The sequence below is a fragment of the Streptomyces sp. H27-C3 genome, assembly GCF_030063415.1.
GTDB lineage: Bacteria > Actinomycetota > Actinomycetes > Streptomycetales > Streptomycetaceae > Streptomyces.
In genome coordinates, this window is sequence record NZ_JASITA010000007.1 from 171,013 (window position 1) to 226,457 (window position 55,445).

The window sequence follows — 55,445 nt, forward strand, 5'->3', positions numbered from 1 at the left end:
TCGTTGGTGCCGTGTGCCAGCGAGACCAGACCGGCGGAGGCGATCTGGCCCGCCCGGTACCCCTTGGCGGTGGCCTTCTCGTCGGTCTTCTTCGCGAGCTTGTACGTCAGCTTCGTGGCCAGCAGCGCGGCCAGACCGGCGACGATCGGCGCGGCGATGGCGGGCAGCAGAATTTTGGTGAGGACGACGCTGCCGTTGACACCGGAGGCGCCGACGGACATCAGGGTGGCGCCGATGAGGCCGCCGAAGAGTGCGTGGGAGGAACTGGACGGCAGGCCGATCAGCCAGGTCAGCAGGTTCCAGAGGATCGCGCCGACCAGCGCGGCGAAGATGACTTCTGTGGTGATGCCGCTCTCGTTGACGAGCCCGCCGGAGATCGTTTTGGCGACCTCAACAGACAGGAAAGCACCGACGAGGTTGAGAACGGCGGACATGGCCACCGCCGTCTTGGGTTTGAGCGCGCCAGTCGAAATGGTGGTCGCCATCGCGTTGGCAGTGTCGTGGAAACCGTTCGTGAAATCGAACACGAGAGCGGTTACGATCACGATCCCGAGGAGAAGCGTGATGTGTTCCATTTACCCAGGCAATCGTTTGAGGTCAGTGGCACGTGGAACGTAGGCAACCTGAGTGAACGGAAGGTGAACTGGGGCGGGCGGTGTGGTAACCCAAAGCGCGCTCCAGGCAATCCGGTTGTGTCCGGCCGGGCCGGGATGGCGCCGTACACCGGCCACCGGCCTCTCGCGAAGCTCTGGAGCCGGGCCGGTGACCCGTCGAGGAGATCCTGGTCACCCGCCGGATCGGTATACGCGGCGGCGCCCGAAAGAATTCGGCGCTCCCGCAGTGCGCGCCGGCGGCGCCTGACAGGATCGCGGCATGGCTGAGCAGCGGCGGGACGAGCGGGAAGAGCGGCGCGGCGGGGTCGAGGGGGCCTGGGACGACCTGGTGGCCACGGCCCGTAGGAGCGTGAGCGAGGGGCTGGTCGTCGGCACCTCGGGCAATGTCTCCGTGCGGGTCGGCGAGCTTGTCCTGGTTACCCCGAGTGGAGTGCCGTACGACCGGCTCGGCCCGAAGGACGCCGTGGCCGTCGATCTGGACGGCAACCGGGCCTTCGGCGAGCTCAAGCCCACCAGCGAACTGCCGATGCATCTCGCGATCTACCGCAGCACCGAAGCCACCGCCGTGGTGCACACCCACGCGGTGCACGCCACGGCCGTCTCCACGCTCGTTCCCGAACTCCCCCTGGTGCACTACATGGCCGCGGCCCTCGGCGGCCCCGTCCGTACGGCGCCGTACGCGACCTACGGGAGCGCGGAACTGGCGCGGAACATGCTCGAAGCCCTGCGCGGGCGCTCCGGCTGTCTGCTGCAGAACCACGGGACCGTGACCTACGGGGACTCCCTCGACCAGGCCTACGACCGCACAGCGCAGTTGGAGTGGATGTGCAGGCTCTGGCTCACCGCGAGCTCGGTGCCCGGCCGTACGCCGAGCCTGCTCAGCAGTGCTCAGCTGTACGAGGTGGCCGAGAAGTTCGAGGGCTACGGCCAGCGCGGCTGACCACGCGACGAGCACGAGCAGGGGCAAGGACCCCGGCGCGGATGCGGACGCCGGGGCGTACACCGGACGGCCCCCGCCCACTGGCCGTGATCCGCCGAGATGCGGACACTGGGGCGATGCGCCCGGCCACAGCGACGGCAGCAGCCGTCACCACACTCATCGGCGTCGGCGCGGCCGCGGTCGCGGTCGGCCGTCTCGCCGGCGACGCCGCACTCAGGGCGTCGCCCGGCCGCCCGCTGCCCTCCGACCCCAAAGTCACCGTGCACGCCACGGCCGCGGGCCAGGTCGCCCTGACCCGCGGCTTCGCGACCCTGCGCCCCGGCACATACGGCATCGAGGGCCCCGGCGTCCACGCGGTCGTCGGGCCCGTACTCGCGGACGCCCCGCACACCGCCGACTCCGTCGTACGCCGCCTGGTACGGGTCGACCACGGGGACCTTCGCACCGGCGCACGGGTGCGGCTCACCCCGCAGCTGTTCATCGGCGACCCACGCACCGCACTCGGTCTCGACCACGTGGACGTGGAGATCCCCGGCGAGCTGGGCGCACTGCCCGCCTGGTTCGTCCCCGGCGCCCGCGACACCTGGGTGATCACCGCGCACGGCCTCGGCACCACCCGCGAGCACCCCATGAACCTCATGGGGTTCCTGCACGCCCAGCAGTTCCCGGTCCTCGCCCTCGCCTACCGCGGCGACCCCGGTGCCCCCAGGCAGCCGGGCGGGCTCGGGCACCTCGGGAACTCCGAATGGCGCGACCTGGACGCCGCCGTCCGCTACGCCGTGCGGTACGGCGCGGCGCGCGTCGTCCTGCACGGCTGGTCGACCGGCGCGGCCATGGCGCTGCACGCCGCGGCCGGCTCGGGCCTCCGCCACCGCATCAGCGGCCTGGTGCTCGACTCCCCGGTCCTCGACTGGGAGGCCACCGTCCGGGCGCTGGCCGCCGCCCGCCGCACCCCGGGCGCGCTGCTGCCGCTCGCGGTCCGGGCCGCCCGGGGCGCCACGGGGCTGCACGGCGACCGGCTGCGCGAGGCCGCCGACCCCGGGGCGCTGCGCGTCCCCACGCTGATCTTCCACGGGCCGGGGGACACCCTGGCCCCATGGGCGCCGTCGCGGGAACTCGCCCGGCTCCGGCCCGAACTGGTCGCCCTCCACACCGTCCCCGACGCGCCTCACGCGTCCATGTGGAACGCCGACCCCACGACCTACGAGGAAACCCTGCGCCGCTTCCTCACCCCCTTGATGTAACGGGCACGGCGACCGGGTTGCGGCCGGTGGTGCGACCGGCCGCACCACCGGTGCGGCGGCCAGTCCGGGAGGGTTCACGAGTGGCAAGTCCGGTTCCGTTTGGGCTTTCGGGGCGTCAACGGAGACACTGCTTCCCGTGACGTCCCGTACCCCGCGCGACTCCAGGCTCCGACTTGTCGGCCCCCGCCCCCTCGCAGCCTCCCTCCCCCTGACTTCTCAGGGCGGACCCCGGGCTGTGACGAACCGGCGTACCCGCCCGGCCCCGAGGCCCCCGGAAGGGACTCCGCCGCCCGCGGAGCTGGCCCGTCAGGCCAGGGCAGTGCTCGCCGATGCCGTACGTGTCGCACGGTGGGCCTCGCCCACTCTGCGGAGCGGGAAGCTCCAGCCGGAGCGCGGCCAGGCCGGCACCCTCTCCCCGGCGACCGCCGAACAGGCCGCCGCCGAGCTCGACTTGACCCCCGCGCAGGTGCGCGCGGGCTGGGACAGGGCACGACTCGCCGGGCTCGTCGAGCTGCACGGCGACGGCACCCGCCCCGGCTGGCGGTTGCGCGCCTGGGACCGTGACGAGGCCGCCGTCCTGCGCGGCTGGGTCGCTCTCTTCGACGCCTGGTCGATCGTCCACCCCGCGCCCGAGGCGATCGCCGTCACCTCCGTCGCGGAGGTCGTGGAAGCTGTTCCCCAGGTGCTCTCCCTCCTTCAGCTCTCGGCCGGCCCCGTGTACGTACCGGCCCTGCTCGACCTCCTTGAACAGCGCGTCGCCGAGCTCCGTGAGGAGCACTGTGAGGTCCCCTACGGGTCGCAGCCGCCTCCCGCGCCGGTCTCCGACGTCCCGCTGACCCTTCTTCTCGACTGGGCCCTGGCGGGCCTGGCCGCCGTGGGCGCGCTGACGCTCGGCCGGGGCATCGCCACCCTGACCCCGCTCGGCAACTGGGCGGTCTGGGTCAAGCTGGAACAAATCTGCGTCGCCGCCCAGAGCCCCGCGGGGAACATCGAGCAGTCCGCCGAGAAGATGCTGCGCGGCTGCGCCCGCCTCACCCCGGGTCCGGCCCGCGCCGAGTACCGGGCCTGGCTGGCCGCCCGGCCCGTCTCCAGAGCCGTCACCGAGCTCCTCGAAGCAGCCCGGGGTGAGGACGCGCTGCTGCGCGGACTCGCCTTCGAGGCGCTGCGTGTGGTCGGCGGCCCGGCTGAGGCCGAGGTGCGGGCCGCCGCCGCGGAGGCCTCGGTGCGGCCCTACGCCCTCCTGTGGCTGGCGGAGCACGAGGGGGCCGACCCCGAGGAGACCTCCGGGGTGCTCACTCGCGAGGAGTCCACCTGGCTCTGGGTGGACACCGCCGCGGCCGTGGCCGACCACGGCGAGACCCAGCTGCTGATCCGCCACCTCGAGTCGGCGGTGCAGCCGACCGTCCCCGCCCTGCTGGACGAGGTACGGGCCGTCGGCCACCCCCGCACCGTCCAGGTCCTGGTGGCCCTGGCCGCCGCCCACCCGGACCCGGCGCTGGCCAAGGCCGTGCGCCGGGCGGCATTCCAGGTGCACACGGGCGGTTCGTAGCCCGGGAGCCGGAGCCGAAGCCGGGTTCGGTCCGGAGCCGGATTCGCCCCCCTCAGCCCCCCGAGCCGGGTACGTACGTACCGAAGCTCCAGACGTTGCCCTCGGCGTCCCGTGCCATATAGTCCCGGGAGCCGTAGTCCTGGTCCGTGGGCGGCATCAGGATCTCCACCCCGTGCTCCACGGCGCGCGCGTGGTGCGCGTCCACGTCCTCCACGACGACGTAGACGCCCGCGGGTCCGGCCTTCGACATGGCCTCGTCGAAGGTGCCGCCCTTGCCCTTGGTGCCCAGCATCACCACGCCGTTGCCGTGTGCCAGCTCGGCGTGCATGACGCTGCCGTCGTCGCCCTCGTGGACCGCGACCTCGCGGAAGCCGAAGGCGTCCGTCAGCAGCCTGATCGCCGCCTTGGCGTCCGTGTACGTAATCGTCGGAAAAATACTCGGTGTCCCGGTGCTCATACCGATCGCCTTCCGTCTCGCCCTGTGTGATGTTGGCAACAGTCTTGCACCGGGCACTGACAACGCCCGGGGAACACGGGTGAGCCCCGGGAGCACACGATCAACGCCCCGGGGCCGCCACCTCGAACCCGCCCCGGAGTCACCGCTGGAAGGTGTTGCACTTTCCCATGTCGCCCGTGCGGAAGCCCGTGTAGAACCACTGCTGGCGCTGCTCGGCCGAGCCGTGCGTCCATGACTCCGGCGTGACCCGGCCCTGGAACTTCTCCTGGATCCGGTCGTCGCCGACCGCCGCCGCCGCGTCCAGGCCGTCCTTGATGTCCCGGTCGGTCAGCGAGGTGATCAGCGGGCGCCCGGTCGATTCGTCGGGCGTACGGGTCGCCTGCCGCGCCCACACCCCGGCATAGCAGTCCGCCTGGAGCTCCACCTTCACCGCGTTGCTGTCGGCGCCCTGCCTGCCGTCCTGTGCCCGGCCCAGCGTGCCCATCTGGTTCTGCACATGGTGTCCGTACTCGTGCGCCACGACGTACGCCTGCGCGAAGGGGCCGCCGCTCGAACCGAACTTGGTCCGCAGCTCGTCGAAGAACCCCAGGTCGAGGTAGACCTGCCGGTCACCGGGGCAGTAGAAGGGCCCGACCGCCGAGGTCGCCGCGCCGCACGCCGTGCCGACCCGGTTGCTGAAGAAGACGGTCCTGGCGCCCCCGTACCGCGCCTCGCGCCGGGTGAACTCCTGACGCCAGTAGTCCTGCACGCTGTTGACCACCGCCAGGATCCGGCAGTCCTCCTTGGTGTTCGCGTCGCTGCCCTTCTTGCAGGTCTGCTGGACCTGGGCCTGCGACGAGGACGTCGCGGCCGGGTCCGGATCGCCTGAGGACAGCCCGAGCTGTTCGGGCCCCACCCCGAACAGGACCCCGAGGACCAGTGCGACGAGGCCGACGATGCCGCCACCGATCGTGGCCCTGCCGCCGGGGACCCGGCTGCCGCGCACGTCCTGGACCTCGGAAGTGTCCAGATTGGCGTCGTCGTCGAACTGCATGGGCCCACCACCCTCTGCTCCACGGCGACGGCAGCCCGCCACCCTGCGCCGAGTATCGACCAATTAGGCGCCTTTTGCCCTTTTCTCGGGGCGGTCGGGGCGCGGCCGAACGGGGGACGCCCCTGCCCCCGCCCGCCGTGTCGGCCGGGCTCCCGTCCCGCCCTCCGGCCCCCGCCGCTACGTTCTGTGCCTGGTCGACGTCCGATCCACGGGCAGCGCCGCAAGGGGGAACCGTGACCGCTGGGTCGTACGTGGCGTCGGCAGCCGGGCACTTCCGCCGGAGCGTCCGCGTCGTACTCACCCTCGCCGCCGCCGTCCTCGCGCTGCCCCTGGTCGCCGCCGCCCACCAGGCCCGTCCCGCCCCGTACGGCGACCACCTCACCGTCCGCGCCCCGGCCGCCGGCCCGGATCCCGCCCTGCGGACCGAGGGGGGAGCGGTCGAGGCGTACGACGGGGTCTCGGGACGGCGCCACTGGACGTACACGCGGGAGGGCCGGCGCCCGCTCGCGCTGCGGCCCGCACCCGGCCATGCCTTCGCGCTGTGGAGCGACGGGCTGATCACCGACACCGCCCGCGCCGACGGCCGCCGGGTCCACTGGCACCGGGCCGTCCCCGGCCTCGCCGACTGGCTGGCGGGCCGCCCGGGCCGCGCAGCGGGCGTCCTGCAGGCGCTCGACCCGCAGGCCCGCATGCTGGCCGTCGTCACCCCGCGGCGCATCGCGGCGTACCGCACCGTGGACGGAGATCTGCGCTGGGTGCTGCCCGCCGCCCGGGGATGTACCTTCGAACCGCACCGCTCGGTTCACGCGCGGGGCGCGCTGATCGTCGCCCAGTCCTGCGGCGCGGACGCCTCCTGGACCGGCGAGCTGGTAGCGGTGGATGATCTCGGCCGGATCACCCCCGACCGGACCCCGCTCGGCAACGCTGCGCCCGGTGACGCGGCCCGCGCCAGAAAATCCGTTGCCGGCGACCGGTAGACTGGGCCGTATGGCATATCTCCTTGTGCATTAGACGGCGTCGAAATCCCCTCCGCCTGCCCTTTCCGCCGTCCATTCCGCCCTGGAGTTTTTCCGTGATCACCGCCACCGGCATCGAGCTGCGCGCCGGCGCCCGCCTGCTTATCGAGTCCGCCTCCTTCCGTATCGCCAAGGGCGACCGCATCGGCCTCGTCGGCCGCAACGGAGCGGGCAAGACCACCCTCACCAAGTGCCTCGCCGGCGAAGGCACCCCCGCCGGCGGCACCATCACCCGCTCCGGCGAGGTCGGCTACCTCCCGCAGGACCCGAGCTCCGGCGACCTCAACATGCTCGCCAGCGACCGCATCCTCTCCGCCCGCGACCTCGACGCCGTTCTGCGCAAGATGCGGGAGAACGAGGAGCGGATGTCGACCGGACAGGGCGCGACCCGCGACAAGGCGATGAAGAAGTACGAGCGCCTGGAGACGGAGTTCCTCACCAAGGGCGGGTACGCCGCCGAGGCCGAGGCCGCCACCATCGCCGCCGCGCTCGGGCTGCCCGACCGCGTGCTCGGCCAGGCGCTGCACACGCTCTCCGGTGGTCAGCGCCGCCGGGTCGAGCTGGCGCGCATCCTCTTCTCGGACGCCGACACCCTGCTCCTCGACGAGCCCACGAACCACCTCGACGCCGACTCGATCGTCTGGCTCCGGGACTACCTCAAGTCGTACCGCGGCGGCTTCATCGTGATCTCCCACGATGTCGACCTCGTCGAGACCGTCGTCAACAAGGTCTTCTACCTGGACGCCAACCGCTCGCAGATCGATGTCTACAACATGGGCTGGAAGCTGTACCAGCAGCAGCGCGAGGCCGACGAGAAGCGCCGCAAGCGCGAGCGTCAGAACGCCGAGAAGAAGGCCGCGACCCTCAACTCGCAGGCCGACAAGATGCGCGCCAAGGCGACCAAGACCGTCGCCGCGCAGAACATGGCCAAGCGCGCCGACCGGCTGCTCGCCGGCCTCGACGCGGTGCGCGTCTCCGACAAGGTCGCCAAGCTGCGCTTCCCGGACCCCTCGCCCTGCGGCAAGACCCCGCTGATGGCGGAGGGCCTGTCCAAGTCGTACGGCTCGCTGGAGATCTTCACCGACGTCAACCTGGCCATCGACAAGGGCTCCCGCGTCGTGATCCTCGGCCTCAACGGCGCAGGCAAAACGACTCTGCTGAGGCTGCTCGGCGGGGCCGAGACGGCCGACACCGGCGAGGTCATCCCCGGCCACGGCCTCAAGCTCGGCTACTACGCCCAGGAGCACGAGACCCTCGACCCGGAGCGCTCGGTCCTGGAGAACATGCGCTCCGCGGCGCCCGACCTCGACCTGGTCTCGGTCCGCAAGACGCTCGGCTCGTTCCTCTTCAGCGGCGACGACGTCGACAAGCCCGCCAAGGTGCTCTCCGGTGGTGAGAAGACCCGGCTGGCCCTGGCCACCCTGGTCGTCTCGTCCGCCAACGTCCTGCTCCTCGACGAGCCCACGAACAACCTCGACCCGGCGAGCCGCGAGGAGATCCTCGGCGCCCTGCGCACCTACAAGGGCGCGGTCGTCCTGGTCACCCACGACGAGGGCGCGGTCGACGCGCTGGAGCCGGAGCGGATCATCCTGCTGCCGGACGGCGTCGAGGACCTGTGGGGCCCGGACTACAAGGATCTTGTCTCGCTGGCCTGATCCGCCGTCCGACCCCCGCCCGACCTCGGGAACCCCCGGGAGGCCCGGTGATCCCGCTCTGATCCACTTCGACTGGATCATTCGGCTTATGGGTGATCCTTCATCTGAGTGAGTGGCTCTCGTACCCCGCGTGTCTTGCAGCGGAAAACGGCCCGTCCCCCCGGGGGGCGGGCCCTCTGCGTTCCATTGATCCTTTGACCCTGCTGACCTGCTGCTTCCCGCCCCGACCCGCTTCACCGCACGCCACAGAACAGGTGGAATGTCGAATTCCGCTCATGGCGGGCGGCGCCCGTTCGGTCAACCTAGTTGCACGGACCTTGCCGAATGGGTGGCCAGGAAGCCCCGGAGGGGTGATCATGAGAGTCCAGAGCGCACTTCCTTGAGGAGGCACGGGTGGCCGAGACTCTGAAGAAGGGCAGCCGGGTAACCGGCGCCGCGCGCGACAAGCTCGCGGCAGACCTGAAGAAGAAGTACGACTCCGGTGCGAGCATCCGGGCGTTGGCCGAAGAGACCGGCCGCTCCTATGGGTTCGTACACCGGATGCTCAGCGAGTCCGGAGTCACGCTGCGGGGACGCGGCGGGGCGACGCGAGGCAAGAAGGCCACTTCGGGCTGACGGTCGCGCGGGCCAGTCCGGCTCACCGGTTTTGGTGGTGGCCACCCGGTCGGTCGCATGATCGGCCGGGTGGTTACTGTGCAGTCACTTATCTGATCTGCCCGACTGCCACCCGAACCGGAGGCCCTTCATGGCTTCGCTCGACTCCATGTTCGACAAGGACGGCGTACGACTCACCGTCGAGGACGCCGTTGCCACGGTAACTCTGACCAATCCGGCCAAACGCAACGCCCAGTCTCCCGCTCTGTGGCGGGCGTTGTCAGAGGCCGGACGGTCGCTTCCGGGCAACGTGCGGGTCGTGGTGCTGTGCGGCGAGGGCAAGTCCTTCTCCGCCGGCCTGGACCGGCGGGCGTTCACACCCGAAGGGTTCGACGGTGAGCCGTCCTTCCTCGATCTGGCGCGCGGTTCCGACGGCGACCTCGACGAGGTCATCGCCGAGTACCAGGCCGCGTTCACCTGGTGGCGGCGCAGCGACCTCGTCACCATCGCCGCCGTCCAGGGCCACGCCATCGGCGCGGGCTTCCAGCTCGCCCTCGCCTGCGACCTGCGGGTCGTCGCCGACGACGTGCAGTTCGCCATGCGCGAGACCAGCCTCGGGCTGGTCCCCGACCTCACCGGCACCCACCCGCTGACCCATCTCGTCGGCTACGCACGCGCGCTGGAGATCTGCGCGACGGGCCGCTTCGTCCATGCGGCGGAGGCCGAGCGTCTGGGCCTCGCCAACCTCGTCGTGCCCGTCGAAGAACTCGACGGCGCCGTGGCCGACCTGGCCGCGGCGCTGCTGGCCGCGCCGCGCGACGCCGTGATCGAGACCAAGGCGCTGCTACAGGCTGCGCCTTCCCGTACGTACGAGGAGCAGCGCACCGCCGAGCGTGCGGCGCAGGCCCGCCGACTCCGCGACCTCGCGGGCCTCTCGGACTAGGGGGAGCCGACCGATCTCCGCGGCGGATGTGTGTGCCACGCCCCGCGACGCCGCGGAGATCGACCGGACACTCCCCAGGGCCGCCGGCTCACTGCCCGATGCCGGTCACCAGGACGGCCACCGTGGGGTGGCCGTCCTGCGACTTCGCGACCGCCGCGCGCACGGCCAGTGCCACATCCAGCGCCCGATGATCCGCCGCCGTCGCCAGCTCCACCCGTACATGACCGTCCGCCAAGTGCACGGGCGCACCCAGGTTGCTGGTCAGACGCAGAACCCCGGGTACGGAAACGGCCGCAGCGGCGGCCCGCTCCCGGGGGCCGTCCGGGCCGGGTGGCCCGGCGTCGTTTCCCCCGGTCGGCCCAGTGGCGTCCTTCGATAGGGGCGCCGCGTCCAGCAGGCCCGTGACCCGCAGGTCCACCTCCGCGATCGCGAGCCCGAGCCGGTCGGAAGCCGTCGCCAGCAGTGCCTCCCGCAACCGTCCGGCCGCCTGTGGCAGCGGCTCGTCGGCCGTGGCGGCGAAGTCCGCCTCGATCCGCAGCGGCCCCGGCGGCAGCGCGCTCGGCGGCGGCGGTACGGCCGGCGTGCCCGCCGATTCCGGGTCGCTGAGCGCGATCCGGAGCGTCCCCAGGCCGACGCCCGTGACACTCGCCGCAGCGCCCCGCAGTACCGCCACGGCGGCCCGTTCCGCCAGCCACGCGCCGTCCGCGGCCCCGCCCAGCGGCAGCAGTCTGCCCAGGCCCAGCCGCTCCCGTACCGCCTGCGTCCATCCGTCAGGTGCCATGGCCCCAGCCTGCCGCATCCACGGCGCGAGATCGGGCATCGGCACCTAATGTGGGCAGCGAAGTCCAGTACCGCTCGGAAAGGGAAGAACGGCGATGACTGACACAGCACAGCGCAATCAGCCCGAGAACCCTCTCAAGGGGCCGGAGGGCGACGGGTCGAAAACCTCGACCGTCAGGCGGGGTGGCGGCTCTCCGGCCTCCCGTGGCCGTACCACCATCGCCGACGGCGTGGTGGAGAAGATCGCCGGTCTCGCGGCCCGCGACGTGGACGGCGTCCACGCCATGGGCAGTGGCCTCTCCCGCACCTTCGGAGCTGTCCGCGACCGGGTGCCCGGTGGCGCCAAGTCCGTCAGCCGCGGAGTGAAGGCCGAGGTCGGCGAGGTGCAGACCGCCCTCGACCTGGAGATCGTCGTCGACTACGGCGTCTCGATCGCCGATGTCGCCCGCGACGTCCGCGAGAACGTCATCTCGGCGGTGGAGCGCATGACGGGCCTCGAAGTCGTCGAGGTCAATATCGCGGTCAGCGATGTGAAGCTGCCCGACGAGGAGGACGACGAGCCGGAACAGCGCCTGCAGTAGGCGTCCAGGGTCCGGTTTCAGCCGAACACAGTTGAGGAGCGCAGGATGAGCATGGCGGTGGTCGGCCTGTTGGCCGGTATGGCGCTCGGGTTCGCCGGATACTTCGGCGGCTTCGGAGCCTTTCTGCTGGTCGCGGCGCTGGGCGCGATCGGTTTCGTGGCGGGCCGGTTCCTCGACGGCGACCTGGACCCCGGCGACTTTTTCCGCGCACGTGAACGCGGCGACCGGCCGAGGTGACCGCGATGGCCTCCGGCCGCGTCGAGGCCGCGGAGCGTGGCGCGACCCTGATCGCCGACCGGGTCGTCGCGAAGATCGCCTCGCAGGCGGCGCGTGAGGCGCTCGGCGCCGCGCCGGACGCCGGCTCGGCGCCGCACGCCACGGTGACCGTCCACCACGACACGGCGCGGGTACGGGTCAGTGTCGAACTGGGCTATCCCTCCGACATCGGCGGCCAGTGCCGCGCGGTGCGTCGCCAAGTCGCCCAGCGAGTAAAGGTGTTGGCGGGGATGGAAGTGCCGGAGGTGGCGGTTCAGGTCGAGCGGCTGCACTCGGCGAAGGTGCTCGTCGCGGAACGGGGGAGGATCCGATGAACGAACCCGACAGGCCGGACGGTTCCATGGGTCCGGACAACGCCCTGGGCGGCGCTACCCCCGAGGGCCATACGCAGCGGCTGCCCGTCATCGAGCGCGAGCCCGATCCGGCGGAGTTCGACCAGTCGGCCTCCGCGGCGGCGTACGAACCGGTGCCGGTGCTCGAAGCGGGCAGCGGCGGCAGGGCCGGCCGGTTCTGGTCGCCGCGTCGCGTGCCGGCCGCGCTGCTCGCCCTCGTGGCGCTCGGCGCCACCGGCCTGCTGCTTTACGACATCGCGGCGGTACGGGCCGACCACAGCGCGATGCGCTGGCGCCGCGAGCTGGCCTCGCAACTCGCGGACCGCCCCCTGGACAATGTGTGGGTGCTGGTCGGCGCGGGCGTGGCGATGGCGCTTGGCCTGTGGCTGTTGATCCTCGCCTGCACGCCGGGACTGCGCGCCCTGCTGCCGATGCGGCGCGACAGCGCAGACGTGCGCGCGGGGCTCGACCGTGACGCGGCGGCGCTGGTGCTGCGCGACCGGGCCATGGAGGTCTCCGGGGTGCAGTCCGCGAAGGTCCGCGTGGGCCGGTCCAAGGTGGCGGTGCGTGCTGTTTCCCACTTCCGTGAACTCGACGACGTACGAACCGACTTGGACGCCGCGCTCGGCGCGGGGATCCGCCAGCTCGGACTGGCGGGGCAGCCGGGGCTTTCCGTGCGTGTCGGCCGTCCGGCCAAGAAGAGGTGACCCGGCGATGCTGAAGACGGTCAATCGCGTCCTGCTCGGGCTCGCCGGGCTTGTGCTGCTCGCTCTCGGTGGCGCGGTGCTCGCCGCCGGGCTCGGCCTGTCCGTGCCGTCCTGGTCGCCCTTCGACGGGAAGGGCGATGTCCTGCTGAGCGAGGCGGCCCGTACCCGGTGGCGGGACGACGGCTGGTGGTGGCCCACAGTCGTCGCGGCCCTGGCCGTGCTGGTCCTGCTCGCCCTGTGGTGGCTGCTGGCCCAGCTGCGCCGAGCCCGCCTCGCCGAGGTACTGGTCGACAGCGGCGACGGTGAAGGGGCGCTGCTGCGCGGGAGGGCGCTGGAGGGCGCGGTGGCGAGCGAGGCGACGCTGATGGACGGCGTACAGCGCGCGCAGGTGCGGCTGACGGGGCGTCGGGGCGCGCCCGAGGCGCGGGTCGGGCTGGTCCTGGAGGCCTACGCGGATCCGGCGCAGGCCCTGGCCGGCCTCACGTGCGAGGCGCTGGCGCACGCACGCGACTCGGCGGGGCTCGCGGCCCTGCCTGCGGAGGTCCGGCTGCGGGCGGTCCGGCACCGGGCCCAGCGGGTGACGTGACGTGAGGGGGGGCCGGGCCCGAGCCCCCCTCAAGCCCGCCACTGGTGGAGGTGGCGAAGGCCTAGAAGCCGTGCCGGGATCCGCCGTCGATCGGGAGCATCGTGCCCGTCAGATACGACGCCGCGGGGGACAGCAGGAACGCCGCCGCCTTGCCGAACTCCTCCGGCCTGCCGTAACGCCCCAGAGGGATGCGGGACTCGTTGGCCGCGCGTGCGGTGTCCGGCTCGCCCGACAGCGCGTCGAGCTGGCGCACCCGGTCCGTGTCGATCCGGGCGGGCAGCAGGCCGATGACGCGGATACCGCGCGGGCCCAGCTCGACGGAGAGGGACTTCGCGAAGCCGGCCAGGCCGGGGCGCAGGCCGTTGGAGATGGTCAGGCCGGGGATCGGCTCGTGCACCGAGCCCGACAGCACGAAGCCGATGACGCCACCCTCGGTGAGCGAAGCCGCCGCCGTCCGGGCCAGCCGGACCGCGCCGAGGAAGACCGACTCGAAGGCCGCCTGCCACTGGTCGTCCGTATTGTCCGCGGCGGAACCCGGCGCGGGACCACCGACGCTGATGAGAATGCCGTCGAAGCGGCCGAAGTGCGTACGGGCGGCGTCGACGAGCCGCTGGGCCCCCGCCGGGTCGGCGTTGTCGGCGGCGACACCGACGGCGTTCGGGCCGAGCTCCGCGGCGGCCTCGGCCACCGTCTTCTCGTCCCGGCCGGTGAGCACGACCTTCGCGCCGTCCGCGGTCAGCTCGCGGGCGGAGGCGAGGCCCAGCCCACGAGTGGCGCCGGTGACGACATAAACGCGGTCCTTCAGTCCAAGATCCATGGCCCTATCCTGCGGTGTCGTCCGGCTCCAGTGCGAGGGCGGATCCCACCAGACCGATATGGCTGAACGCCTGCGGGAAGTTTCCGAGCTGCCGTCCGGCCACCGGGTCGTACTCCTCGGCCAGCAGCCCCACGTCGTTGCGCAGGGACAGCAACCGCTCGAAGAGCTCCTGGGACTCCTTCACACGCCCCGTCAGCCGCAACGCGTCGACCAGCCAGAACGAGCAGACCAGGAACGCCCCTTCACCGCCCGGCAGCCCGTCGACGCTGGTGCCGTCCGCGCTGTAGCGGCGGATCAGACCGTCGTGGGCGAGCTCGGCACGTACCGCGTCGACCGTCCCGATCACCCGCGGATCGTCCGGCGGCAGAAAGCCGACCCGGGGGATGAGCAGCGTGGCCGCGTCCAGTTCGGTGGATCCGTACGACTGGGTGAAGGTGTTCCGCTCGGGGTCGTACCCCTTCTCGCACACCTCCCGGTGCACCTCGTCGCGCATGGCCCGCCACCGCGCCGCGTCGCCGTGCAGCGTCGGGTGCTCCTCCAGGGTGCGCACGGCCCGGTCGGCCGCGACCCACGTCATCACCTTGGAGTGGACGAAATGCCGGCGCGGCCCGCGGACCTCCCACAGGCCCTCGTCCGGTTCACGCCAGGTGGACTCCAGGAAGCCGAGCAGGCTGAGCTGCAGGTTCCAGGCATGCGGCTTGGCCGTGAGGCCCGCCGACCTTGCCAGGTAGAGGGAGTCGATGACCTCGCCGTACACATCGAGCTGGAGCTGCTCGACGGCCTCGTTGCCGATCCGCACGGGCGAGGAGCCCTCGTAGCCGCTCAGCCACGGCAGTTCGCTCTCGGGCAGTCGGCGCTCGCCGGAGAGCCCGTACATGATCTGGAGGTCGGCGGGGTCGCCCGCGACGGCCCGCAGCAGCCAGTCTCGCCAGGCCGCGGCCTCGCCGAGATACCCCGCGGCGACGAGCGCGCCGAGGGTGAGGGTGGAGTCGCGCAGCCAGCAGAAGCGGTAGTCCCAGTTGCGTACGCCGCCGATCTCCTCGGGGAGGGAAGTGGTGGGGGCGGCCACGATGCCGCCGGTCGGGGCGTAGGTGAGGGCCTTGAGAGTGATGAGCGAGCGCACCACGGCCTCCCGGTACGGGCCGTCGTACTGGCAGCACGCGGCCCACTCCTCCCAGTCCTCGACGCTGTGTTCCAGGGCGTCGTACGGGTCGATGAACACCGGCTGCGGTTCGTGCGAAGGGTGCCAGGTAAGGACGAACGCCACCTTTTCCCCCTCGGAGACATCGAAGGACGAGCAGGTACTGAACTGCTGTCCCCAGGTCTTCACCCGCTCCTCGGGCTCAGTGCGCAGCCATACGGCGTCCGGCCCGGCGACGGCCACCCGGTGGCCGTCGGTGCGACGCATCCACGGCACGATGTTCCCGTAGTCGAAACGCAGCCGGAGCGTGGAGCGCATCGACACCGTGCCGGAGATTCCCTCCACGATCCGTACGAGGTCGGGGGCCTCGTCGCGCTGGGGCATGAAGTCGGTGACCTTGACAGTGCCGGAGCGGGTCTCCCAGAGCGACTCCAGGATCAGGGTGTTCTCGCGGTACGCGCGGCGTGTGCAGGTGCCCGCGCCGGCGGGGGCGACGCGCCAGTGGCCGTTCTCCTCGTCGCCGAGCAGCGCGGCGAAACAGGCCGCGGAGTCGAAGCGGGGCAGGCAGAGCCAGTCGATGGAGCCGTTCCTGCCGACCAGTGCCGCGGTCTGCAGATCTCCGATGAGCGCGTAGTCCTCGATGAGTTGCGTCACGTAGTGCCGTCTTCCCGCGCGGGGCCCGGGTTAAGCGGGGCGGGTGTTACGCCGACGCGGTGGCGGGCTCGGCCCGGTCGCCGTCGCCCGTCCGGGCGGCCTGGGCCCGGTCGCGCAGTTCACGGCGTACCAGGATCACCCATCCGACCGGTACCGCGGCGGTGAAGAGCCACCACTGGACGGCGTACGCCATGTGCGGGCCGATGGAGTCGGCGTCGGGTGCGGGCACCAGCTCGGGCTTGGGGCCGGGGGCGGGCTCGGTCTGCTCGATGTAGCCACCGAGGACGGGCCTGCCGAGCGCCTTGGCCTGCTGGGCGCTGTTGACCAGCATGATGTGCCGGGGCGGCAGCCCGCCCAGGTCCTTGATGCCGCTGCCCGCCTCGGTCTCGTCGGCCTTCAGGCGCCCGGTGACCGTCACTTCGCCCTTGGGGGCGGCCGGAACCTTGGGGTAGGTCTTCTGGTCGGCGCCGAAGGGGACCCAACCGCGATTGACGAGGACGGCGTCACCGTCCTTGAGCACCAGGGGGGTCAGGACGTGATAGCCGACCTGGTCGTCGGCGGAGGTCCGGCGGCGTACGACGACCTCGTGCGCGGTGTCGTACGTACCGGTGGCGGACACCCGGCGCCAGTAATCGGCGCGCGGGACGCTGTGCCCGGGGGAGGTGATCTCGCCGATGGCGAGCGGCTCGGCCTTGAGGTTGTCCGAGATCAGCTTGTTCTGCGCGACCCGGTGCTCATGGCGGTGCAGCTGCCAGAATCCCAGCTCGATCATCGCGGGGACGAGGAGCAGAACCAGAAGGGTGAGGATCACCCACTGCCGGGAGAACAGGAAGCGGTACACGCCGAAGACGGTACCTGGCGGGGTTTGTCCCGCGGTCGGTGGGTCTGGGGAGTGTCCGGCGGATCTCCGTGGGACACCCCCTGGTCCGGCCGACCGCGGGACAGGGCCCGGGGAGGCTCAGACTCGGTCGACGATGCCCACCTTCCCCTCCGCGCGGGCGCAGTGGGCGCCGCAGAACCAGTGGTTCTCGACCTCCACACCCTGGCCGATGATCCGGCACCGGCAGTGCTCGCAGATGGGCGCCATGCGGTGAATGGCGCAGGAGAAGCAGTCGAAGACGTGCACCGCGCCCTGCGCGTGCACCTCGAAGGACATGCCGTAGTCGTTTCCGCAGACCTCGCAACGTGCCATGCGCCTCAGGGTGGGACGCGGGGCGCCGGTGGCGCGAGCCGGTGACGGGCGAGTCGCCCGACAGTCACCCGTCTGCCGGGGTCACATCCCTCAGCAGCTGGGTGAAGGCCGCCTCGTCGACGACGGGTGTGCCGAAAGTCTTGGCCTTGACCGTCTTGGAGGTGGCGGAGTCGGGATCGTTGGTGACGAGCAGGCTGGTGAGCCGCGACAGGCTCGTCGCGATGTGCAGTCCGGCCCCGACCGCCCGGTCCTCCAGCAGCTCGCGGTCCACGGAGGTGTCCCCGGAGAACGCGACGCGCATGCCCTGCTTCAGCAGCTTCCCCGGCTCGTACCGCCCGGGGTTCGGATGCGGGCAGGTCGGCCGCTTGCGGGACGGCCGCCAGCTGCCCTGCCCGTACGACGAGGGCGCGGAGGCCTGATAACCGATCCGGGGCCTCGCCGGTGAGTCCGACCACTCGGTGAGCGGCAGGCATTCGAGCAACGGCAGCCGCACCCCGTCGCGGGCCGCCGCGTGCAGGCTCGGGCGGAACGCTTCGGCCAGCACCCGCGCGTCGTCGAGGGCGTGATGCGCGCGCTGCTGCACCACACCGAAGTGCGCGGCGAGCGACTCCAGCTTGTGATTGGGCAGCGGCAGCCGCAGCTCCTTGGAGAGCGCGATGGTGCACAGCCGCTGCGCCACGGGCGCGACCCGCGCCGCCCGTGCGTACTCCCGGGAGATCATCGACCAGTCGAACATCGCGTTGTGCGCGACGAGGACCCGGCCGTCGAGCCGCTCCGACAGCTGGCCCGCGATCTCCGGGAAGAGCGGGGCGCCTTCGAGCACATCGGTGGTCAGCCCGTGGATCCAGACGGGCCCGGGATCGCGCTCGGGGTTGACCAGTGTGTACCAGTGATCCTCGACATTGCCTCTGGCGTCCAGCCGGTAGACGGCAGCGGAGATGATCCGGTCGTCGCGTGCGAGTCCGGTGGTCTCGACGTCGACGACCGCGTACCCCTGTGGGTAGGCGGTCGGCCACGGCGCTGCTGTCGTGTGGTCTTCGAGCATGGTCACTGAGGATACGGGCCATCACTGACAGTCTTGTCATCCCGGGTGAGCAGAGCCCCGACAAGGGCCCGCACGGAGTTGACGAAGAGTCGTTCGGAGTCGACGGGGCGCGCCAGCGCGCGGGCGAGGGCCGGGTCGTCCTCCGCCGTCGCCGTGTCCCACAGCTCCTCCTCGCCGGGGTGCTGGGCCGGGGCGCGTTCACGGTTGCGCTCGACGAGGACGTACCCGACCACCTGGAACTGCACGGCCCGTACGACCTCGGCGGCCCGCGCGCCGCACACCCCCGCCGCGTGCACCTCGTGGACGAGTGCCTTCTGGGCGGGCAGGAACATCCGCTCGGTGAGGCCGCGTTCGTGGACCATCGCGATGAGATGCGGGTGGTCGCGCAGATCGCGGCGCAGGGCGCGCGCGACGGACACGATGCGCTCCTCGGGCGTGCGCCCGCGCGGACGGATCTCGGCCAGCTCGTCGACGGTGCGCTCGACGAGGGCGTCGAGCAGCGACTGGCGGTTGCCGATGTGCCAGTAGATGGAGGTCACGGCGGTGCCGAGCTCGGCGGCGAGCTTGCGCATGGTAAGGGCCTGCGGGCCGTGCTGCTTGACGAGGCGCGCGGCGGCTTCCACGACTTCGTCGCGGGTCAGCGTCGGTCTCGTCATGGGATCCCCAATTCTGCTGCCTGCACGGCTCTTTACCCTTCGGCGACGCCGGTGTAACAGTGTTACAGGACTTCAGGGTACGGCGCGATTCAGGCGGGACTGTTTCAGGCAGCGCTGTTTCAAGCAGTGCTCAGGCACGACCGACCAAGGGTGGTACGGCATGGCACGCGTACGGTACGGACCGCGCACCGAAGCCGAGATCGCGGCGGCGCGCGCAGCGAGTTCCAAGCTCCCCGACATCTGGTCCACCGGTGTGGTGGCGCTCTGGGAGAGCGACCCCGACGCGGTGACGGCCGTACTGCCGCCGCCGCTCAAGCCCACTTCGCGCCCGCTCGTCCGGGTCAACATCAGCAAGGTCGACCTGCCCGGCTACCCGCTGGGCGCGGGCTCCGTGGCGGTCGCCGCCGAGCACGGCGGGATCGAGGGCTGGTACCCGCTGGTCATGCCGATGACCCATGAACGGGCGCTGATCGGCGGCCGGGAGGTGTTCGGCGAGCCCAAGAAGCTGGGCGAGGTGAGCGTCGAGCGCGACGGTCTGGTCGTACGGGCCTCCCTCGCGCGGCACGGCATCGCCTTCGTCGAGGTGCGCGGCGCGGTGGACGGGGCGCTGCCGCTGCCCGAGCCGGCCGAGAAGGTCGACTTCTACTTCAAGTTCCTCCCCGCGGTGGACGGTCACGGCTTTGACGCCGACCCGGTCCTGGTGCACTGCACGCGCAACGAGAAGGTGCGCGGGCTGGAGCGGATCACGGGCGACGTGGTGCTCCGCGAGTCGATGTACGACCCCATCGCCGACCTGCCCGTACGCCGACTCGTGGGGATCACCATCGGTGAGAAGACGACCGACCAGCGGGGCAGGGTCGTCGAGCGGGTGAGCGCGCAGGCGCTCCTGCCGTACATCCACCAGCGCTACGACGACCCGCAACAGATCCTCGACGGCCCGCCGGAGGGGAGCTTCTGATGGAGCTACGGGAGGGGCAGGTCGCGGTGGTGACGGGCGCTGCGAGCGGCATCGGGCTCGCGATGGCCCGCCGGTTCGCGGACGAGGGACTGAAGGTCGTCCTCGCCGATGTGGAAGAGGGCGCCTTGGAAAAGGCGGCGGCCGAGTTGCGCGGAAGGGGCGCGCAGGTGCTCGCGCGCGCCGTCGACGTCAGCGAAGGCGCCAGTGTCGTCGCCCTCGCGGACGCGGCGTACGAGGCCTTCGGCGCGGTGCACGTGCTGTGCAACAACGCGGGCGTCGGGTCGGGCGCGGAGGGCCGCATGTGGGAGCACGAACCCAACGACTGGAAGTGGGCGTTCGCGGTCAATGTGTGGGGTGTCTTCCACGGCATCCAGGCGTTCGTACCGCGGATGATCGCGGGCGGTGAGCCCGGCCATGTGGTCAACACCTCGTCGGCGGACGGCGGCATCGCGCCACTGCCGACCGCCTCCGTGTACGCCGTCACCAAGGCGGCCGTCGTGACCATGACCGAGTCCCTGTACGCCCATCTCCGGGCGGAGGGCGCGGAACTGGGCGCCTCGGTGCTCTTCCCGGGACCGCACATGCTGCGCACCGGGCTGTGGGAGTCGCACCGCAACCGGCCGGAGCGGTACGCGAAGGAGCGGCCCCGCAAAACGCCGTACCGCGGCCTCGGGCAGTGGGAGTCGGCGATGAGGGAGGCCGGGCACGAGATCGAGTTCACCCCGGTCGAGCAGGTCGCCGAGGTCGTCGTGGACGGGATCGGGGCCGACCGCTTCTGGATGCTGCCGGCGAGCGAGCACAGCGACCGGCAGATCCGTGCCAGGTCGCAGTCGATGCTCGACCGCGCCAACCCGTCGTACCTGGAGAACTTCATTCTCGACTGAGACCGGTCGCGACCGGCGCTGACCCGAGCACGACGGGCACTGACCCGATCACGACCGGCGCTGACCAACCACGACCGGCTCGACTGCTTCGACTCATTTCATCCGACCGAGGTGTGTGTGATGACAGAGCGGGACCCGTACCTGATCATCTCCTCCGACTGCCACGCCGGACCGCCGACCGAGCAGTACCGGCCCTATCTTGACAGCGCCTTCCACCGGCCCTTCGACGAATTCCTCGGGCAGCGCGACGCCCGCCGCGAGGAGATGACGCGTCTTGGCGTGCGCAACGAGGCCTTCGCCACCGAGTGGTTCGAGGCCAACGAGGAAGGGCTGCGCGGCGGTTGGGACACCGCGCAGCGGATCAAGGAGCTCGACGGCGACGGGGTGGCGGCCGAGGTCGTCTTCCCCGACGCCGATGCCGTCGACAGCCGGACCGCGGCCCCCTTCGGGGTGGGCCTGGGGCTCTCCGGCGACCAGGACCCCGACCTCGGCATGGCAGGCGCGCAGGCGCACAACCGCTGGCTCGCCGAGCTCGTGGCGGAACACCCCGAACGGCACTGCGGGGTCGCCCTGCTGCCCATCACGGGCGAGGTGGACCGGGTCGTCGCCGAGGTGCGCCGGGCCAAGGAGTCCGGGCTCGGCGCGCTGATGATCCCCTCGATGTGGGTCGACAAGGCGCCGTATCACGACCGGCGTTACGACCCGGTGTGGGCGGCGGCGGCCGAGACGCGGATGCCGATCGTCACGCACTCCGGCGCGGCGCCGCGCCACGAATACGGCGACCACCTGGGCATCTACGTATCCGAGGTGACGTGGTGGCCCGCACGGCCGCTGTGGTTCCTGCTCTGGTCCGGTGTCTTCGAGCGCCACCCCGGGCTGAAGTTCGGTGTCGCGGAGTCCGGCTGCTGGTGGCTGCCCAACCAGCTGTGGTTCATGGACCGGCTGTATCTGGGCGCGCACGGCGGAAAGAAACTGTCGCCGTTCGCGGAGCTGAAGCGGCCGCCGAGCGAGTACCTGGACCGCCAGGTCTTCATCTGCGCCACCAACACCAAGCGGCGCGAGCTCGCCCAGCGCTACGAGATCGGCGTCGACAACATCCTCTGGGGCAGCGACTTCCCGCATCCCGAGGGCACCTGGCCCGACACGCGCGCGTGGCTGCGGAAAACCTTCCACGACATCCCGGTCGCCGAGACCCGGCGGATGCTCGGCCTGGCCGCCGCCGATGTCTTCGGCTTCGACACGGCGAAGCTCGCCCCGGTCGCCGAGCGCGTCGGCCCGACGCCGGACGACCTCGGCCAGAGCGCCGACCAGCCCGCGATCGAGGCCACCTGGGCGAAGTCCCGCGAGGTGGGCAGGCACTGGCTGACCGAGCATGACTTCCCGCAGCTGGGAGTCATGTGATGGACCGGCTCCAGGACCGCTACACCGTCATCTCCGCCGACTGCCACGCGGGCGCCGACCTCCTCGACTACCGGCCGTACCTGGAGAAGCGCCACCACGAGGACTTCGACGCCTGGGCGGCGACCTACGTCAACCCGTACGAGGACCTCCTCGCGGACACGGCGGACCGCAACTGGAACTCGGCGCGCCGCGTCGCCGAGCTGGAGGCCGACGGCATCGTCGCCGAGGTCGTCTTCCCCAACACCATCCCGCCCTTCTTCCCCAGCGCCTCGCTGATGGCACCCGCACCGTCGAAGGCGGAGTACGAACAGAGGTGGGCCGGGCTGCGCGCCCACAACCGCTGGCTGGCCGACTTCTGCGACGCGGTGCCCGGACGGCGGGCGGGTGTCGCCCAGATCCTGCTCAACGACGTGAACGAGGCGGTGCGGGAGGTCCGCCGGATCAAGGAGGCCGGCCTCACCGGCGGCATCCTGCTGCCCGGTGCCCCGCCGGGGTCGGGCATACCCGAGCTCTACTCGCAGACGTACGACCCGCTCTGGGCGGTCTGCGAGGAACTGGAGGTACCGGTCAACCACCATGGCGGGTCCGCATCCCCGCCGCTGGGGGACGAACCTGCCGCCCGCGCCGTCTTCATGGTGGAGACCACCTGGTTCTCGCACCGGGCGCTGTGGCACCTGATCTTCGGCGGGGCGTTCCGTCGTCACCCCGGGCTGAGACTGGTCCTGACGGAGCAGGGCTCCGGCTGGATCCCCGGGGTCGTCGAGATGCTCGACTATTACCACTCGCGCCTGGTCGCCGCGGCTTCCCGGGCCGCCACCGCGGAGTCCAAGTTCGGTGCGGGCCTTGCCGCTTCGATGGGGACCAGCCCCAGCGACGTCTGGCGCGACAACTGCTTCGTCGGCGCCAGCTTCATGCGCCCGCACGAGGTCCCGCTGCGGGACCGGATCGGCCTCGACAAGATCATGTGGGGCTGCGACTACCCCCATGACGAGGGCACGACACCGTACTCCCGCGAGGGCCTGCGGATCGCATACGCCGGTCTGCCGAGAGACGAGATCGCGACCATGGTCGGCGGCAACGCGGCCCGTGTGTACGGCTTCGACCTCGCGGCGCTCGACCGCATCGCCGCGCGAGTCGGCCCCACGGTGGAGGAGATCGACGAACCTCTCAAGGAGGCGCCGCAGGGCGCGACCAGCCCCGCGTTCGCGCCGGGCGGGTCGGTACGCGTCTGGTGAAGCGCCGGGTGAGACCGTCGCCGAATGAGCGATACGACGGACGACCGCGCCGAGACCCACGAGGAAGCGCACGGCGGGGGACTCGGCGCGCGGCTGAACTGGCTGCGCGCCGGGGTTCTCGGGGCCAATGACGGGGTGGTCTCCACCGCCGGCATCGTCGTCGGCGTGGCCGGCGCGACGGACGAGCGCGCCGCGCTGCTGACGGCGGGACTTGCGGGCCTGCTGGCCGGTTCGATGTCGATGGCGGCGGGGGAGTACGTATCCGTCTCGACGCAGCGCGATTCGGAGAAGGCGGCGCTGGCCCAGGAGACGCGGGAGCTTCGGGAGCAGCCGGAGGAGGAACTGGCGGAGCTGGCCGAGCTGTTGTCCGCGCGCGGCCTGTCGCCGGAGGTGGCGCGGGCGGCGGCGGAGCAACTGACGGAGCGGGACGCGTTGCGGGCGCACGCGCGCGTGGAGCTCAATATCGACCCGGACGACCTGACCGACCCCTGGCGGGCGGCGGGCGCGAGCTTCGTCTCGTTCACGCTGGGGGCGCTGTTGCCGCTGCTGGCGATCGTCCTGCCGCCCGTGTCCTGGCGGCTGCCGGTCACGGTGGTCTCGGTCCTGATCGCCCTGGCCCTTACGGGCTGGGGCAGCGCCCGCCTGGGCACGGCGCCGCCTCGCCCTGCGGTGCTGCGCAACATGGCGGGCGGGGCGCTGGCCATGGCGGTGACGTACGGGGTGGGGTCGTTGCTGGGCGCGGCGGGGATCTAGCGGCGGCGCGCAGCAGCAGCCCCGCAGGGCGCCACCCGCCCACCACCGGAACCGCCCAACCCGCTGACATCACGTCTTACATACTTGTCGGTAACAACCCCTAGCGGGACGCTCGGCCCCGCCTTTAAGGTGCGGGCATGCCGAACCTGCCCGATGTCGTGCTGTGGTCGATACCGGCCTTCGTCCTGCTCACCGTGATCGAAGTGGTGAGCTACCGCCTGCATCCCGACGAGGACGCCGTCGGGTACGAGACCAAGGACGCCGCCACCAGCGTCGGCATGGGGCTGGGCAGCATCGCGTTCGACATTCTCTGGAAGTTCCCGATTGTCGCGATCTACATGGCGGTGTACGAGCTGACGCCCGCCCGCGTCCCCGTCCTGTGGTGGACGATCCTGCTGATGCTGCTCGCGCAGGACTTCTTCTACTACTGGTCGCACCGCGGCCACCACGTCATCCGCATCCTGTGGGCCTGCCACGTCGTGCACCACTCCAGCCGCAACTTCAACTTCACCACCGCGCTCCGCCAGCCCTGGACGTCCCTCACCGTCTGGCCGTTCTACCTGCCGATGATCGCCTGCGGCGTGCACCCGGCCGCGCTCGCGTTCTGCTCGTCCGCGAACCTCGTCTACCAGTTCTGGGTCCACACCGAGCGGGTCGACAAGCTGCCGCGCCCCTTCGAATATGTCCTGAACACGCCCTCGCACCACCGGGTCCACCACGCGTCCCAGGGTGGCTACCTGGACCGGAACTTCGGCGGCATCCTGATCGTCTGGGACCGGCTCTTCGGCTCCTTCGCGGCCGAGACCGAGCGGCCCGTCTACGGCCTGACGAAGAACATCGAGACGTACAACCCGCTGCGCGTAGCGACGCACGAGTACGCCGCCATCGCCCGCGACGTACGCGCGGCGACGAGCTGGCGCGAGCGTGCGGGACGCGTCTTCGGCGGCCCCGGCTGGCAGCCGGCACCGCGGAAGTTGCCCGCGGCGGAGGCCAGGCCGAGCGTCGTACGCACTGTGCCCGCCGCCGTGCCCGCCGCCGTGCCCGCCGCCGTGCCCGCCGCCGTGCCCGCCGCCGTGCCGGCGGCCCTGCCGGGTGCCGGGACCGCTGTCACCCCGGAGGCCGAGGCCGCAGCCCTGCCGGTCGCCGCCGCGGTTCCTGCCCCGGAAGCCGCCGGCGTCCAGCAGCCGGAGCCCGCCGCATGAGACGTGCCGCCCTCGCCCGTCTCCTCCTCGCCGCCTTCACCGTCGCGACCGCCGCCGATCTCGTCTCGCTGCTGGCGGGCGCCGACCTCGGGCACCAGATCGCCAAGCCCCTACTGATGCCCCTGCTCGCCGCTTACGTCGTCGTGCGCGGCGGCCCCGCCCTGCTGGTCGTGGCGCTGCTCTTCGGCTGGGGAGGCGACGTCTTCCTGCTCTTCGACGCCGACCCCGCCTTCATGGCAGGCATGGGCTCCTTCGCCGCAGGGCACGTCTGCTACCTGCTGCTCTTCCGCCGGACGCGCACCAACCCGTACCTCGGCGCCGGATATGCCGTCGCCCTCGTCGGCACCGTGCTGCTGCTCTGGCCCGACCTGCCGCCCGAACTGCGCGTCCCGGTCGCCGGATACAGCCTCCTGCTCACCGTCATGGCGTGGCGGGCGAGCGACCTGGGGCTGTACGCCGGGCTCGGCGGCGCGCTCTTCCTGCTCTCCGACACCCTCATCGCCACCGGCGTCGCCGAGTGGCCCCAGCTGCCTGTGCCCGACTTCTGGATCATGCTCACCTACGCGGCGGCGCAGTACCTGCTGGCCACCGGGGTGCTCGCGCGTCAGGCCACCACGCTGCCGAGCCCCCGTCCGGCGGCGGGCGACACCGTCCGTACCTGAGACCGGGCCGCCCGGACCCGACGCGCCCGAACCCGGGCCGCCCGCACGGAAAACGGGCCGCCCGGAGACCGGGCGGCCCGTTCCTGTGGAAGGTGCGTTACTTCTTGGTCACCGCGTCCAGGGCGTCGGCGATACCGACCCCGTAGAAGCCGTTGTAGTTCTTGCCGCCCTCGCACACCGCGTCGATCTTGCCGTCGCCGTCGATGTCGTACGGGTCCGTGCACAGCGTTTTGTCGGCCTGCGCCGCGAGCAGGGCCTTGACCTTCGCCGCGGAGGCGTGCGGGTGCGTGCTCTTGATGAGCGCCGCGACACCCGCCACGTGTGGGGAGGCCATCGACGTACCGGCCATGTAGGCCCACTGACCGCCCGGCACGGGGCCGAGGATCAGGCCGCTGGTCGCGGGGGCCTGCGGCGGCTGGTACGCCGTGCTGTCGCCGCCTGGGGCCGCGATGTCGATGACGCCGCGACCGTAGTTGGAGAACGAGGACTTGATGCCCTTGGCTCCGGTCGACGAGACGGTGACCACGCCGGGCAGCTGGGTCGGCGCGTCCAGGCACTCGGACGGGTCGATGTCACGGTCCACCGGCGTCGAGTCGTTCGGGCTGGTGGTGTCGTTGACCGTGTCAGCGGCGAGGTCGAAGTTCGAGTTGCCGGCCGCGGCGACGTTCACCGCGCCCTTCTTCTCCGCGTACAGCGACGCCCGGGTGATGGCGTCGACGAGCGCCTTCTGGTCCGGGTCGTCCTTGCAGTTGAACATCCACGGGTCGGTGTAATAGCTGTTGTTGGTCACATCGACGCCGTGCTCGGCCGCCCAGATGAATCCGCAGACCACGGCCTCGGTGTAGAAGAAGCCCGCCGTCGTGGACACCTTGATGCCGGACACCTTGACGCCCGGCGCGACACCGGTGACACCGATGCCGTTCTTCGCGGCGGCGATCTCGCCCGCCACATGCGTGCCGTGCGGGCTCTCCTCGGCGGACGGGCGCCAGGCGCCGTCCGTCGTGTCCGGCTTGCCCGTCACACAGTTGACCGACGCCGCGCGGTCGAAGTTCGGCGCGAGGTCCGGGTGCGTGTCGTCGACGCCGGTGTCGATCACGGCGACCGTGACCTTCTTGCTGCCGAGCGTCTTCTCGTGGGCCTTGTCCGCCTTGATGGCGGGCAGGTCCCACTGCAAGGGCTGGAGCGGGTCCTCGCCGACGACCGCCCGGGTGGACGCGGCCTTCGCCTGCGCGCCGGTCAGCGTCTTCGGGTGGCCGATGTCCTTCGTCGACTGGGCGGGCAGCGGCGCGGTGCGGGTGGCACCCGCCGACTGGACGCCCTTGGCCTTGCGGATGGTCTTCGCGAAGGCGTCGTTCGACGAGTGGACGACGATCACGCCGATCTGGTCGTACGCCTTGACGACGGTGCCGCCCGCCTTGGTGATGGCCTTCTTCACCTTGGCCGCGTTGCCGTGCCCGGGGCGCACATTGACGACGTAACTCAGCGGCGTACCGGCCGCGCTCTGCAGGGCCGCCGCAGGGGAGGTGGCGGCGTCGGCCGAAGGCGCGGTGGTCGCGGCTGCGGTGCCCGGCAGGAAGGCGAGGGCGGCGGTTATCGCCAGGCCGGCGGGTATCGCCACGGTCCGACGGGACCAGTGGGCGCGGGGCGACGTCATGAGATCTCCGGTTCTTCGGGGCGGTCGGGGGAGAGCCACTTCTTCGGGGAGATTCACTTCTTCACGGCGTCGAGGGCGTCGACGATGCCGGAGCCGTAGTAGCCGTTGACGCGCCTGTCGCCCTCGCAGGTGGTGGCCTCGACCCAGTTGCCGGCCGCGTCGTAGACGTGGCTCGGACAGCCCGGGTTGTCCGCCTGCTTCTTGAGCATCTTCTGGAGCTGCGCCGGACTGGCCTTCGGGTGCGCGCTCTTGAGCAGCGCCGCGACGCCCGCCACGTGCGGGGTGGCCATGGAGGTGCCCTGCTTGTAGCCGTAGCCGCCGTTCAGGACGGTCGACAGAACCCGGCCGTTGGATTCGGGTGTGGCCGGGATCTGGTATTTGTCCCCACCGGGAGCCGCCACGTCGGCCACGCCGTAGCCGTAGCTGGAGTAGTACGACTTGACGTTCTTGTCGCCCGTCGCGGTGACGGTGACCACGCCGGGCAGCTGGGTCGGCGCGTCGAGGCACTCCGACGGGTCGATGGTGCGCGTGACCGGCGTGGAGTCGTTGGGGCTCGACGTGTCGACGAGCGAGTCGGCCGACAGGTCGTAGTCCGAGTTGCCCGCCGCCGCGACATTCAGGGCGCCCTTGCGCTCCGCGTACGAGGTGGCGCGCGTCAGCGAGTCGAGCAGGGCCTTCTGGTCCGGGTCGTCCTCGCAGTTGAACATCCACGGGTCGACGTAATAGCTGTTGTTCGTCACATCGATGTCGTGCTCGGCCGCCCACACGAAGCCGCAGACGACGGCCTCGGTGAAGAAGAGGCTGGTGCCGGGCTCACTGACCTTGATGCCCGCGACCTTGACGCCCGGCGCGACTCCGGCGACACCCAGGCCGTTGCGCGGCGCGGCGATCGTGCCCGCGACGTGCGTGCCGTGGTCACTGCCGTCGGTGTACGGGCGCCACGCGCCCTCGGAGGAGTCGGCGACGCCGCCGACACAGTTGGCCGACTGCGACTTGGAGAAGTTCGGCGCGAGATCCGGGTGGGTGTCGTCGACCCCGGTGTCGATCACACCGACGGTGACCCTGCGGCTGCCGTCATTGATCTTGGCGGCCTTGTCGGCCCCGATGGAGCGCAGGTCCCACTGGTTGGCCTCAAGAGGCTCCTGGCCCGGCTCCGCCGCCGCGGCGGCCTTCGCGGCCTCGGCCGCGGACAGCTTCTGGGTGGTGCCTTCTTCGGTGATACCGACCGGCGTGAGCGGGGCGGTACGGGTGGCGCCGGCCGAGGACACGCCCCTGGCTCTGCGTATCTCCTTGCCGAAGTCCGGGTTCTGCGAGTGGACTACGACGACGCCGATCTGCTCGTACGCCTTCACCACGGTCCCGCCGGCCATGGCTATCGCCTTCTTGACCGACCTGCTGTGGCCGCCCTTGGTGTTGACCACGTAGGACAACTTCGGTCCCGTGGGGGCGGCCGTGGCGGTCGCCGGGCCGTCCTGCGGCGCGGCCGTGGCGACCGCCCCTGGCAGGAAGCCGAGCGAGGCCGTCAGTGCCAGTCCGACGGGCAGGGCGAGTGCGCGCTGTCGTCTGGATCCCAGATGAGCCATGGGTTCTCCACATCATCCGTGAGAACCGCCCTGCGCGGGGTGCACATGAGCGGGTACATGTCGAGTGAAGCTAGCGCCGATCATGCGTTCGTATCAACGAGTTCGGAAAAGATAGTGCCGATATCGAACCGCGTCGCCGTGCGCTCCGTGCCGTTGTCAGGGGGACGAGCCTCACCGCCCCCCGGCAGTGAGCTCGTACGGCCCACCCCAACCGCACCCCCGTCGCGAGGAGAATCCGTGGCAACCGATGCCCCACCGCCCGAGGGCGGCACGGACCTGAGTACAGCTGGACCCACGACGGAGCAGTACGTCGCGATGCAGAACAGCCCCGAATTCGGGGAGCTGCGTCGCTCGCACCGTGCCTTCGCCATCCCTCTGACCATCGCCTTCATCGCCTGGTACCTGCTGTACGTCCTGCTGTCCAACTACGCGGGCGGCTTCATGGGCACCAAGCTCTTCGGCAACATCAACGTGGCTCTCGTCTTCGGCCTCGCCCAGTTCCTCACCACCTTCCTCATCGCCTGGTTCTACTCGCGCCACGCCGCGACGAAGCTCGACCCGAAGGCGGAAGCCATCAAGTCCCGCATGGAGGCCGACGTATGAGCACCGCGCTGATCACGGTCCGGATCGCCGCGGCCGGTGACGCCAGCGAGCACCGCCCGCTGATCATCACCTTGTTCGGCCTCTTCGTCGTCGCGACGCTGATCATCACCGTCTGGGCCGGGCGCCAGACCAAGAGCGCCGCCGACTTCTACGCGGGCGGCCGGCAGTTCACCGGCTTCCAGAACGGCCTCGCGATCTCCGGCGACTACATGTCCGCCGCGTCCTTCCTCGGCATCGCCGGCGCCATCGCCCTCTTCGGATACGACGGCTTCCTCTACTCCATCGGCTTCCTGGTCGCCTGGCTGGTCGCCCTGCTCCTGGTCGCCGAACCGCTGCGCAACTCCGGCCGGTACACGATGGGCGACGTCCTCGCCTACCGCATGCGCCAGCGCCCGGTCCGTACCGCGGCGGGCGCCTCCACCATCGTCGTGTCGATCTTCTACCTGCTCGCGCAGATGGCGGGCGCGGGCGTGCTGGTCTCGCTGCTCCTCGGCATCACGAGTGACGCGGGCAAGATCCTGATCGTCGCCCTGGTCGGCGTCCTGATGATCGTGTACGTGACCATCGGCGGCATGAAGGGCACCACCTGGGTCCAGATGGTCAAAGCGGTCCTGCTCATCACCGGCACCGTGCTGATCACCTTCCTGATCCTGCTGAAGTTCAACTTCAACGTCTCCGACCTGCTCGGCTCCGCTGCCTCGAACAGCGGCAAGGGCTCGGCGTTCCTGGAGCCCGGCCTGAAGTACGGCGCCACCAGCGTCTCCAAGCTCGATTTCATCTCGCTCGGCATCGCCCTGGTCCTGGGCACCGCCGGTCTGCCGCACATCCTGATCCGCTTCTACACCGTCCCGACGGCCAAGGCCGCCCGTAAGTCCGTGAACTGGGCGATCGGCATCATCGGCGGCTTCTACCTGATGACCATCGTGCTGGGCTTCGGCGCGGCGGCGCTGCTCAAGCCGGCCGACATCATCGCCTCCAACAAGGCGGGCAACACGGCGGCGCCACTGGCCGCGCTGGAGATCGGCGGCGGCGCCGGCTCCACCGGCGGCGCGATCCTGCTCGCGGTGATCTCCGCGGTCGCCTTCGCCACCATCCTCGCGGTGGTCGCCGGCCTCACGCTGGCGTCCTCGTCCTCGTTCGCGCACGACATCTACGCCAACGTGATCCGCCGGGGCCAGGCCACCGAGAAGGAAGAGGTCCGCGCCGCCCGCTGGGCGACGGTGGCCATCGGTGTCGTCTCCATCGCACTGGGCGCACTCGCCCGCGATCTGAACGTGGCCGGTCTGGTCGCCCTCGCCTTCGCGGTCGCCGCGTCCGCGAACCTGCCGACGCTCCTCTACAGCCTGTTCTGGAGGAAGTTCACCACCCAGGGCGCGCTGTGGTCCATCTACGGCGGCCTGGCCTCGTCGGTGACCCTGGTGCTCTTCTCACCGGTGGTCTCCGGCAAGGAGACGTCGATGTTCCCCGGCGTGGACTTCGCCTGGTTCCCGCTGGAGAACCCCGGCCTGATCTCGATCCCGCTGGGCTTCCTGCTCGGCTGGCTCGGGGCCGTGCTGTCGAAGGACGACGTGGACAAGGAGAAATACGCGGAGCTGGAGGTCAAGTCGCTCACCGGCATCGGAGCGCACTGACCCGGGTTTTCACCGCACCCCTCCGTGGCCGCGTCGTAGAGTCCTACGACGCGGCCACGCCGCTCTGGTGACTTCGGGCCCCCATCGATGTCACAGGTGTCGCGTAGGCTTGACGCCGTTCCACCATGATGAATTTACGGATCGGGGAGGAGGTCGACATGCTCATCGACACCTACGGCCGGGTCGCCACCGACCTGCGTGTTTCACTCACCGACCGCTGCAATCTGCGCTGTACGTACTGCATGCCGGAAGAAGGCCTGCAGTGGCTGACGAAGCCGGATCTGCTCACCGACGACGAGATCGTGCGGCTGATCCGGATCGCCGTCACCGACCTCGGCATCACCGAGGTGCGCTTCACCGGCGGTGAGCCGCTGCTGCGCCCCGGGATCGTCGGCATCGTCGAGCGCTGCGCGGCCCTGGAGCCGCGCCCCCAGATGTCCCTGACCACCAACGGCATCGGGCTCAAGCGCACCGCGTCCGCACTGAAGGCGGCCGGTCTCGACCGGGTCAATGTCTCGCTCGACACCCTGCGCCCCGACGTCTTCAAGACACTCACCCGCCGCGACCGCCACCAGGACGTCATCGACGGCATGGCGGCGGCCCGCGAGGCCGGTCTGACGCCGGTCAAGGTCAACGCCGTGCTGATGCCCGGGCTCAACGACGACGAGGCCCCGGAGCTGCTCGCCTGGGCCGTGGAGAACGAATACGAGCTGCGCTTCATCGAGCAGATGCCGCTGGACGCGCAGCACGGCTGGAAGCGCGACGGCATGATCACCGCCGGTGACATCCTGGAGTCTTTGCGTACGCGCTTCGCGCTCACCGAGGAGAGCGAGGGCGAGCGAGGCTCCGCCCCCGCCGAGCGCTGGGTCGTGGACGGCGGCCCGCACCGGGTCGGCGTCATCGCCTCCGTCACGCGCCCGTTCTGCGCGGCCTGTGACCGGACCAGGCTCACCGCCGACGGACAGGTGCGCACCTGCCTCTTCGCTCGTGAGGAGTCGGACCTGCGGGCCGCCCTGCGCTCCGGTGCGCCGGACGAGGAGATCGCCCGGTTCTGGAAGCTCGCGATGTGGGGCAAGAAGGCGGGCTCCGGTCTCGACGACCCGACGTTCCTGCAGCCCGATCGGCCGATGTCGGCCATCGGCGGCTGACGCCCCGGCCCCGGGGTCTTCAGTCGCCCCGGGGGACGGACTCCCATTCCTCCAGGGTCACCACGTCCTTGAGGAAGCCCCGCAGGTCCAGGAAGTGGGAGAGGTGCTCGCGGTGCTCCTCGCACGCGACCCACGTCTTGCGGCGGTCCGGTGTGTGCACCTTGGGGTTGTTCCAGACGACGACCCAGACAGCGGTGGCGCGGCAGCCCTTGGCCGAGCAGACCGTGGCAGTGGCGCCGGCTTCGGTGGAGGGGGCGGCGTCCGGAGAACCGGGAGAGCGGGGAGTGTCGGCGGAGTTCACGCACTCAACCCTAGATCAGCTCCGGGAGCCGGCCGCGAAAACCCCCGGGAAATGGCGACGCCGAGCAGCCACGGGGGGAGCTGCCCGGCGTCGGTCCGTCGCTCCGACGGGGGATGCGGAGCGCCTACGAAGTATGTCACGCGACACGGGGTGCGGTGCACCGGAACTTCATGATTGATCTGAGCTTTTCTTGAGCTTTGCAGACCGGTAAAGATCAGCTTTGTTCGCGTGGCCATTGTTCTCGGTCGGTCGTTGCCGCTTCCGGGGCGGGTTCCGCGCCGACCGCTCCGAGAGGCGGCTCGATGGCCGGCACTATCGGCGTCGGAATATAGGCGGACGGCAGCGAAGGCGCGTTCTGCCGACCCCCGTTGGCGATTACCACGGCGATGTACGGCAGGAGTACGCCCAGCCCGAGGGCCACGATCGCGATGTGCCGTTCCACGTTCCACAAGGCCGCTGCCAGCACCACCGACACGGTACGGACCGACATCGAAATGATGTAACGGCGCTGCCTGCCGCGAATGTCGTCGGCCAGGCTCTGCCGCGCCCCGGTAATCCGGACGACCTCGGCGCTGCGCTGTTTCCGCATCACGTTCCACCACCCGATTTCCTGTGCCGGACACTCTCCGGACCGGACACCTCCCACGTTACGCCGCGGCTCCGCCGACTTCGAGACCGGGGCATCCCAGGCCCGGGTGTGCGCGCCCCGCCGATCCACGTATGGCGCTGTCCGACATGCGCCGTACGGTACATCGTCCGAAACTGGGCGAACATGCGCGAACCGCGCCGCATGAGGAGGCGACATGAGTTGGTTGTGGGCAATCGTCGTGGGACTGATCCTGGGACTGATCGCGAAGGCGATCCTTCCCGGGAAACAGGAGATCCCGCTGTGGCTGACGGCCGTGTTCGGAATTCTCGGCAGCATTCTCGGTAACGCGGTCGCCACCTGGATGGGCATCAACGAGACCAAGGGCATCGACTGGGGACGGCACATCCTCCAGCTGATCGGCGCCGTGGCGGTGGTCGGTGTCGGTGACATGCTCTGGTCCGCGATCCGGGGCAAGGGCCGGCAGAGAACCTGACTGTCCACGAAGAAGGGCGGCCGGACACGCTGAGTGTCCGGCCGCCCTTCTTCGTGGACAGTCAGGCCGGCCGGACCACCGACGGCTCAGCCCCCGGTGACCTCGACCGCAGCCAGGTTCTTCTTGCCCCGGCGCAGCACCAGCCAGCGGCCGTGCAGCAGCTGCTCCGGGCCCACCGGGGTCTCCTCGTCGGCGACCTTGACGTTGTTCACGTAGGCCCCGCCCTCCTTGATCGTGCGGCGGGCGGCGGACTTGCTCGCGGACAGACCGACCTCCGTGAGCAGATCCACGACGGACCCGAGCGCGGCGACCTCGGCGTGCGGCAGCTCGGAGAGAGCCGCACGCAGGGTGGGCTCGTCCAAATCGGACAGCTCACCCTGGCCGAAGAGCGCCTTCGACGCGGCGGTGACGCCGTCGCACTGCTCCGTGCCGTGCACCATCGTCGTCAGCTCCTGGGCCAGTGCCCGCTGCGCGGCGCGCGCCTGCGGGCGCTCCTCGGTCAGCTTCTCCAGCTCCTCGATCTCCTCGCGGGACTTGAAGCTGAAGATGCGCAGGAACTTCGGGATGTCCCGGTCGTCGGCGTTCAGCCAGAACTGGAAGAAGGCGTACGGCGTGGTCCGCTCGGCGTCGAGCCAGACCGTGCCCGACTCCGTCTTGCCGAACTTCGTGCCGTCGGCCTTGGTGATCAGCGGCGTCGCCACCGCGTGCACCTGCGCCTCGGGCTCGACCCGGTGGATCAGGTCGGTGCCCGCGGTCAGGTTGCCCCACTGGTCGCTGCCGCCGGTCTGCAGCGTGCAGCCGTAGCGCCGGTTCAGCTCCATGAAGTCCATGCCCTGCAGGATCTGGTAGCTGAACTCGGTGTAGCTGATGCCCGCGTCGGAGTTGAGCCGTCGCGAGACGGCCTCCTTCGCGATCATCTTGTTGACCCGGAAGTACTTGCCGATGTCCCGCAGGAAACTGATGGCCGACAGACCCGACGTCCAGTCCAGGTTGTTGACCATGGTCGCGGCGTGCGGTCCTTCGAAGTCGAGGAACCGCTCGATCTGCCCGCGCAGCCGCTGCACCCAGGCGGCGACCGTCTCGGGGTCGTTGAGCGTGCGCTCCGAGTTCGGCTTGGGGTCGCCGATCAGCCCCGTCGCGCCGCCGACCAGGCCCAGCGGGCGGTTGCCCGCCAGCTGGATCCTGCGCATGGTGAGGATCTGGACCAGATTGCCGAGGTGCAGGCTGGGCGCGGTCGGGTCGAAGCCGCAATAGAACGTGACGGGACCGTCCGCGAACGCCTTCCGCAATGCGTCCTCGTCAGTGGAAAGGGCGATCAGCCCGCGCCACTGCAGTTCGTCGACGATGTCCGTCACGGTTCTCTTGTCTCCTCGGTGATGTTTACGGTTCGCAGTGCGAGGTTATACGCCCTGGCTGACCGAACTCATATTGAAATCCGGGATGCGCAGTGCGGGCATCGCGGCCCGGGTGAACCAGTCGCCCCATTCCCGGGGCAGCGTCTTCTCGGTGCGTCCCGCCTCGGAGGCCCGCGACAGCAGATCCACCGGCGACTCGTTGAACCGGAAGTTGTTCACCTCGCCCACCACTTCGCCGTTCTCCACGAGGTAGACACCGTCCCGGGTCAGACCCGTCAGCAGCAGCGTCGCGGGGTCGACCTCCCTGATGTACCAGAGGCACGTCAGCAGCAGCCCGCGCCCGGTGGCGGCGACCATCTCGTCCAGCGACTTCTCACCGCCGCCGTCCAGGATCAGATTGTCGATCGCCGGGGCCACCGGCAGCCCGGTCAGGCCCGCGCTGTGCCGGGTCGTCGTGAGGCGCTCCAGCTTCCCGCCGCGCACCCAGTCGGTGGCCGCCAGCGGCAGCCCGTTGTCGAACACCGACGAGTCGTCGCCCGAGGAGTGCGCGATGACGAACGGCGCGGACTCCAGACCCGGCTCGTTCGGATCGCTGCGCAGCGTCAGCGGCAGCCCCGAGAGCGTCTCCCCGACCCTGGTCCCGCCACCCGGCTTGGAGAAGACCGTACGGCCCTCCACGGCGTCCCTGGCCGCCGACGACCACAGCTGGTAGATCAGCAGATCGGCGACCGCGGTCGGCGGCAGCAGCGTCTCGTAGCGGCCCGCCGGGAGGTCGATCCGGCGCTCGGCCCAGCCCAGGCGCTTGGCCAGTTCCGCGTCGAGCACCGCCGGATCCACGTCCTTGAAGTCCCGGGTGGCGTGCCCGGTCCAGGCCGAGCGGGTACGGTCCGGCGACTTCGCGTTGATCTCCAGCGTGCCGTTCGGCTGGTCGTGGCGCAGCCGCAGCCCCGTCGACGTACCCAGGTAGCTGGAGGTCATCTCGTGGTTCGCGAAGCCGTACAGTTCACGGCCGCCGGCCCTGGCACGGGCGAAGGACTCGCCGAGCGCGGGCGCGAAGTCGGTGAACACCGCGGACGAGGTCTCGGCCGGCGCGTCCCTGAAGTCGGGCGACGCGGGCACCCCGGAGACCAGCGGCTGGGCGTCCTCGGCCGGCTCGGCGCCCCGGGCGGCCGCCTCGGCGGCCCGCACCAGCGGCTCCAGCTCGTCGGCGGTGACCGCGGAGCGCGACACCACACCCGAAGCGGTGCCGCGGGCGCCGTCGACGGTCGCGATCACCGTCAGGGTGCGGCCGCGGGTGACCCCGTTGGTCGTGAGCGAATTGGCCGCCCAGCGCAGATTGGCCGAGGACTGCTCGTCGGCGATCACCACCAGACCGTCGCCGCGCGCCAGCTCCAGGGCCCGCTCGACGATCTCGTACGGCTTGGCTGTGCGGCTCATCGACCGGCCTCCTGCGTGGTGTTGAGGATATTGACGCCCCGGAAGAGAGCCGAAGGGCAGCCGTGCGAGACCGCGGCGACCTGGCCGGGCTGGGCCTTGCCGCAGTTGAAGGCGCCGCCCAGGACATAGGTCTGCGGGCCGCCGACCTTCTCCATGGAGCCCCAGAAGTCCGTGGTCGTCGCCTGGTAGGCGACATCGCGCAGCTGGCCCGCGAGCTTCCCGTTCTCGATCCGGAAGAAACGCTGCCCGGTGAACTGGAAGTTGTAGCGCTGCATGTCGATCGACCAGGACCGGTCGCCCACCACGTAGATGCCGCGCTCGACGCCTCCGATCAGGTCCTCCGTCGACGGACCGCCCGGGTCCGGCTGGAGCGAGACGTTCGCCATGCGCTGCACGGGCACATGGCCGGGAGAGTCGGCGTAGGCGCAGCCGTTCGACCGCCCCAGACCGGTCAGCTTCGCGATGCGCCGGTCCAACTGGTAGCCGGTGAGCGTGCCGTCCTTGATCAGGTCCCAGGACTGCGCCTCGACGCCCTCGTCGTCGAACCCCACGGTCGCCAGCCCGTGCTCGGCGGTCCTGTCTCCCGTCACATTCATGATCGGCGAGCCGTACGCGAGCTTCCCGAGCTGGTCGAAGGTGGCGAAGGAGGTCCCGGCGTACGCCGCCTCGTACCCCAGCGCCCGGTCCAGCTCGGTGGCGTGCCCGATCGACTCGTGGATGGTCAGCCACAGATTGGAGGGGTCCACCACCAGGTCGTACGAGCCCGCCTGGACGCTGGGCGCGCGCATCTTCTCGGCGAGCAGCGACGGGATCTGCTCCAGCTCCGTCTCCCAGTCCCAGCCGTTGCCCCGCAGATACTCCCAGCCGCGTCCCACCGGCGGGGCGATCGTGCGCATCGAGTCGAACTCACCGGTCGTGGCATCCACCGCGACCGCCGTGACCTGCGGATGCAGCCGCACCCGCTGCTGGGTGGTGACGGTGCCCGCGGTGTCCGCGTAGAACTTGTTCTCCTGCACGGTCAGCAGGGAGGCGTCGACATGCGCGACGCCGTCCGCGGCCAGCAGCCGCGCGCTCCACTCCGCGAGCAGCCCCGCCTTCTCCTCGTCGGGCACGGAGAACGGATTGATCTCGTACGAGGAGACCCAGGTCCGGTCGGCGTGCACCGGCTCGTCCGCCAACTCCACGCGCTCCTTGGACCCAGCGGCCTTGATCACCTTCGCGGACAGCTTGGCCATCGCCACGGCCTGGCCCGCGACCCGCGCCGCCGCGTCCATGGTCAGGTCAACCCCGGAGGCGAACCCCCAGCTGCCGCCGTGCACCACCCGCACCGCATAGCCGAGGTCCGTGGTGTCGGAGGAACCCGACGGCTTGGCGTCGCGCAGCCGCCAGGAGGCGCTGCGCACCCGCTCGAAGCGGAAATCGGCGTGATCGGCGCCGAGGGCACGCGCCCGCGCGAGCGCCGCGTCGGCGAGCGCGCGGAGCGGCAGCGCCGTGAACGCTTCGTCGATGGAATGAGGCACGGATGACTCCTGTCGTCGGGACCGGACGCCTCCGATGATGTCGCGCCGCAGGGCCTCTTGCCCACCACTTTCTGTAGGGACCCGACAGTGACTTCTCCAAGGCGCTGTCAGAGCCCGATTCTCCGTACAACGTCATGTACCGATAGCTTCGATCAGTACCCGACCGCTATCGAAAGGGTGTCCGTTGAGCCGCTCGGTTCTCGTCACCGGTGGAAACCGGGGCATCGGCCTCGCCATCGCCCGCGCTTTCGCCGACGCCGGCGACAAGGTCGCGATCACCTACCGCTCGGGTGAGCCGGCGGACCTCGAAAAGCTGGGGTTCCTGGCCGTCAAGTGCGACATCACCGACACCGAGCAGGTGGAGCAGGCCTACAAGGAGATCGAGGAGAAGCACGGTCCCGTGGAGGTGCTGGTCGCCAACGCCGGCGTCACCAAGGACAAGCTGCTGATGCGGATGTCCGAGGAGGACTTCACGTCCGTCCTCGACACCAACCTCACCGGCGCCTTCCGGGTCGTCAAGCGCGCCAACCGCGGCATGCTGCGCGCCAAGAAGGGCCGCGTCGTCCTGATCTCCTCGGTCGTCGGGCTCCTCGGCTCGGCCGGGCAGGCGAACTACGCCGCCTCCAAGGCCGCCCTGGTCGGCTTCGCACGGTCCCTCGCCCGCGAGCTCGGCTCGCGCAACATCACCTTCAATGTCGTCGCGCCCGGGTTTGTCGACACCGACATGACCAAGGTGCTCACCGACGAGCAGCGCAGCGGCATTGTCGCCAGTGTGCCACTCGGCCGGTACGCGCAGCCGGAGGAGATCGCCGCCGCGGTCCGCTTCCTCGCGTCCGACGACGCCTCGTACATCACTGGAGCCGTCATCCCGGTTGACGGCGGATTGGGCATGGGTCACTGATCACATGAGCGGAATTCTTGACGGCAAGCGCGTCCTCATCACGGGCGTGCTGATGGAGTCCTCCATCGCCTTCCACACCGCCAGGCTGGCCCAGGAGCAGGGTGCCGAAGTCATCCTGACCGCCTTCCCCCGGCCCACGCTGACCGAGCGCATCGCCAAGCGGCTGCCCAAGCCCGCCAAGGTCATCGAGCTGGACGTCACCAACACCGAGCACCTGGACCGCCTCGCGGACCTGGTCCGCGCGGAGCTCGGCAGCCTCGACGGAGTCGTGCACTCCATCGGCTTCGCCCCGCAGGACGCGCTCGGCGGCAACTTCCTGAACACGCCGTTCGAGTCGGTCGCCACGGCGATGCACGTCTCGGCGTTCTCGCTGAAGTCGCTCACCATGGCGTGCCACCCCCTGATGAGCAGTGGCGGCGCGGTCGTCGGCCTCACCTTCGACGCCCAGTACGCCTGGCCGCAGTACGACTGGATGGGCCCGGCCAAGGCCGCGCTGGAGGCGACCTCCCGTTACCTTGCCCGTGACCTGGGCAAGGACAACATCCGCTGCAACCTGATCTCGGCCGGCCCGATCGGCTCGATGGCCGCCAAGTCCATCCCGGGCTTCTCGGATCTGGCGGAAGTATGGAACAACCGCTCCCCGTTGGCCTGGGACATGGCCGACCCGGAACCGACCGGCCGCGGAGTCGTGGCGCTGCTCTCCGACTGGTTCCCGAAGACCACCGGTGAGATCATCCACGTGGACGGCGGGCTGCACGCCGTCGGCGCGTAACGTCCGGCCCGGATTCCGCAGGAGCCGATCCGGCGGACGGAGTCCGGCGCAGCCGTGCGAAGCCCGTGAGGCCCCCGGGGCCGAGCGGTACGAGTGCGGCGTTAAGAAGGGGAAGCCGCGCGTCTGTCCAGCAGACGGCGCGCGGCTTCCGTGCGCCGTGGGTCGACCCTGATGCGTACGCCGTCGAAGTCCGGGCCCCGCGTCGCGTCCAGCGCCATCCGGGACGTCGTGCCGTCCGCCGTCGATGACGGGTCCAGCGGACTGCCCGGCAGCCCGTTGACCGTGAACACGTCGCGGTGCGGCTGCAGATGGGTGGCCATCGCCCACAGGACCTGGGAGTCCACGGTGACATCGACGTCCTCGTCGACCGCGACGACCGTCTTGAGGTACGGGTCCCAGCCCAGCAGGCCGAGCATGATCTGACGGGCCTGGCCCGGACGGCTCGCGCGCATCGCCACATACGCGTGGAAGTGCGTGCCCGATGTCGGATAGTGCAACGCCGTGACCTCGGGGAAGCGGTCCATCAGCTTCTGCGCCATCTCCGACTCGCGCGGGATCCGGGCGAGGTTGAGGTGCTCGGCCGTGTTGCCGCCCACCACGTCGAGGAGCAGCGCCTCCCGGCGGCGCAGGACCGTACCGACGGTCAGCACGTTGTTGGTCGAGCGGTCCGAGGAGTACCCGGAGAACTCGCCGAACGGGCCCTCGTCCGCCCGCCGCGCCGGGTCGATCACCCCCTCCAGGACGATTTCGGCGCTCGCCGGCACCCGGATTCCGTGCTCCGGTGTCCGCACCACCTCCAGCGGCGCCCCGAACAGGCCGCCCGCGACAGTCCGTTCGTCGGTGTCCGCGCCGACGCGCGCCGACGCGGCGAGCATGAACAGCGGATGCGCGCCCACCACCATCGCCACTGGCAGCGGCTCGCCGTGCTCCTCGGCCAGCCGCAGCAGCTGCCACAGATGTCCGCGCGAGTGCAGGCTGGTGGCCAGTTCATTGCGGCTGTGGATCAGCGAGCGGTGGTAACTGAGGTTGCCGGAGCGGCCGGTGGCGTACGACGGTGCCTCGGCCGTGATGATGCCGCTGGTGATGTACGGGCCGCGGTCCGACGCGAAGTGCTGGATGAGGGGGAGCGCGGTGAGGTCCACCGCGTCACCCGAATCGACGACTTCGAGGACCGGCCCGTCCGCGACGACGCGCGGCTCGCAGCGCCGGGCGGACGCGCGCTGGTACGCCCGGTGCAGTCCGGCCGGGCCGTCGCCGAGCAGCCGGCCGATGCGGCGCCGGGACGCGAAGACATTCGTGACCAGTGTGGTCTCCAGCCCCGCCACCCGCGAGCACACCAGCAGCTCGTCACGGCCGCGCGCCGCGAGTTCCATGACGAGCGCCGCCACGTCCTCACCGTCGATCTTTTCCTCGATGTTCAGTACGTCCTCGGGGTGGCGGGCGGCGTACTCGCTGAGGAAGACCCGCAGATCCTGCGACACGCCGAGGGACGGAGCGGGCTCAGTGGTCACAGCAGACCCCCGCCTTCTGATCGACGCTGAACAGCTCGCCCCACTCCGGCGCGCTCACCGTCAGCCCCAGCAGATCGAGTCCGGTACGGATCGCCACCCGCGCCCCGTCGTACACCGGCTTGCCCAACTCCCGTTCCACCAGCGCAGCGACGGGCGCCACCGGCAGCTCGGTGCCCGCCACCACCACACACTGCGCGTCCAGCGAGTCCGCGCCGAGCAGCAGCTTGCGCATCCGCGAGACCGGCAGTTCCGCAGCCTCGCGCGGCGTGCCGAGACCGAGCGCCGTCACCGAGGCGACCTTGAATCCCGCCGCGAGATACGTGTCCGCGAGACGGCCCGCGACCTGCTCCGAGCCGGGCGCGATCAGCGCCAGCGAGATGATGTCGCGCCGCGCGAGCAGATCGAGCTGCCCCAGCGTGACGGTGGAGGCCCGTACGCCCGTGACTTCCTCGATCCAACGGGCCACGGCCCGCCCGTGCGCCGCGCCGTGCAGATCGCTCGAACTGCCGCCCCACACGACCGCGTCCACCCCCGCATCGGCCAACAGCCGGGCCGAACGCGTCAGTTCATTGGACTGGGAGGGGGCGAGCGCCGGGCCGCTCAGCACTTCGGGCAGCGCGGCCCGCCCGATGGGCTGGGCGGTCTCGATGGAGACAGGCTTGCAGATCTGCGCCGCCCAGCGTTCGACGCCGATGCCGGTGGAGGGAACGAGATGACCGATGCGCTGCATGGGATTCCATTTCTCGTCTGCTCGCCGCCGGACGGGCTCGCAACCGAGCCCGTCCGGCGGCCGAGGACACGCGGCGTCAAGCCGCATCGGGGCTACGCGCGGGACGGCGCGGCCGAGTCCAGCGAGGCGTAACTGTCCTTCAGGCGCAGCTGTGCCTCTTCCTGGTTGCGCGGCGGGGGCGTGGGCTCGATGCCCAGCAGCTTCGCCACGTTGTTGCCGAGGTAGCCCTCCAGGTGTTCCTCGGAGAGGTTCATGCCTTGCGGCGGCGGGCCGCACAGCACCTCCAGCTCACGCGCCCACATGCCGGGTTCGTTCGGCGGTGAGTCGGTCCCGAAGAGCAGCTGGTGCTTCTCCATCTGCTGGGCGAACTCCACGATCCGCGACTGGAGCAGCCAGCCCGACTCGCCGTACACATTGGGGGAGTCGAGGATCATGTAGAGCGCCTCGAAGCAGTACACGCCGCCGGTCTGCACCCCGAAGTGGCCCAGAATGAAGTTGACGTTGGGGAACTCGCGGATGATCGGATAGAACTGCGTCGGGATCGAGTAGGGCCCGTCGCCGGTGTGGATCAGGACGAGGATGCCCAGCTCGTCGCAGACCCGCAGGACGGGACGGAGCCAGTCCAGCGCCCGGTCGGGGCGGTAGGCATGCATGTTGGCATGCAGCTTGAGCATCTTGTAGCCGTATTCCTTGACATGGAATTCCAGCTCCTTCACGCCGTTCTCGGGCCCGAAGCGCGGGTTGTACATGAAGTTCCCGATGAAGCGGTCGGGGTACGTCGTCACCAGTTCGGTGATGTACGCCATGTAGTCCCGGATGCCTTCGCGGCCGCCGCGCATCCCGTCCTGCCACACGCTGTTGCCGGGCGGGGGCATGATGCAGCCGTAGTCGATCCGGCGCGGCTTGCCGTTGATCATGTACGGGCCGTCCATCATGGCCAGCGTCCGCTCACCGGTGAACGGATCGCCGTCGTGCCTCCAGGCCTGGTCCACAACGTTCGTGGGGTGCATATGGGTGTCGATGATCAAGGTGCTGTTCCTTCCCAGCTGGTTCTGGTCGTATGTCGGATGACCGTGGTGAACCGTCGGGGGACCCGGGGGCGGGCCCGCATCACCTCCCTTCGTTGCCGGGGCTGCTGATGGAGCCGTCACGGCCGATGAAGTCGTCGGGCCGTACCGGCACCCTGGCCAGCTCCAGGCCGGTCGCGTCACGCAGCGCGTTGGCGATGGCCGGAGTGGAGGACAGGGTCGGTGGTTCGCCCACCCCGTTCAGGCCGTACGGCGAGTCGGGGTGCGGAAGTTCAAGAAGGTCTATGGGCACTGACGGCATGTCCGCGATGGTGGGGATGAGGTAGTCGGTGAAGGACGGGTTGCGCACCCGGCCGTCCTTCACATGCAGCTCCTCCATCAGTGCGAGGCCGAGCCCCTGGGCGCTGCCGCCCTCGATCTGCCCCTCAACAGCCAGGGGATTCATTGCCTTGCCGACATCCTGTGCGGTGGCCAGCTCGACCACTTTCACCAGGCCGAGGTCGGTGTCGACCTCCACGACCGCCCGGTGCGCGGCGAACGCGAACGCGATATGGGCGTCGCCCTGCCCCTGTTCCGGGTCCACCGGGAACGTACGGCGATGGGAGAACTCGTACTCCGCCTCGATCGGCCCGTTCGCGAGCAGCTTCTCCGGCGGACCGCCGCCCCGGGCGTCCAGCTCCTCCCGCACCGCCCTGCACGCGCCCCGGACCGCGCCCCCGCTCATCCAGGTGATCCGGGAGGCGGACGCCGATCCGGCGTCACCGACCCGGGTGTCGGCCGGCAGCACCACCACCCGCTCGACGCCCAGCTCGGTCCTGACTATCTGCGCCTGCACGGTGACGATGCCCTGGCCGCATTCGGCGGCGGAGGTGTGGATCTCGGCGACCGGCTCGCCCTCGACGAGGGACAGCCGGACCCGGGCCACCGAACGGTCGTCGACGCCGCCCGAGAAGCCGATCGCCTTCACCCCGATCGCATAGCCGACGCCACGTTTGATGCCCTCGCCGTGCGTGGTGTTGTTCAGCCCGCCGGGGAGAGCGAAGGTCCCCTCGGGGGCGGGCGGCAGCGGCCGGTCCCGCAGCCGCTCAAGGAGTTCGGCGGCCGGCGCCGGGCCGTCCACCGCCTGGCCCGTCGGGAGTACGGTGCCGGTCGTCATCGCGTTGCGTATCCGCAGCTCCACCGGGGCGATGCCGAGCGCGACGGCCAGCTTGTCGAGATTCGACTCGACGCCGTAGCAGGACTGCACCGCGCCGAAGCCGCGCATCGCCCCGCACGGCGGGTTGTTGGTGTAGACGGAGAAGCCGTCGATCTCGACATGTGGTACGTCGTAGGCGCCCGCCGCGAAGTACGAACCGTTGGCTATGACGACCTGCGAGGTGGAGGTGTAGGCGCCGCCGTCGAAGAGCAGCCGCGCCTTGACGTAGACGATCCTGCCGCCCTGTGTCGCGCCGTGCTCGAACCACATCTTCGCCGGGTGCCGGTGCACATGTCCGAAGAAGGACTCCTCGCGGTTGTAGCTCATCTTCACCGGTCGCCCGGTACGCAGCGCCAGCAGCGCCGCGTGGATCTGCACGGACACGTCCTCACGGCCGCCGAACGCCCCGCCGACGCCCGACAGTGTCAACCGCACCTTCTCCGGAGGCAGTCCGAGGGCCGAGCACATCTGCCGCTGGTCGTCGTGGATCCACTGCGTGGACACATAGACGTCCACGCCACCGTCCTCGGCCGGTATCGCCAGCCCCGACTCGGGCCCCAGGAACGCCTGGTCCTGCATCCCGACCTCGTACACCCCCGAGACGACCACATCGGCGAGCCGCTCGGCCGCGGCCATGTCGCCGTGCCGGATGCGGACATGACGTACGACATTGCCGCTCTTCCCGTCGACCCGGCGCTCGTGCACCAGCGGGCCCGAACCCCGTACCGCCTCCTCGGGGTCGGTGAGCGCGGGCAGCTCCTCGTACTCCACCTCAATCAGGCGCAGCGCGCGCCGCGCCGTCTCGGGGTGGTCGGCGGCCACCAGCGCCACCGGCTCGCCCTGGTGGCGCACCCGGTCGGCGGCCAGCACCGGCTGGTCGGCGACCTTCATGCCGTAGTGCAGCCGGCCCGGCACGTCTTCGTGGGTGAGCACCGCCACGACGCCGGGCAGCTCGCGCGCCCTGGTGGCGTCCAGCCGTACGATCCGCGCCGATGGATGCGGGCTGCGCAGGGTCGCGCCCCACACCATGCCGTCCATGCGCAGGTCGGAGGAGTAGGCGAAGGCCCCCTTGACCTTCAGACGGCCGTCGGGCCGCAGGACGCTCTCGCCCACCCCCTGCCGGATGCCGGTAGCGGTACTCACGATCGATCACTTCCCTTCCATGGAACGGGGGCGGGGGGTGGTACGAGATGCGGTGGTGCCTCGACGCGGCGGCGTACGTACTAGTCGACGCTCCGGAATTCCGCCGCCGGCGCGTCGGGCCCGGGCCCGTTCGCCACCGCCTGCGACAGCCGGATCCGAAGCCGCCTGATGTGCTCGCGGGCGGCTTGCTCGGCGGCGTCCGGATCGCCCGCCGTCATCGCCTCGAAGATCCGGCGGTGCTCCTGCACGGCGAGGCGTGGTGCCTCCGGACTGCGCCACAGCGAGTGCAGCGCCAGGTGCGCCTTGCCCTGGATGGTGTCCAGGGCGGCGGTGAGGTGGGTGTTGCCCGCGACCTCACGGATCAGGCGGTGATACGCCATGTCCATCTCGATGTGGGACTCCTCGGGGGAGTCCGAAGTCACCACCTGCTCGTGCCGGTCGAGCAGGTCACGCAGTTCGGCGACCCTGGTGGCGTCGAGCCGTTCGGTGGCGAGCCTTGCGGCGAGGCCCTCCATCACCTCGCGCACCACGTACAACTGGCGCACGTCCTCGACGTCGACGGTGGAGACCACCGCGCCCCGGTGCGGGACGTGGGAGGCGAGGCCGTCGTGAATGAGGCGTTGCACCGCCTCGCGCACGGGGCTGCGGCTGATGCCCATCCGGGTGGCGAGCGCCGGTACGGAGAGGGCGTCGCCGGGGCGCAGCCGATTGGCCAGTACGGCGCTCCTGAGCTCCTCGTACGCGCGGTCCGCCAGCAGGGTTCCTGCCGCGACCGGATTGACCGCACTCTCTGCCGACATACCCAGTCCCTTCTCGCGCTGCCTTCACGCCTTGTCCTTGTGCACTTCATGTTGCATGTAATGTTCAGGAGCGTCAACGGATCGCACAGCTTTTCCGTCGCTCTCAGCGCCCTTCCTGCGGCCCGGAAGGCGCAGATGGTGGAAGAACAGGTTCAGGAGAACCGCAGAGACCGTGCCGAGGATGATGCCGCTCTCGAAGAGTGCGTGCAGTTGCCGTCCCGGCATCTGCTCGGCGAACTGCGGGAACGCGGTGGGCAGGAAGCCGATGCCCATGCTCGCGGCCACCAGGATGGTGTTGCGCTGGTCGGTGAGGTCCGCCTGGACCAGGATCTGCACCCCGACCACGGCGATCGTCGCGAACAGCACGATCGTCGCGCCGCCGAGCACCGAGGCCGGCATGGAGGAGACCACCGCGCCCACCTTGGGCACCAGGCCGAGCACCATCATGATCACGCCGGACGAGGCGACGATCCAGCGGCTCTTGACCCGGGTCAGCCTGATCAGCCCGATGTTCTGCGAATAGACCGTGCTGGGAAAGGAATTGAGCACGCCGGCCGCCGCCGTGGCCAGGCCGTCCGCGCGCAGCGCCCGGGTGACCTGTTTGCCGTCCACCTCGCGGCCGACGATCTCGCCCACCGCGAAGAACTGCCCGATCGACTCCACCGCGATGATGATCATCACCATGAAGATCGAGAGCACCGCGATCATCTCGAAGCGCGGCGTCCCGTAGTGCAGCGGAGCCGCCATCCCCACCCAGGACGCGTCCCCGATCCCGGAGAAGTCCGTCCTGCCCGCGAGCGCGGCCACCAGGGTTCCGACGAACAGGCCCACCAGCACCGCCACGGTGGCCAGAAAGCCCCGCGAGAACTTGTGCAGCAGCAGAATGACGACGAGCGTCACCGCGGCCAGGCCCAGATGCGCGGGGGAGCCGAAGGTCTCCTGGCTCGGGTCGCCGCCGCCCACCTGACGGGCCGCCACCGCCAGCAGCGTGATCCCGACGATCGTCACGATCGTGCCCGTGACCAGCGGCGGGAAGAATCGCACCAGCTTGCTGAATACCGGCGCGATGACGAACAGCGCGAGCCCGGCGGCGATCACCGCGCCGAACACCGTCGGCAGCCCCGCCTTCGCCCCGCCCGCCGCGAGCCCCACCGAGACGAGCGAGGGGACGGCGGTGGTCGACGTCCCCTGCACCACAGGCAGCCGGATGCCGATGCCCGGCAGCCCCACGGACTGCAGCAGCGTGGCGAGGCCGCAGGTCAGCAGCGACGCGTTGACGAGCAGCCCGATGTCGTCGCCGCTCAGGCCGATCCCCTCCGCCACCAGCAGGGGCATGACCACGGCCCCCGCGTAGAAGGCCAGCACGTGCTGAAGTCCGTACACGGCCAGCCGCCAGGCCGAAGGCACCGCCTCCACGGGGTCGACTTCCTTGGCCGCTCCGGAGTTCGTGGCCGCTACGGAGCCGGTGGCCGATACGGGACCCGCTCTTCCGGTGGCGTCGCTTTCCTTGCGTGACATGTGCGTCTCCCTCCGCTCGACGGCCCATGGGGCACGCCGGGGGTTCTTGTGTGCGCATGTACGGGGGCCGCGGACGGGCAGCCGGGGGTGGGGCGGGGTAGGGCGGCGGGGGCTCGCGTCAGTGCCGCCAGGCGGTGGTCAGCGCGCCGAACCCGGCCCGCTCCACCAGCCGTTCGGCCCGTTCCTGGGCCTCGGCGAGGAGTGCCTCCTCGTCGACCAGAACACAGCGGCCGTCCTCGTAGACGACCCGGCCGTCGACGACCGTCATCTCCACGTCGGAGCCGCGTGCCGAGTAGACGAGCGCGGCCACGGTGCGGTGCAGGGGCCGCAGGTGAGGGCGGTCGAGCGCCACGACGGCGATGTCCGCGGGCGCGCCCACCGAGAGGTGCCCGGTGCCCGTGCCCGCGTAGCGGCCGCCCTCCCGGGTGGCCAGTTCGAGTGCCTCCTCGCAGCGTGCCGCCGCCGGGTCCAGGGTGTGCTGGCGTTGGCCGAACAGCGTCTGCTTCATCACCTCGAACATGTCCTGGCGGTGGCCCGCGCTCGGTCCGTCGGTGCCCAGCGCCACCACCGCGCCCGCGTCCCGCAGCTCACGCAGTCTCATCACCCCGGACGCCAAGTAGGCGTTGGACGCAGGGTTGTGGGAGACACCGGCCCGTCGCTCGCCGATGTGCTTGATCTCGGCCTCGTCCAGCCACACGGCATGGGCGAGCGTGGTGCGCTCGTCCAGCAGTCCCTCCTGGGCCAGCCACTGGACGGGCCTGACGCCGTACGCCTCCAGGTAGCTCTCCGGATCCTTGGCGCCTTCGCTGCAATGCGTGTGCCAGCGCGTGCCGAACTCGGTGGCGAGCTCGGCCGCACCCCTGACCAGGTCCTGGTCGACGTAACTGAGATTCAGCGGCGCGGGCCAGATTTCCACCATGGAGTGCGGCGGGCGGCGCTCCATGCACGCGCGGGTGAGCTCGATCTCCTCGTCGACGGAGTAGCGGAAGAGGGCGTCGGGCAGGCCCCGGGCGGCCGCGACCGCCGTCCTGTGGCCGATCATTCCGCGCGCCACGGCGCCGCGCAGACCGGTCGACTCGACGGCGCGGGCGACCGCGAGCACGGTCTCGGGGTCGGTCGGCGCGTAGTGGTTGTCGATCACGGTGGTGATCCCCGAGCGCAGTGCTTCCACCGCGCCGAGCGTGGCCGCGACCCGGGCGTCCTCGGGGTCGACGGCTATGGAGTACGGCCACATGAACTCGCACAGCCACGGCCAGATGGACAGCCCTTCACCGAGGCCGCGGGCCAGCGCCTGGAAGAGGTGCGTATGGCCGTCGACGAAGCCGGGGACGACCGCGCGGCCCCGGCAGTCGACGGTCCGGGCCGCCTGCCAGGTGGCGTCGGTCTCGGCCGCCGGGCCGACTGCGGCGATCCGGTTGCCGATGATCGCGACCGAGCCCGGCTCGTACACGGACCGTGGGCCGTCCACGGTCACCACCCGTCCACCGGACAGCAGAAGGTCGCATTGCATGGGTCCTCCAAAGGGGGTGCGGGGTGGAGCTGGTGGCATGTTCAACATTGCATGTAACATATTCAGGCCACCGAGCCTGTCAACCCTCTGCGCGCGATCCCTCTTGATCCCTGGCGACCGAGTCGTCGATTCTGTCGTTCCGAGTGCCCCGAGTCGTAAAGACCGGCGACTCGCCGCAGACTGTGGAAACCGGGACATACCCGGCGCTCTGTGGGGAGGAGGTGACGGCGTATGCGTGCGTCATGCCGTCGAGCGGCGGCTCTCGCAGTGTCCACGGTCGCGCTGGCCGGACTCGCCGGTCCTGTCACCACGGTGCAGGCGGCCCCGGCCCTGCCCGCCTTCCTCGCGTCGGCCGGACCCGCACCGGCCCCCGCGCCCGCCCCCGAGACCCCCGCCGGGCTGGAGCGCCCGAAGGAGCCCGCCCCCTTCGGCTCCACCTGCCGTACGTCGGTCGAGGGCTCCCAGGTCGTCGCGTACTGCCACAACCCGTATCCCGAGTCCGACCAGGTGCGGCTGCACACCGAGTGCGACCGCTGGTGGGACATCGACGCGGACGGCAGGCCGGTCGAGGTCGGACCCGCGCAGACGGTACGGCTCACCGACCGCTGCTGGAAAGAAGTTCGGTCCGCGTGGGTCAGCCACGGACGAATGTGAGACCGGGGGCGTGACCGTCTGGACCGCCGGCCGAAATGCCCGACGGCCCTACGCCCGCTTCCCGAGGCACTTGAAGGAGTAGCCCGCGGCCTCGGTGGCCGCCGTCCCCGTGTCACCGGCCCGGATCGCCTCGACCAGCCGCGCGTGATCCATGTGCTCCTCCGGCCGCAGCTCCTGGCCCACGTCGTCGCGCAGCCAGTCGCGCAGCAGGTCGCCCAGGTCCGCGTAGAGCCCGATCAGGACGTCGTTGTGCGAGGCGGCGACGATCGCGAGGTGCAGCGTCGCGTCGGCCGTCACGAAGTGCTCGGCGTCGCCCGAGGCCCAGGCCTGCTCACGCCGCGCGAGCAGGGCGTCGAGCTGCCGCACGTCGCGCTCGGTACGCCGCTCGGCGGCGAGCCGGGCCGCCGAGGACTCCAGGGTCGAGCGCAGCTCCGCGATGTGGCGGGGATCCGCGTCCGCGAAGCGGCGGTGCATCACCCCGGCCAGCTCGCTGGTGGCGATGACGTACGTGCCCGAGCCCTGGCGGATGTCGAGCAGCCCGTTGTGCGCGAGCGCGCGGACCGCCTCGCGCACGGTGTTGCGGGCCACTCCCAGCTGCTCGACCAGCGCGGGCTCCGTCGGGATGCGCGAGCCGACGGGCCACTCGCCCGTGGTGATCTGGTTGCGCAACTCGGTGATCACCTGGTCGGCCAGTGCCGAACGCCGGGGAGAGGTCAGCGGCATGGTGCTCCTCGTCTCGGGAATCGCCTCGGGGAAGCGATTGGACAACCAATCATCCCACGATTCTATGATGGCCCCATGCCCGAAGACGAGACCCGGACCCTGAGCCCCGCCCGCACGGCGCAGGCCACCCCCGCAGAGCCCCCCGCCAGCACGCCGCAGCGGCCGGTGTGGATCACCCGGCTCGTGGTCGTCGGCCTCGTCCTCGCCGCGCTCAACCTCCGCCCGGCCATCACCAGCCTCGGCCCGCTCCTGGAGGAGGTCCGCACGGGCCTCGGCATGAGCGGCAGCCTCGCCGGCCTGCTGACCTCCGTACCGCCCCTCTGCTTCGCGATCTTCGGCCTCACCGCCCCGAGGCTCGCCCGCCGCTTCGGCCCCGGCGCGATCATCTGCGCCGGTATGGTGGCGATCGCCGCGGGCCTGGTGCTGCGCCCCTTCGCGGGCGGCACGGCCGGGTTCCTCGCGGCGAGTGCGCTGGCCCTGATGGGCATCGCCGTCAGCAACATCCTGATGCCGGTCATCGTCAAGCGCTGGTTCCCCGACCGCGTCGGCTCGATGACCGGGCTCTACTCGATGGCCCTGGCCCTCGGCACCGCGCTCGCCGCAGCCGCCACCGTCCCCATGACCCAGGCGCTGGGCGGCAGTTGGCAGACCGGCCTCGCCGTCTGGGGCGGCCTCGCCACCGTCGCCGTGGTGCCCTGGCTCATCCTCTCCCGCCACCGCAGCACCGGAGCCGCCGCGGCGCGCAGTGCGACGCAGGGGCAGGAGACGCCCGGCCTCAGGATCACCCGGAGCCCCACCGCGTGGGCCCTGGCCTGCTTCTTCGGCCTCCAGGCCACCGCCGCCTACATCACCATGGGCTGGATGCCGCAGATCTTCCGTGACGCCGGTGTCTCGGCGGGCACGGCCGGTGTGCTGCTCGCCGTGACCATGGCGATGGGCATCCCGCTCGCCTTCGTCATCCCGCGCGTCGCCTCCCGCATGCGCACCCAGGGCCCGATCGTCGTCGTACTCGGCCTGTGCGGACTCATCGGTTACACGGGCCTCTTCCTCGCCCCCGCTTCGGGAGCCTGGGCCTGGGCCATCCTGCTCGGCGTCTCCAACTGCGCCTTCCCGCTGGCCCTCACGATGATCGGCATGCGGGCCAGGAGCGGCGCCGGTGTCGTCCGGCTGTCCGCCTTCGCGCAGAGCACCGGCTATCTGATCTCCATCCCCGGTCCGCTGCTTGTCGGCGTGCTCTACCAGCACAGCGGCGACTGGGGCCTGCCGATCGGCCTGATGGCGGGGCTGATGGTGCCGCAGATCGTCGTCGGCATGCTCGCCGGCCGCAACCGCACCATCGAGGAAGAGCTGCGCCGACCCGGTCGGCCGACGCCCCGACCCGGCCGGGTCGGGGCGTACAAAGGGTGCGAGACTGGCCGTATGCCAGTACTCGACCCCAATCCCCAGAACGGCCAGCGCAAGCTGCTCATCGTGCTCGGCGCGATGCTCGGCATCACGCTGATCATTGCGATCATCGCGTCCATCGCATCCCCCTGACCCCTTGCGCGGGTGGGGGTGGGGCTACCCCCACCGTCCCTTAGGGGGCCAGGGTCAGGGTGAAGTGGGTGGGGCACCGGATGGGGCCCGGCGCCCCCGGTCCGTAGGTTCGACGTACACCAACCGAACCTTACGGAGGCGGCCATGGCGGCCCGTGCACACATCCGGAGCAACCCCCCGGCCTCCGGCGTCGAGATGCGCCTGCCGTGGTGGGCCGTCGTCCTCCCCGCGATCGCCTTCGCCGTTCTGCTCGTGCTCATCGCCGGTCCCGGCGAGGCACAGGCCGCGAGCGGCGAACCCGCGGTGACGCACCTGATGGAACGTATCCAGCAGAGCCTGTCCCGCCAGGGGTGACCGCTGGACATCCGCGGCCACCGCCTCCCGGCCCGCGGTCCGTTCACCCATGGTGGGGGAGCACGCCAACACCCTGCGCCCCGTGGCACGATCCATGCGAAGCTGGGATGCATGAGCGTCGATACACCCCGCAGGATCGTCCTACTCAGGCATGCGAAGGCCGACTGGCCACAGGTGTCCGACCACGATCGGCCGCTCGCCGACCGCGGCCGCATGGACGCGCCCACCGCCGGGGCCCGGCTGGCGGAGACCGGCATCCCCTTCGACCTGGCCCTGTGCTCGACCGCGGCCAGGACGCGCGAGACCTGGAAGCTGGTGGTGCAGGCACTGCCGCACCGACCCAGGACCGTGTACGAGGAGCAGTTGTACGAAGCCTCCCCCGGTGAGCTGATCGCACTCCTGAACGAGACCCCGGACGACGTGAACGACCTGCTTGTCATCGGCCACAACCCCGGAGTGCACGCGGTGGCGGAGGCCCTTACGGGGACGGGCGAAGGGGACGCGCCGGCCCGCATGGCCCGCAGCGGTTTCCCGACCTCGTCGTTCGCGGTCATCGGTTTCACCGGCCCGTGGAAGTTCCTGGAGCACGGCGTCGGCAACCTCGTCGACTACTGGGCCCCGCACGACTGACCGGCTCCCCTTCACGACGCACGTGAAGTGGACGGCGAACGCGACGACCGGAACGAACGGGCCTGGCGCGACCGGAGCCCCGACCGACGTGACGAAGCCTCGGTGCGGATGTGACCGCACCGGGGCTTCGCCGTTCGCCGACTACTCCACGAGACCGCCGGCTGCCTCCACCTCTTCACGGGTGATGCCCAGCAGGTACAGGACGGTGTCCAGGAACGGGACGTTCACGGCGGTGTGGGCGGCCTTGCGGACCAGGGGCTTCGCATTGAAGGCGACGCCCAGCCCGGCGGCGTTCAGCATGTCGAGGTCGTTCGCACCGTCACCGATCGCGACCGTCTGGGACAGCGGTACGCCCGCCTCGGCGGCGAAGCGACGCAGCAGCCGCGCCTTCCCCGCGCGGTCCACGATCTCGCCGACCACCCGGCCGGTGAGCTTCCCGTCCACGATCTCCAGGGTGTTGGCCGAGGCGAAGTCGAGGCCCAGCTTCTCCTTGAGGTCATCGGTTACCTGGGTGAACCCGCCCGATACGACGCCCACTTGGTAGCCGAGCCGCTTGAGCGTACGGATCAGGGTGCGGGCGCCGGGCGTGAGCCGCACCTCGGTGCGGACCTTGTCCACGACCGCCGAGTCGAGCCCCGCGAGCAGCGCCACGCGCGCGTGCAGCGACTGCTCGAAGTCCAGCTCCCCGCGCATGGCCCGGTCGGTCACCTCGGCGACCTCGGCCTCGCAGCCCGCGTGCGCGGCGAAGAGCTCGATGACCTCGTCCTGGATGAGCGTCGAGTCCACGTCCATCACGACGAGCCGCTGGGCGCGGCGGTGCAGCCCGGCCGAGACCACGGCCACGTCGATCCCCTGCTCCGCCGCCTCCAGCGCGAGCGCGGTGCGCAGCGGCTCGGTCTCTGTGCCGGACACCGCGAACTCCACTGCGGTGACCGGGTACTTGGCCAGCCGGAAGATCCGGTCGATATTGCCGCCGGTCGCGGTGATGCGGGCCGCGATGGCGGCGGTGGACTCGGAGGTGAGGGGATGCCCGAGCACGGTGACATGCGAACGGCCGCTGCCGCGGGGCCGGTTGTCACCGGTACCTGAGATGATCTCGGCCTGGAGCCTGAGCGACTCGGCCCAGCTGTGCACGGTGGCGCGGAGATCGCCGGCGGTGCTCACGGTCGGCTCGGTGACGAGGGCGCACAGGACGATGCGGCCACGTGTGACGACCTGCTCGATGTCGACCACGTCGACGGCGTAGGCGGCGAGGGTGTCGAAGAGCCCCGCGGTGATCCCGGGGCGGTCCTTCCCGAAGATCTTCACGAGAAGCGTGGGGGCGTCAGAGGCCTGACTGGGCTGTGATGCGGTCATGGTGCCCCCACCGTATCGGGCCTCCTCCCGGCTCCGGCCTCCTGTCCCGAGTACCGGACGGGTGTGGCGGGTGGCCGGGGCCGGAGGCCGGCCACCTGGGCCTTCGGGGGCGCCCGGTGTCACCCTGGCGACTGCGGCGTCCCCGGCGGTGGCGGACCCTCCGCCGACGGTGTCGGAGGCGCCTGCGGGCGGGGCCGGGGCCGGGGAGGTGGCATCGGCGGCGCCGGCCCCACCATGGTCGGCGCCCCGTGCACGCCCTGCGGTGGCCGCAGATACGGGTTGGTGTCCTCGCCGGAGGGGCGGTATCCGGGCGACGGTGTGTACGGCCCGGGTACGTATGCCAGATCCGGGTACGTACGGTCCTCCCGCCGCGCCCCGAGAGCGAACGGCGAAGCCCGCCGCCCCGCCGCCCCCGACACGTACGCCGTCAGCGCCCCGAGGCCACCTGCCGCCGTACCCCACGCGGCCCCGAGCAGCCCCGCCATCGGCGCACTGCCGCGCAGCTCGATACCGGCGCCGAACGCGTCGAACCCGAGCACCGACAGCGACGCGTCGACGGAGATGTCCGTCAGCCACACCAGCAGCGGCAGCGCCGAACCGGTCACGACACCGAGCCGCACCGCGCACCGCCCGCCGAAGCCGAACGCCGGCCGGCCGCCCTTGGGCGTACGGGCCGCCGCCAGCACCCCGGCGAGCAGCATCATCACCGCGGCGGCGACCCCCAGCAGCCAGACTCGCTGATCGAGCTCGGCGAGCCGCCCCAGTGTCAGCTCCCCGTCGTCGGAGACCCGGAACAGCTCGTCCACCGGATCGGGCAGCAGCTTCGCCAACTCGCCCGTGGCCTCGCCGTCCCACGGCACCAG

At 70.8% G+C, this 55,445-nt stretch carries 56 protein-coding genes (2 of these 56 only partly in view); 29 read left to right on the forward strand and 27 right to left on the reverse strand.

Annotation, left to right across the window (positions count from 1 at the left end):
• Window positions 1-575, reverse strand: the 5' portion of a protein-coding gene (locus tag QMK30_RS09285; protein ID WP_283516716.1) for an inorganic phosphate transporter. It extends 673 nt beyond the left edge of the window; 575 of the gene's 1,248 nt are visible here — the first part of the coding sequence; its start codon is at window positions 573-575; its stop codon lies off the left edge, out of view.
• A gap of 298 nt (window positions 576-873) precedes the next feature.
• Between QMK30_RS09285 and QMK30_RS09290 the strand changes: the two genes are divergently transcribed.
• The 3 genes from QMK30_RS09290 (at window position 874) to QMK30_RS09300 (ending at window position 4,347) form a co-directional block, all read left to right on the forward strand.
• A complete protein-coding gene (locus QMK30_RS09290; protein WP_283516717.1) occupies window positions 874-1,554 on the forward strand; it encodes a class II aldolase/adducin family protein in 681 nt (226 codons plus the stop codon).
• Between the two features lie 116 nt (window positions 1,555-1,670).
• The gene (locus QMK30_RS09295) at window positions 1,671-2,798 is read left to right on the forward strand and encodes an alpha/beta hydrolase (RefSeq protein WP_283516718.1); all 1,128 of its coding nucleotides are present in this window, start codon (window positions 1,671-1,673) and stop codon (window positions 2,796-2,798) included.
• A 235-nt stretch (window positions 2,799-3,033) separates the two neighbouring features.
• Window positions 3,034-4,347 carry a hypothetical protein gene (locus tag QMK30_RS09300; RefSeq protein ID WP_502963098.1) on the forward strand — a complete coding sequence of 438 codons (1,314 nt, stop codon included), beginning with the start codon at window positions 3,034-3,036 and terminating at the stop codon, window positions 4,345-4,347.
• Window positions 4,348-4,399: 52 nt separating this feature from the next.
• Here QMK30_RS09300 and QMK30_RS09305 read toward each other — a convergent pair whose 3' ends face one another.
• A complete protein-coding gene (locus QMK30_RS09305) occupies window positions 4,400-4,804 on the reverse strand; it encodes a VOC family protein (protein ID WP_283516720.1) in 405 nt (134 codons plus the stop codon).
• A 139-nt stretch (window positions 4,805-4,943) separates the two neighbouring features.
• Window positions 4,944-5,837, reverse strand: coding sequence for a KPN_02809 family neutral zinc metallopeptidase (gene ypfJ, locus QMK30_RS09310; protein WP_283516721.1), 894 nt, complete (start codon window positions 5,835-5,837; stop codon window positions 4,944-4,946).
• A gap of 233 nt (window positions 5,838-6,070) precedes the next feature.
• On the opposite strand from ypfJ, the gene QMK30_RS09315 reads away from it, so the two are divergent.
• From QMK30_RS09315 to QMK30_RS09330, 4 genes are all read left to right on the forward strand, one after another.
• Complete coding sequence (locus QMK30_RS09315) at window positions 6,071-6,814, forward strand: PQQ-binding-like beta-propeller repeat protein (RefSeq protein ID WP_283516722.1); 744 nt, start codon at window positions 6,071-6,073, stop codon at window positions 6,812-6,814.
• A gap of 95 nt (window positions 6,815-6,909) precedes the next feature.
• A complete protein-coding gene (locus QMK30_RS09320; protein WP_283516723.1) occupies window positions 6,910-8,508 on the forward strand; it encodes an ABC-F family ATP-binding cassette domain-containing protein in 1,599 nt (532 codons plus the stop codon).
• Window positions 8,509-8,901: 393 nt separating this feature from the next.
• Window positions 8,902-9,123 (forward strand): helix-turn-helix domain-containing protein, encoded by a 222-nt coding sequence (locus QMK30_RS09325; protein WP_283516724.1) that lies wholly within the window; start codon window positions 8,902-8,904, stop codon window positions 9,121-9,123.
• 130 nt (window positions 9,124-9,253) lie between these two features.
• A complete protein-coding gene (locus QMK30_RS09330) occupies window positions 9,254-10,045 on the forward strand; it encodes an enoyl-CoA hydratase/isomerase family protein (protein WP_283516725.1) in 792 nt (263 codons plus the stop codon).
• Between the two features lie 88 nt (window positions 10,046-10,133).
• Here QMK30_RS09330 and QMK30_RS09335 read toward each other — a convergent pair whose 3' ends face one another.
• Complete coding sequence (locus tag QMK30_RS09335) at window positions 10,134-10,826, reverse strand: hypothetical protein (protein WP_283516726.1); 693 nt, start codon at window positions 10,824-10,826, stop codon at window positions 10,134-10,136.
• 94 nt (window positions 10,827-10,920) lie between these two features.
• Between QMK30_RS09335 and QMK30_RS09340 the strand changes: the two genes are divergently transcribed.
• Genes QMK30_RS09340 through amaP form a run of 5 tightly spaced genes read left to right on the forward strand, consistent with a single transcriptional unit; the run spans window position 10,921 to window position 13,307 of the window.
• A complete protein-coding gene (locus QMK30_RS09340) occupies window positions 10,921-11,406 on the forward strand; it encodes an Asp23/Gls24 family envelope stress response protein (RefSeq protein WP_283516727.1) in 486 nt (161 codons plus the stop codon).
• A gap of 45 nt (window positions 11,407-11,451) precedes the next feature.
• The gene (locus QMK30_RS09345; protein ID WP_283516728.1) at window positions 11,452-11,643 is read left to right on the forward strand and encodes a hypothetical protein; all 192 of its coding nucleotides are present in this window, start codon (window positions 11,452-11,454) and stop codon (window positions 11,641-11,643) included.
• A gap of 5 nt (window positions 11,644-11,648) precedes the next feature.
• Window positions 11,649-11,996, forward strand: coding sequence for an Asp23/Gls24 family envelope stress response protein (locus QMK30_RS09350; RefSeq protein ID WP_502963099.1), 348 nt, complete (start codon window positions 11,649-11,651; stop codon window positions 11,994-11,996).
• Complete coding sequence (locus QMK30_RS09355; RefSeq protein WP_502963100.1) at window positions 11,993-12,721, forward strand: DUF6286 domain-containing protein; 729 nt, start codon at window positions 11,993-11,995, stop codon at window positions 12,719-12,721. Before QMK30_RS09350 ends, QMK30_RS09355 begins: the two co-directional genes overlap by 4 nt.
• A 7-nt stretch (window positions 12,722-12,728) precedes the next feature.
• Window positions 12,729-13,307, forward strand: coding sequence for an alkaline shock response membrane anchor protein AmaP (amaP, locus tag QMK30_RS09360; protein ID WP_283516730.1), 579 nt, complete (start codon window positions 12,729-12,731; stop codon window positions 13,305-13,307).
• Window positions 13,308-13,368: 61 nt separating this feature from the next.
• Here the strand turns inward: amaP and QMK30_RS09365 are convergent, their stop codons facing one another.
• The 6 genes from QMK30_RS09365 to QMK30_RS09390 form a co-directional block, all read right to left on the reverse strand.
• Window positions 13,369-14,124 carry an SDR family oxidoreductase gene (locus QMK30_RS09365; protein ID WP_283516731.1) on the reverse strand — a complete coding sequence of 252 codons (756 nt, stop codon included), beginning with the start codon at window positions 14,122-14,124 and terminating at the stop codon, window positions 13,369-13,371.
• A gap of 4 nt (window positions 14,125-14,128) precedes the next feature.
• A complete protein-coding gene (locus tag QMK30_RS09370) occupies window positions 14,129-15,919 on the reverse strand; it encodes a glycoside hydrolase family 15 protein (RefSeq protein WP_283516732.1) in 1,791 nt (596 codons plus the stop codon).
• 46 nt (window positions 15,920-15,965) lie between these two features.
• Window positions 15,966-16,760, reverse strand: a complete 795-nt coding sequence (locus QMK30_RS09375) for an SURF1 family cytochrome oxidase biogenesis protein (RefSeq protein ID WP_283516733.1) — start codon at window positions 16,758-16,760, stop codon at window positions 15,966-15,968.
• A 117-nt stretch (window positions 16,761-16,877) separates the two neighbouring features.
• A complete protein-coding gene (locus tag QMK30_RS09380; RefSeq protein WP_283516734.1) occupies window positions 16,878-17,111 on the reverse strand; it encodes a metallothionein in 234 nt (77 codons plus the stop codon).
• 64 nt (window positions 17,112-17,175) lie between these two features.
• Complete coding sequence (locus tag QMK30_RS09385) at window positions 17,176-18,162, reverse strand: DEDDh family exonuclease (protein ID WP_283516735.1); 987 nt, start codon at window positions 18,160-18,162, stop codon at window positions 17,176-17,178.
• Window positions 18,159-18,812 carry a TetR/AcrR family transcriptional regulator gene (locus QMK30_RS09390; protein ID WP_283516736.1) on the reverse strand — a complete coding sequence of 218 codons (654 nt, stop codon included), beginning with the start codon at window positions 18,810-18,812 and terminating at the stop codon, window positions 18,159-18,161. The genes QMK30_RS09385 and QMK30_RS09390 overlap by 4 nt, the downstream gene beginning before the upstream one ends.
• A gap of 160 nt (window positions 18,813-18,972) precedes the next feature.
• Between QMK30_RS09390 and QMK30_RS09395 the strand changes: the two genes are divergently transcribed.
• From QMK30_RS09395 to QMK30_RS09425, 7 genes are all read left to right on the forward strand, one after another.
• Window positions 18,973-19,770 (forward strand): acetoacetate decarboxylase family protein, encoded by a 798-nt coding sequence (locus tag QMK30_RS09395; protein ID WP_283516737.1) that lies wholly within the window; start codon window positions 18,973-18,975, stop codon window positions 19,768-19,770.
• Window positions 19,770-20,654 (forward strand): SDR family NAD(P)-dependent oxidoreductase, encoded by an 885-nt coding sequence (locus QMK30_RS09400; RefSeq protein WP_283516738.1) that lies wholly within the window; start codon window positions 19,770-19,772, stop codon window positions 20,652-20,654. Before QMK30_RS09395 ends, QMK30_RS09400 begins: the two co-directional genes overlap by 1 nt.
• A 120-nt stretch (window positions 20,655-20,774) precedes the next feature.
• Window positions 20,775-22,055 (forward strand): amidohydrolase family protein, encoded by a 1,281-nt coding sequence (locus QMK30_RS09405; protein ID WP_283516739.1) that lies wholly within the window; start codon window positions 20,775-20,777, stop codon window positions 22,053-22,055.
• Window positions 22,055-23,290 carry an amidohydrolase family protein gene (locus QMK30_RS09410; RefSeq protein ID WP_283516740.1) on the forward strand — a complete coding sequence of 412 codons (1,236 nt, stop codon included), beginning with the start codon at window positions 22,055-22,057 and terminating at the stop codon, window positions 23,288-23,290. Before QMK30_RS09405 ends, QMK30_RS09410 begins: the two co-directional genes overlap by 1 nt.
• A 24-nt stretch (window positions 23,291-23,314) precedes the next feature.
• Window positions 23,315-24,043 carry a VIT1/CCC1 transporter family protein gene (locus QMK30_RS09415; RefSeq protein WP_283516741.1) on the forward strand — a complete coding sequence of 243 codons (729 nt, stop codon included), beginning with the start codon at window positions 23,315-23,317 and terminating at the stop codon, window positions 24,041-24,043.
• A 137-nt stretch (window positions 24,044-24,180) separates the two neighbouring features.
• Window positions 24,181-25,245, forward strand: coding sequence for a sterol desaturase family protein (locus tag QMK30_RS09420; RefSeq protein ID WP_283516742.1), 1,065 nt, complete (start codon window positions 24,181-24,183; stop codon window positions 25,243-25,245).
• Complete coding sequence (locus QMK30_RS09425; RefSeq protein ID WP_283516743.1) at window positions 25,242-25,907, forward strand: lysoplasmalogenase; 666 nt, start codon at window positions 25,242-25,244, stop codon at window positions 25,905-25,907. Before QMK30_RS09420 ends, QMK30_RS09425 begins: the two co-directional genes overlap by 4 nt.
• 97 nt (window positions 25,908-26,004) lie before the next feature.
• Here QMK30_RS09425 and QMK30_RS09430 read toward each other — a convergent pair whose 3' ends face one another.
• Both QMK30_RS09430 and QMK30_RS09435 read right to left on the reverse strand, forming a co-directional pair.
• Entirely contained in the window at window positions 26,005-27,561 is a 1,557-nt protein-coding gene (locus QMK30_RS09430) for a S8 family peptidase (protein ID WP_283516744.1), read from the reverse strand.
• 53 nt (window positions 27,562-27,614) lie between these two features.
• On the reverse strand, window positions 27,615-29,144 hold the full coding sequence (locus QMK30_RS09435) for a S8 family peptidase (protein WP_283516745.1): 1,530 nt from the start codon (window positions 29,142-29,144) through the stop codon (window positions 27,615-27,617).
• Between the two features lie 237 nt (window positions 29,145-29,381).
• Between QMK30_RS09435 and QMK30_RS09440 the strand changes: the two genes are divergently transcribed.
• From QMK30_RS09440 to moaA, 3 genes are all read left to right on the forward strand, one after another.
• Entirely contained in the window at window positions 29,382-29,747 is a 366-nt protein-coding gene (locus tag QMK30_RS09440) for a DUF485 domain-containing protein (protein WP_283516746.1), read from the forward strand.
• Window positions 29,744-31,378, forward strand: coding sequence for a monocarboxylic acid transporter (locus QMK30_RS09445; protein WP_283516747.1), 1,635 nt, complete (start codon window positions 29,744-29,746; stop codon window positions 31,376-31,378). Before QMK30_RS09440 ends, QMK30_RS09445 begins: the two co-directional genes overlap by 4 nt.
• Window positions 31,379-31,536: 158 nt before the next feature.
• On the forward strand, window positions 31,537-32,526 hold the full coding sequence (moaA, locus tag QMK30_RS09450) for a GTP 3',8-cyclase MoaA (RefSeq protein WP_283516748.1): 990 nt from the start codon (window positions 31,537-31,539) through the stop codon (window positions 32,524-32,526).
• A 19-nt stretch (window positions 32,527-32,545) separates the two neighbouring features.
• Here the strand turns inward: moaA and QMK30_RS09455 are convergent, their stop codons facing one another.
• Window positions 32,546-32,827, reverse strand: a complete 282-nt coding sequence (locus QMK30_RS09455; protein ID WP_283516749.1) for a hypothetical protein — start codon at window positions 32,825-32,827, stop codon at window positions 32,546-32,548.
• Window positions 32,828-33,041: 214 nt separating this feature from the next.
• Window positions 33,042-33,416 (reverse strand): DUF3099 domain-containing protein, encoded by a 375-nt coding sequence (locus tag QMK30_RS09460; protein WP_283516750.1) that lies wholly within the window; start codon window positions 33,414-33,416, stop codon window positions 33,042-33,044.
• Window positions 33,417-33,630: 214 nt separating this feature from the next.
• On the opposite strand from QMK30_RS09460, the gene QMK30_RS09465 reads away from it, so the two are divergent.
• Window positions 33,631-33,909, forward strand: coding sequence for a GlsB/YeaQ/YmgE family stress response membrane protein (locus QMK30_RS09465; RefSeq protein WP_283516751.1), 279 nt, complete (start codon window positions 33,631-33,633; stop codon window positions 33,907-33,909).
• A gap of 86 nt (window positions 33,910-33,995) precedes the next feature.
• On the opposite strand, the gene tyrS is transcribed toward QMK30_RS09465, so the two are convergent.
• From tyrS to QMK30_RS09480, 3 genes are read right to left on the reverse strand one after another with little or no spacing between them, the layout of a single operon-like run.
• Window positions 33,996-35,264, reverse strand: a complete 1,269-nt coding sequence (gene tyrS / locus QMK30_RS09470; RefSeq protein WP_283516752.1) for a tyrosine--tRNA ligase — start codon at window positions 35,262-35,264, stop codon at window positions 33,996-33,998.
• A gap of 45 nt (window positions 35,265-35,309) precedes the next feature.
• Window positions 35,310-36,701, reverse strand: coding sequence for a metallopeptidase TldD-related protein (locus QMK30_RS09475; protein WP_283516753.1), 1,392 nt, complete (start codon window positions 36,699-36,701; stop codon window positions 35,310-35,312).
• The gene (locus QMK30_RS09480) at window positions 36,698-38,221 is read right to left on the reverse strand and encodes a TldD/PmbA family protein (protein ID WP_283516754.1); all 1,524 of its coding nucleotides are present in this window, start codon (window positions 38,219-38,221) and stop codon (window positions 36,698-36,700) included. The genes QMK30_RS09475 and QMK30_RS09480 overlap by 4 nt, the downstream gene beginning before the upstream one ends.
• A gap of 184 nt (window positions 38,222-38,405) precedes the next feature.
• On the opposite strand from QMK30_RS09480, the gene fabG reads away from it, so the two are divergent.
• Both fabG and fabI read left to right on the forward strand, forming a co-directional pair.
• Window positions 38,406-39,122, forward strand: a complete 717-nt coding sequence (gene fabG, locus QMK30_RS09485; RefSeq protein WP_283516755.1) for a 3-oxoacyl-[acyl-carrier-protein] reductase — start codon at window positions 38,406-38,408, stop codon at window positions 39,120-39,122.
• Window positions 39,123-39,126: 4 nt separating this feature from the next.
• On the forward strand, window positions 39,127-39,894 hold the full coding sequence (gene fabI, locus QMK30_RS09490) for an enoyl-ACP reductase FabI (protein WP_283516756.1): 768 nt from the start codon (window positions 39,127-39,129) through the stop codon (window positions 39,892-39,894).
• A 101-nt stretch (window positions 39,895-39,995) separates the two neighbouring features.
• Here the strand turns inward: fabI and QMK30_RS09495 are convergent, their stop codons facing one another.
• From QMK30_RS09495 to QMK30_RS09525, 7 genes are all read right to left on the reverse strand, one after another.
• Window positions 39,996-41,405 (reverse strand): UbiD family decarboxylase, encoded by a 1,410-nt coding sequence (locus QMK30_RS09495; protein WP_283516757.1) that lies wholly within the window; start codon window positions 41,403-41,405, stop codon window positions 39,996-39,998.
• On the reverse strand, window positions 41,395-42,135 hold the full coding sequence (locus tag QMK30_RS09500; RefSeq protein WP_283516758.1) for a maleate cis-trans isomerase family protein: 741 nt from the start codon (window positions 42,133-42,135) through the stop codon (window positions 41,395-41,397). The genes QMK30_RS09495 and QMK30_RS09500 overlap by 11 nt, the downstream gene beginning before the upstream one ends.
• Window positions 42,136-42,227: 92 nt before the next feature.
• The gene (locus QMK30_RS09505; protein ID WP_283516759.1) at window positions 42,228-43,163 is read right to left on the reverse strand and encodes an amidohydrolase family protein; all 936 of its coding nucleotides are present in this window, start codon (window positions 43,161-43,163) and stop codon (window positions 42,228-42,230) included.
• Between the two features lie 82 nt (window positions 43,164-43,245).
• A complete protein-coding gene (locus tag QMK30_RS09510) occupies window positions 43,246-45,501 on the reverse strand; it encodes a molybdopterin cofactor-binding domain-containing protein (RefSeq protein ID WP_283516760.1) in 2,256 nt (751 codons plus the stop codon).
• Window positions 45,502-45,581: 80 nt separating this feature from the next.
• Entirely contained in the window at window positions 45,582-46,301 is a 720-nt protein-coding gene (locus QMK30_RS09515; RefSeq protein ID WP_283516761.1) for a GntR family transcriptional regulator, read from the reverse strand.
• A 24-nt stretch (window positions 46,302-46,325) separates the two neighbouring features.
• The gene (locus tag QMK30_RS09520; RefSeq protein WP_283516762.1) at window positions 46,326-47,819 is read right to left on the reverse strand and encodes a nucleobase:cation symporter-2 family protein; all 1,494 of its coding nucleotides are present in this window, start codon (window positions 47,817-47,819) and stop codon (window positions 46,326-46,328) included.
• A 118-nt stretch (window positions 47,820-47,937) separates the two neighbouring features.
• Window positions 47,938-49,329 carry an amidohydrolase family protein gene (locus QMK30_RS09525; RefSeq protein WP_283516763.1) on the reverse strand — a complete coding sequence of 464 codons (1,392 nt, stop codon included), beginning with the start codon at window positions 49,327-49,329 and terminating at the stop codon, window positions 47,938-47,940.
• Between the two features lie 231 nt (window positions 49,330-49,560).
• On the opposite strand from QMK30_RS09525, the gene QMK30_RS09530 reads away from it, so the two are divergent.
• Window positions 49,561-49,983, forward strand: a complete 423-nt coding sequence (locus tag QMK30_RS09530) for a hypothetical protein (RefSeq protein ID WP_283516764.1) — start codon at window positions 49,561-49,563, stop codon at window positions 49,981-49,983.
• A 48-nt stretch (window positions 49,984-50,031) separates the two neighbouring features.
• Here the strand turns inward: QMK30_RS09530 and QMK30_RS09535 are convergent, their stop codons facing one another.
• Window positions 50,032-50,706, reverse strand: a complete 675-nt coding sequence (locus QMK30_RS09535; protein ID WP_283516765.1) for a FadR/GntR family transcriptional regulator — start codon at window positions 50,704-50,706, stop codon at window positions 50,032-50,034.
• 75 nt (window positions 50,707-50,781) lie between these two features.
• Between QMK30_RS09535 and QMK30_RS09540 the strand changes: the two genes are divergently transcribed.
• From QMK30_RS09540 to QMK30_RS09550, 3 genes are all read left to right on the forward strand, one after another.
• Window positions 50,782-52,242, forward strand: coding sequence for a CynX/NimT family MFS transporter (locus QMK30_RS09540; protein ID WP_283516766.1), 1,461 nt, complete (start codon window positions 50,782-50,784; stop codon window positions 52,240-52,242).
• 144 nt (window positions 52,243-52,386) lie between these two features.
• Window positions 52,387-52,596: a hypothetical protein gene (locus QMK30_RS09545; protein WP_283516767.1), complete on the forward strand. Its 210-nt coding sequence runs from the start codon at window positions 52,387-52,389 to the stop codon at window positions 52,594-52,596.
• A gap of 111 nt (window positions 52,597-52,707) precedes the next feature.
• A complete protein-coding gene (locus QMK30_RS09550; protein WP_283516768.1) occupies window positions 52,708-53,226 on the forward strand; it encodes a SixA phosphatase family protein in 519 nt (172 codons plus the stop codon).
• A gap of 141 nt (window positions 53,227-53,367) precedes the next feature.
• Here the strand turns inward: QMK30_RS09550 and serB are convergent, their stop codons facing one another.
• Entirely contained in the window at window positions 53,368-54,582 is a 1,215-nt protein-coding gene (serB, locus tag QMK30_RS09555) for a phosphoserine phosphatase SerB (protein ID WP_283516769.1), read from the reverse strand.
• Between the two features lie 119 nt (window positions 54,583-54,701).
• A protein-coding gene (locus tag QMK30_RS09560; protein WP_283516770.1) for a streptophobe family protein crosses the window boundary here: on the reverse strand, window positions 54,702-55,445 show its end. It continues 882 nt past the right edge of the window; 744 of the gene's 1,626 nt are visible here — the last part of the coding sequence; the start codon falls outside the window, past its right edge; the stop codon is at window positions 54,702-54,704.

What these genes read in the sequence shown, in the direction of transcription:
- QMK30_RS09365 (WP_283516731.1), bottom strand. Translation starts at nt 14,124, where the DNA reads ATGGATCTTGGACTGAAGGACCGCGTTTATGTCGTCACCGGCGCCACT.
- QMK30_RS09405 (WP_283516739.1), top strand. Translation starts at nt 20,775, where the DNA reads ATGACAGAGCGGGACCCGTACCTGATCATCTCCTCCGACTGCCACGCC.
- QMK30_RS09390 (WP_283516736.1), bottom strand. Translation starts at nt 18,812, where the DNA reads ATGACGAGACCGACGCTGACCCGCGACGAAGTCGTGGAAGCCGCCGCG.
- QMK30_RS09550 (WP_283516768.1), top strand. Translation starts at nt 52,708, where the DNA reads ATGAGCGTCGATACACCCCGCAGGATCGTCCTACTCAGGCATGCGAAG.
- QMK30_RS09475 (WP_283516753.1), bottom strand. Translation starts at nt 36,701, where the DNA reads ATGAGCCGCACAGCCAAGCCGTACGAGATCGTCGAGCGGGCCCTGGAG.
- QMK30_RS09460 (WP_283516750.1), bottom strand. Translation starts at nt 33,416, where the DNA reads ATGCGGAAACAGCGCAGCGCCGAGGTCGTCCGGATTACCGGGGCGCGG.
- QMK30_RS09340 (WP_283516727.1), top strand. Translation starts at nt 10,921, where the DNA reads ATGACTGACACAGCACAGCGCAATCAGCCCGAGAACCCTCTCAAGGGG.
- QMK30_RS09465 (WP_283516751.1), top strand. Translation starts at nt 33,631, where the DNA reads ATGAGTTGGTTGTGGGCAATCGTCGTGGGACTGATCCTGGGACTGATC.
- QMK30_RS09345 (WP_283516728.1), top strand. Translation starts at nt 11,452, where the DNA reads ATGAGCATGGCGGTGGTCGGCCTGTTGGCCGGTATGGCGCTCGGGTTC.
- QMK30_RS09415 (WP_283516741.1), top strand. Translation starts at nt 23,315, where the DNA reads ATGAGCGATACGACGGACGACCGCGCCGAGACCCACGAGGAAGCGCAC.
- QMK30_RS09445 (WP_283516747.1), top strand. Translation starts at nt 29,744, where the DNA reads ATGAGCACCGCGCTGATCACGGTCCGGATCGCCGCGGCCGGTGACGCC.
- QMK30_RS09430 (WP_283516744.1), bottom strand. Translation starts at nt 27,561, where the DNA reads ATGACGTCGCCCCGCGCCCACTGGTCCCGTCGGACCGTGGCGATACCC.
- QMK30_RS09290 (WP_283516717.1), top strand. Translation starts at nt 874, where the DNA reads ATGGCTGAGCAGCGGCGGGACGAGCGGGAAGAGCGGCGCGGCGGGGTC.
- QMK30_RS09500 (WP_283516758.1), bottom strand. Translation starts at nt 42,135, where the DNA reads ATGCAGCGCATCGGTCATCTCGTTCCCTCCACCGGCATCGGCGTCGAA.
- QMK30_RS09395 (WP_283516737.1), top strand. Translation starts at nt 18,973, where the DNA reads ATGGCACGCGTACGGTACGGACCGCGCACCGAAGCCGAGATCGCGGCG.
- ypfJ (WP_283516721.1), bottom strand. Translation starts at nt 5,837, where the DNA reads ATGCAGTTCGACGACGACGCCAATCTGGACACTTCCGAGGTCCAGGAC.
- QMK30_RS09545 (WP_283516767.1), top strand. Translation starts at nt 52,387, where the DNA reads ATGGCGGCCCGTGCACACATCCGGAGCAACCCCCCGGCCTCCGGCGTC.
- QMK30_RS09335 (WP_283516726.1), bottom strand. Translation starts at nt 10,826, where the DNA reads ATGGCACCTGACGGATGGACGCAGGCGGTACGGGAGCGGCTGGGCCTG.
- QMK30_RS09535 (WP_283516765.1), bottom strand. Translation starts at nt 50,706, where the DNA reads ATGCCGCTGACCTCTCCCCGGCGTTCGGCACTGGCCGACCAGGTGATC.
- moaA (WP_283516748.1), top strand. Translation starts at nt 31,537, where the DNA reads ATGCTCATCGACACCTACGGCCGGGTCGCCACCGACCTGCGTGTTTCA.
- QMK30_RS09520 (WP_283516762.1), bottom strand. Translation starts at nt 47,819, where the DNA reads ATGTCACGCAAGGAAAGCGACGCCACCGGAAGAGCGGGTCCCGTATCG.
- QMK30_RS09355 (WP_502963100.1), top strand. Translation starts at nt 11,993, where the DNA reads ATGAACGAACCCGACAGGCCGGACGGTTCCATGGGTCCGGACAACGCC.
- QMK30_RS09420 (WP_283516742.1), top strand. Translation starts at nt 24,181, where the DNA reads ATGCCGAACCTGCCCGATGTCGTGCTGTGGTCGATACCGGCCTTCGTC.
- QMK30_RS09295 (WP_283516718.1), top strand. Translation starts at nt 1,671, where the DNA reads ATGCGCCCGGCCACAGCGACGGCAGCAGCCGTCACCACACTCATCGGC.
- QMK30_RS09400 (WP_283516738.1), top strand. Translation starts at nt 19,770, where the DNA reads ATGGAGCTACGGGAGGGGCAGGTCGCGGTGGTGACGGGCGCTGCGAGC.
- QMK30_RS09305 (WP_283516720.1), bottom strand. Translation starts at nt 4,804, where the DNA reads ATGAGCACCGGGACACCGAGTATTTTTCCGACGATTACGTACACGGAC.
- QMK30_RS09330 (WP_283516725.1), top strand. Translation starts at nt 9,254, where the DNA reads ATGGCTTCGCTCGACTCCATGTTCGACAAGGACGGCGTACGACTCACC.
- QMK30_RS09525 (WP_283516763.1), bottom strand. Translation starts at nt 49,329, where the DNA reads ATGCAATGCGACCTTCTGCTGTCCGGTGGACGGGTGGTGACCGTGGAC.
- QMK30_RS09435 (WP_283516745.1), bottom strand. Translation starts at nt 29,144, where the DNA reads ATGGCTCATCTGGGATCCAGACGACAGCGCGCACTCGCCCTGCCCGTC.
- QMK30_RS09540 (WP_283516766.1), top strand. Translation starts at nt 50,782, where the DNA reads ATGCCCGAAGACGAGACCCGGACCCTGAGCCCCGCCCGCACGGCGCAG.
- QMK30_RS09530 (WP_283516764.1), top strand. Translation starts at nt 49,561, where the DNA reads ATGCGTGCGTCATGCCGTCGAGCGGCGGCTCTCGCAGTGTCCACGGTC.
- QMK30_RS09515 (WP_283516761.1), bottom strand. Translation starts at nt 46,301, where the DNA reads ATGTCGGCAGAGAGTGCGGTCAATCCGGTCGCGGCAGGAACCCTGCTG.
- serB (WP_283516769.1), bottom strand. Translation starts at nt 54,582, where the DNA reads ATGACCGCATCACAGCCCAGTCAGGCCTCTGACGCCCCCACGCTTCTC.
- amaP (WP_283516730.1), top strand. Translation starts at nt 12,729, where the DNA reads ATGCTGAAGACGGTCAATCGCGTCCTGCTCGGGCTCGCCGGGCTTGTG.
- QMK30_RS09380 (WP_283516734.1), bottom strand. Translation starts at nt 17,111, where the DNA reads ATGGCACGTTGCGAGGTCTGCGGAAACGACTACGGCATGTCCTTCGAG.
- QMK30_RS09425 (WP_283516743.1), top strand. Translation starts at nt 25,242, where the DNA reads ATGAGACGTGCCGCCCTCGCCCGTCTCCTCCTCGCCGCCTTCACCGTC.
- QMK30_RS09350 (WP_502963099.1), top strand. Translation starts at nt 11,649, where the DNA reads ATGGCCTCCGGCCGCGTCGAGGCCGCGGAGCGTGGCGCGACCCTGATC.
- fabI (WP_283516756.1), top strand. Translation starts at nt 39,127, where the DNA reads ATGAGCGGAATTCTTGACGGCAAGCGCGTCCTCATCACGGGCGTGCTG.
- QMK30_RS09410 (WP_283516740.1), top strand. Translation starts at nt 22,055, where the DNA reads ATGGACCGGCTCCAGGACCGCTACACCGTCATCTCCGCCGACTGCCAC.